The sequence below is a fragment of the Brucella pituitosa genome (assembly GCF_965577835.1).
GTDB classification, from domain to species: Bacteria; Pseudomonadota; Alphaproteobacteria; order Rhizobiales; family Rhizobiaceae; genus Brucella; species Brucella pituitosa.
The window spans coordinates 982844-1037939 of record NZ_OZ264093.1 but is presented as its reverse complement, the minus strand read 5'-3'; the positions used below and the strand labels follow the sequence as shown (position 1 = coordinate 1037939).

Here is a 55096-nt window from a genome sequence, read left to right as displayed (position 1 = left end):
CGTTTACGCTCTTGAGTTTTGCGTCCGTGCTCTCGTGATTTCTCCCGATTGTCCCTATTCCATTTCGTAGCGCGGTTAATAATGGCGGCCCTGTTCAAGTGATAGTAATCACGATCAGCCTCCTTTTTAGTTCTATATGTTTTCTCGGGTTTCGGGACATAGTGCGCTTCATGATATGACTGGTTATATGAGCGAATACGGTCCTTATTTTCCGCCCTCCAATTTGCTGAGGCCGCATTAACGGCTTCCAGGTTTTTTAATCGATAGTCGGCGTTATAAGAGTTGGTGCACCCCTTACATACGCTTCGGACGCCATGCTTACCGGACTTCGATTTGGAGAACTCATGTACGGGCTTCACCTCCATGCACGCTGTGCAGGTTTTCATCTGCACCTCGCATTCGCTCATTGTTTATGCCGCATCTTCTTGCTGCTCCGGTGTATTGTCACTGTCAGGCGCTAAAGCATTGCGCTGGAAGTAATAGTCCAGCGCCTTGAAACCTTCGCCGCGCTTAAAAGGAAGGGTGGGCTTTTCGATGTCATATCTGTTGCCAGAAATGAACCCAGGCCTCTCCTGTACAGCGATTAGCATGTCACCGCCGCCCTCGCCTCGGGTGTTTTTCTTATTAAACCCCACATCTTCCTTACGGATGGAAACGCGCTGATGCAGAAAGCCAATCAGGTCGGCTGCATCCACCACGATGCCGATTGCATCATCCCGTAGATTTGGCATGTATCGCGGATAACTATCAGTAGTTACACCGGGCACGGTCTTTGACTTCACGTGCGCTATGACAACTACATAGAACCCGGCCTCTTTTAGCTGCATCACCTTGGCAATGAATTCGTGCCAGATTCCCGACGCTTGCGTGTATCCCTTGCCGTAAGGAATATCCTCAATGCTGGCTACCTTGTTTTTGGCGCACACTTCGGCAAAGATATGTTGCTCCAGCCCGTCAGCAGAATCCAAGATGAAGGTCTTGCGATCATGTTGCGCGTCCAGCATCCAGTCAGCCTGTTCCATCACGTCGCGATAGGATTCAGACACGCCGAAAGACTTCATTGTTACACCTGCAGGCGCGCGTTCTCCCTTGCCGGTACGGACATAAAGCGGCGCAGGGAACTCGCTCGCCAGCGTCGTCTTTCCTGACTTAGCGCCAGCATAGAAGACGCAAAACGCCGGTTCATTTTCATTGGTATCATCTGGGATACCGTCGTTCCAATTCAGAGCCATAAGTAACTCCTCGTGTGTGGTTAGTGGGTAAGTTGAATTACGATCATCATGGCCAGTAGGATCAGCGAGCCTATCAGCCAGACTGGCGCCGATGTGGCTAGCGTGGGGAGCCGTGGGTAGGTCATTGGCCACCCCACAAATAAAGCAGACCGTAGAAAGGCAGCACTGCGTTCCAGAAAATGAGCCCTGCCACGATCAGCAAGAATCCAAGGGTAAAGCCGGTCAGAGCCAGCGAACGAGCAATCTTGCCGGTGCCATTACCGGCTGGCGTGACCACGTTCACGACAGCACCCATGAGTAAAAGCCAATGGCCAGCGCTAAAGCCGCGACAACTAACAACCCTTGGACGAAGCGATCGCCAAGGCCCAACGTAGTTTCGCTGGACAACTGCTTTTCTGTGAAAATGCGGTCGTCCTCAACGACGTAGTCTTTGAAGGGACTCATAGGCTGGCCTCCATCTCGTCAAGCCGCTTTCGTGCATCAGAAATTGTGAAGCACTTACGGATCATTGAAGCGCGCGTTCCGACCACAATGAAACCTATGATCGCGCCGACCCATTGCAACGCTACGCTCTGCAATAGGATTCCGATGCCGATCAGCGCTAAGAAAAGAGCGAACGTGCTGGCATCACGCAGCCAAGATTTAAGCACGGTTTCATGAATGATGATGACTTGCTGCGGCTTGGCTTTTGCGGGTTCCGGCCCGCCGGCCTCATTATCAGATCTGAGCATAATACCTCCTCATTCCCCGCCGCGATTGCAGCGGGGCTGGCTGGTTTATCGGTGGGATTTGCTGGTTAGGCGGCAGCTTGCACGTCGGTGGCCTTGAGCACGATCGGCACCTTCTTACCTGTATCAACCCAGACGTAATCACCGTGACGAGCGATCTCGAAGCCGTACCCCTGATTTGTTTTCAGGAGGGTAGATTTGATTGCGTTGGTTACGTCAGCGGCATCGAATGAGAGCTTGACCGTTAGTTCTGACGTGTCCTGCTGCGCGGCAACCGGTGCAGCCGCCTTGACAGGCTCGTCGACCCATTCGGCGATGAGGTCAATCGCATCTTCTTCTTCAACAGCAGTCCCATTACCGCGCCAGAGACTTGCTCCGAACACGCCACCTCCTACTACGTCAAACAAATCATCGCGGTGGACATATCGGCGCATCGGACCGACCTTACGGCCGTCACGCGTCCGGTAATATTTGCCTGCTTCGATTTTCAGGGCAGGTTTGCCGGTTGCGCCAGCAACGGGCAGAAGTTCGAGTCGATTCTCATAAAGCCCTTGCTCGGCAACTCCTGCATCCCATTTGATGTAATAGAATGCGGGTGAAAACGTGATATCTATGCCGATAATTTCGCCGGTTTCTCCAATATTTCTGCCGCCTCTGTCGTCAACAACTTGGACCCGGTCACCCACTTTAAATTTACCCATCAAGCTACTCCTCGTGTTTTGGTGTTTTTGGTCAGTTTCACGCCCTTGGTGAAATCGACCGGAATGACATTGGCTTCTTCTGTTCCGATCTCAGAGCCATCACCGCCCTCACCATCTTTGGCCGGTGGTTCGACTTCGAAGCGCGAAACCTCGATCGTCCCAAGGCCAGTACCTGGTATCCAGAACCGCACTGTGAGGAACATGCAGCCGTCTCGATCGCCGATAATGATCCCCTTCCAGCCTGTCAGCTTGTGGGTCACAATTGAGCCGGGCAGATCCCAGCAGTCACCGCATTCGCAAGTCACGCTGCACCCCGCTTCGTTCTGCTGAAGGAAACAGGAGCGTTCGAAACATACCGACCATCTTTAAGGACGGCACTGTCTCGGGCATGCAGCTTCTGCGAGGCGGTTCGATAAGGCTTGCGGTTTGTCGTGTCCCGCTCACCAGTCCGCGTGAATTTGGTTTGGTAAGCCTTGTGGGGCTCACGCAGGTTATGAGATTTCATTGATATTCCTCCTGTCAGGAGGTTGATCTGTGGCCTGCACATGCGGGCCAACGTTGCTCAGGCTGCGATTGCGCCCGGCTGTTCGTAATTGTCGTTCGCGGCTTCCAGCGCACGGATGCGTGGCATTGCGATATAACTGACGCAGTGATTGGCCGTGGACCACCCACCGTTCGAAACGCACCGCACAACAATGCGGTCGGCAGTAGATTTTGGGATCGGTCGGCGGAGAATTGAAGCTACCGTCGATCTGGGCAGGCTAAGCGCATTTCCAATTTCAGTCGGGTTAGCGCCCACCTCGTGCATGCGATGCACTTCTTCTATGGTTTCATAATCTTTCATGCTCTCCTCGTGTGTGGTGTTGGTTGACAAATGGCTTTGGTGAAGCCATCTGTGATCCTGCGCGGGGTGGTACTCGCGAAGGAACCCCCGGTGTAGAAGTGGCGCAAGCCCTCCTCGTGTAAGCCGGGGTATTACGAGGACGGCGGAGCAGCGGGTGGTGCCGGCTCACAACGCCGTCCTATAAATCTCTCGGCATTCAAGAATGCCGAAAGCGCCACTGACCCTATTCAGGTCAGCAGCGTCCCTGTTATCTCTACGGCGGCGCCACAACGAGAGCCGGTTCGCTTCTTTCGGCGGAATTGGTCATTTGCTCTCTCCTCAGTTTCAATTGCGCTTCAGCGCGGCTTCTATCTATTGAGTGCCGATATCCTTGGGAGGATGTTCTCTGGCATCATGAGGTAGGCCCTCCTTCGAACTATCCGACGTCTTATGCGCCGGTTGATGACACCTATATATGACAGATTCGCATCTATGTCAACACTTGGTGACATTTTCGCACGTTACATTTTCACAACAATATGCGAAAAGAGCAACATGGACAAAGAATTCGCGCAGCGCCTTCGTTTGGCGCGTGACCTTAAAGGAATGAGCCAGGCTGACCTCGCCGCCCTTATTGGGCGCGACAAGTCGTCGATCAGCCTTTTAGAAAGCGGGAAACGCGGAGCCAACGTGGACTTTGTTGCCCGCTTGGCTCGTGCGCTTGATCTGAACGAAGATTGGCTTGCCTTTGGCAACGGCGAAATGACCTCGTCATCAGCTAAGCCGATTGCTGATACTTTTACACCTGCACCAATCCCCGGCGATCAGTTGGTCAGCCAAGAACGCGGCCTGCCCGTTTATGCAGCTGCGAAAGGTGGCGATGGTCATGTCATCATCACCTTTGATCCAATCAGCTATATGAAAATGCCAGCCGTACTGCAGGGCGTTAAGGGCGGTTACGGACTTCTACTGTCTGGGGAATCAATGGTTCCGGCCTATCGCCCCGGCGAAACTGCACTCGTAAACCCGAATTTGCCGCCAGTTCGCGATGAAGACGTAATTCTTTATCATACGAGCGCAATGGATGAGAACGAAGCGATCATCAAGCGACTCGTCGGCTTCAATGACCGCGAATGGATGCTGGAACAGTATAACCCGCATAAGGAATTCAAGGAATTTCGCGCGGATTGGCCGGTCTGTCATCGCGTCGTTGGCAAGTACAACACCCGCTGAAATTAGCCATTAGCAACAGCTTCAAGCGCGCTGTCTGGAACACGCCCGATGGCGACGATGATCTGTGTCTCATTATTCCATCTATATAACGCAAGTACGGCTGGCTTTTCGCATGCCAAGCGATGAGCCAGTCTCAGCGCATGATCCTCTGTATCTACCTGGATCGGAGCATCAGGAATCACACCCCATCTGCACGCAGTAAATCCTTGAACAACAAACAGCGGATACATGGCACCTCACACACTTAACTCTTGAATTATGATTCCATCATAAAGAGAACATTTCAAGAACATTCTTCATAATTAGTTAACCCTGTGGATTCTGTATATGTGTATTTGTCATCGATCGTGTTGACATCCGATGACTGATAAGCATATAAGGGTGACAGAACAGCACGAAGACAGCCTCACCAGCTTGATCTGCTGAACCAGCCAAACACGAGGAGACACCTATTATGAACGCTAAGACCCCGAGAAGAAGAAGATCGCCAGCACCTCGAAAGAACGAAGTAATCGGCGGCGGATTCTTTGTATTCCGCCGCGGCAAACTAACCGGCCGCGTCAGCGTAGCCACTACCCTACCGTATGAACACGGCTCGTTTGAGCAAGCACTGGCGGAGGCAACGCGCCTCGCCAAGTTGTGCCCCGGCGAAACTTTTGAAGTTTTCCAGACAAGCGGCGCGATTGCGACCAGTAATGAAGCGCTCGTAGAAGCGCTGCCTGCCAGCGTTGAGCAGGAGGCTGCATAATATGGCCCGCAACCCCGCAAAAGAGCTTGATCAAGCCCAGTTTTCACGCGGACAAAAGAATATCGTTGATGCTTTGGCTGCAATTTACCCGCGCCGTATCTACATCGACGATCTCGTTGACAATGTTTACCAGCTTGATCCGAACGGTGGGCCTGAGAATGCCGCCGACACTGTTCGCACTCAGATCTGCTACATTCGGAAGCGCCTACCTCAGTTTGGATGGGATATCCCGTACAACAGTCGCGGCGCAGGGAATCGAGGATATTACCGCCTCGTCGCTACCGAAGCACCCGAGCTGGCGGAGGCTGCGTGATGAACCGCGCTCTGCTTGAAATGCTCGCCGACATGGAACCAGACCTGCACACCGATGCTGCGCGTGCGGGCAGTGACGAGCCAATGCGCCGTCCGGATTACCGCGCAAAGAAGCACGCTCGCCCAATGCCTTGGATACGATACGCAGCGCGCGAAGCCGTTGAGATGACGGTTGTTGTCGGATTTTGCGTTGTTGTCGGCGTCGGCGCGATGGGGTTTTTGTGATGGATGAGAAGCCACGTTTGATGTCGCTCGGCGAAGTGACGGAAGCCACAACAATGTCGCGTTTTCTAATCTCGGCGCTGGCAAAAGAAGGACACTTTCCGAAGCCAATCCCTCTCACCACGAAGCGAATAGCATTTGTTCGCGCCGAAGTTGAGGCATGGATTGATAGCCGGATAGCTGCCCGAGACAGAAGATAGCGCCTCGTCGGAGGGGTGGCCATTCCTCGTGCGTAAACCACAACTGACACGCCACCCCAACCATTTTGCAGGAAGACCGTAAGAACCACGTAACCCACCGCGTTATCGCCTTCCTGCAAAACACCAATTCGCCTAACGGCGAGGACGGGCCAAGCATAGATCGCAACCCATCATAATTGCGCCCGTCCAACAATCACAGTGGCGCTGAATAGCGACGCAAAACGAATATGCAGGGTGGCCTAATGTCGGATGTAATCCAAAATTCCACCGCCGCCCTGCATACCAAATCCCGCAAGGGAAAGGCTGACCGGCCTGAAGGGTGCCGAAACCCATAACCATCGCGCCGGTCAGCCACATAGTTTCGCCCTTCGGGGCATGAGGACGGGCCACCATAATCGCGAAACCCGGCGGACTGCCGCCCGTCCTCACCACCAATAGGCAAGTACGGCCAATAAAAAGTCGAAACCCACGATTCTCGTGCCGCACTTGCCAACCTAATACCGAACGGCGGCCAGAAAATAGGCGTAACCCAGACAACGCGCGCCACTGTTCGGCACCTTAACCGCAACCACATGAGGAGAATGAGATGAACGTAGCCGCAAGAAGAATTACCGGAGCAAAGCCTGTCGGTCTGCAACAGATTGCACAGGACATGCTAGCAAAGGCTGATGGCGATATGAACCACGCATCTGAAATGCTGGCAAACTATGCGTCCAACATCAACAGTTACCGTGATGAGCTTCTGCGCATCGGAGCGCGCAAGCTTCTGAACGAAGTTCCTCAGACACAGCGCGCGGCCATTTTTCGCGAGCGCGCATCAAGTGTTAGCGAGCCATTTATTAAAGCGCCGCATCGCATGTCTGCCGGTGCGAAAGCAGCGCAAGTCCGCCTCCGTCAAGCGGGGGCGGCAATCAAATCGGTATTGATGGAGCTCCCTTACACAATCGGCGGGCTAACCAAGCCTCTGCGCGATTGGACGGGTACGGAAATCCATAACCACGCCGAAATTGAACTCTCAAAAGGCGCGACTGCTGTTCGCAATGCTCGGTTCTTGCTCGCGGTTGGATCAGCCGCTGGAAGCAAGAAGATTGGTGACGCTGTATCGCCCGCAGATCTTGAGCGCATGAAATCCGACGCTGAATCCAGCGAGGTTTAACAGTTAAAGGGCGGCCGGGCCTTTCTCGTAAACCATAAACAGAACGCCGCCCCCACCCTTTTTCTACTACAGATAGGCCATTAGGAGCGCGTAACCCAACGGCACGGCGCCCATCTGCACCCCTTTCAAACTCCGGGCCTAGACTACGACGTAACCCACCCCAGAAGCGCCCGCACACGAGGAACAACACCATGAACATCCACACAGACCTTAATCCAGCCGCTATTGCGGCAGCATCAATTGGCCACAACTCATTGGCCGAATGGTCGTCAGGACATTTGCCACTCGCGCCTTATGAGCCAACGCACGAAATCGCAGCCACGGTCGCTGAAATCGTCACACTGCACCGCTTGCGTCAGGATATGATCAGAGCGCAAACAAAGCTCTCCTTACAAGGTCAAGCGGCGATCCGCTTTATGTTCCAGTCAGACGATGACTTCACCAACGAAGAGGCGAAGGAAAAGGCACGGAAGCGCACCGAGTCACTTTACAAAACAATCGCCGCCGATCCTGCGCACGAGTTGCACAGCTATGTCGCACCTTACCTCATGGCAGGAAAGCCGCTAGACGAACAGCGTGCAGCTTATGAAAAGAGCCTTGTGAAGGCAGCTAAGCGCCTCCCCATCTACAATTGGGTAAAGAGCGTGAAAGGCTTCGGCGATATTTCCTTCGCCACGATCGTCGGCGAATGCGGAGACATCGGCACATATAAATCGGTGAGCGCTGTTTGGAAGCGTCTCGGCCTTGCCGTGATCGACGGCAACCGTCAGGGCAACCCCGGCAAGAGTGCGACTGCCGACGACTGGATTGCGCACGGCTATAACCGCCAGCGGCGCTCGGTGAGCTGGAATGCACGTCAGCACGTGATCGGCGGCATGGGCAAATGGCGCCCATCCTTTGGCGAAGATGTGCGCTGCAATCGCGAACTGACTTACTACCAGCAAGTTTATGCAGAACGCGCGCGATATGAATCGGAGAAGCTCGGCTTGCCTGTCACTGAATCCGACAAGGGCAAAGAGTCATACAAGATGCATGCGGCCATGCGCGCCCATCGTTACACCGAAAAGCGCCTGATCAAGCATCTGTATCTTGAATGGCGTCGTGCGCCTGCGCTTGCCGCTTAAAGAATTTAGGCGGGCCAGCACCCATCCGTAGCCCATTGTCGGGTCGCCCGTCCTTTCTACCAACCACCACCACACGAGGAGCACTTATTCATGTCGAACAGACAGACGCACATCCTTACCGCCGACGAGTTCATTGCTCAGGGTACGACTGCAGCAGCAATCCTGTCGATCGCCCGTTGGTATCGCGTGAGCGACCCGACAACCGCCGCAACAATCAAAGACATTGCATATGATGTATCACGCAAAACGGGCGAGAAGATCCGTATGCGCCGCATCCGGCCAGCCAACGACAATCGACGTCCTTTTAAGCGGAGGGCGGCGTGATGGAAGTACGCGCCCCAGACATACGCGGCAGCCGTATCGACGCTGCTTACTTAAACGCATTGCGGCTCGGCCCGCAGCGCATAGGCCGGGCCTCTGTTGGAAGCGCTGGGATTCCCCTGCCCGTTGCTCGCCGTCTGGCGGCAACAGGTCGGGCCGTCGTCGTTGGTGATGAGGTGCATTATGCTTGTCAGTGAGCAGGTCGTACAGGCGGCGTTAGAAGTCATTGAAAACGGGCACGAAATAACCGAAGACTACATGCTCTCCGCCCTCACAGCCGCCCTGCCTTTCCTTACGGGGGTGAAGGTGAAGGCGCTGGAGTGGCAGGAAGAGAGCGGTTTAAGCGCGGCTGGCAGCACATTTAAAGCGGCGGCAGGCACTATCGGTTATCGTATTTTCCAGCAGTCTCCTAAACACAAGCTGAGATTTCTTGTCAGAACGTTAGGCGCAACAAGTCACCCAGATAATATTGTGTGCGAAGCTGACACCCTCGTAGCCGCCAAATCCGCAGCACAGGCCGACTATGAGGCTCGCATCCTGTCGGCGCTTGAGCCCTTTGCTAATAGTTATCCACAGGGGGCTGATTTAGCAGCTCAATCGAAGAACGAAGACGGATCGTATAAGGAACCATCCCCGCGTGCTAAGGCGTTGGAGGAAGGCGGACTGTTGAACAGTGCGGCCTTGATAATTGAAGGGCGAAGCACGGCAATCAACAGCGAGTTCATTGAGAGCCTTTCCAACAGAAAAGCTTGGGAAGTAGCAGAGATAATCGCTGATCACGATATCAGGCTTGGCGCCGCCATTCGCGCCCTTTCGTCTCAGCCTGTAGCGGATGGCTGGTTGCCGACACATCGACACAAGAAGCGTGGTTCGACATATCAGGTCATTACTGTAGGCAGACTTCAGGCAAGCGCACCTTTTGATAATGAGCGTATCGTCATCTATCGCGGCGAGGATGGTCAGTATTGGGCTAGACCTACTTACGAATTCTACGATGGTCGCTTTGAAGCCCTCCCAGCCTCACCGGGAGCGCCGGAATGAGTAAGCTACTCACTAAAATCCGTCAGCGGTTTTGTCGCCATGATTGGAAGATGACCCGCTTCCAAGCCCTTGTTCCCGGTAATGGCTATCGCTGCACTAAGTGCGGCAAGCAAGAGCAATTTTATCCCCGCCCGACAGGAGGCAGCGATGCAGACGCATGATCTCAAGATTGACACTATCCCATTTGCTGATCTGCTATCAGGCGCGAAGACTGCCGAAGTCCGAAACGATGACCGGGGCTTTAATGTTGGTGATACCGTTCGCCTGACATGCACTGACGATCAAACGATGGATCGCACAATCAGCCATATTCAGCGCGGCTACGGTCTGCCTGATGGTATCTGTGTTCTGTCGTACACCAGCCCTGCCGCGCCGGTCGAAGGGTTGGAGACAGTGGCTTACCAGTATCAAATACCTCGAAATGGCCATTGGGATAATTTGCCGTCTGATTGGACCGCAGATGAATGCAAAGCATATGACAAGAAAGAAACCCGCGAACTCGTCACCCGCTCGCAGGCCGAGACCATCATTGCGGACCTGCACGCCGCGATTGTCGTAAAAGACCATGGCTTAAAGCTTCTCGAAGCCGACAACGCGGCGCTGACTGCGTGGGTTAAGGAGTTGGAGCACGCCCTGACGGAAAAGCGTCGTGACCGCATAGGAGATAGCGAGAAAGGTGGGGCTTATCTTTGCCGTGCCGAAAACGCCGAAGCGAAAGCCGAAGCCCTCGAAACCCAACTATCGGCGGCTCGGAAGGCGTTGGAGTTTTATGGCGACGTTCACAAGTACCCTGCACCGTTGACTGGCGGCATGGGAGCGTTGTGGTCTGATTGCGGAGCCATTGCCCGCGCCGTGCTGGGAGGGAAGCCGTCATGTTGAGATTGATACTAGGCGCAACCATAACCGCCGTGTTTCTGGGCCTAACAATTATGTTCGCACTGGCCCCGAATGCCGACCTGAAATGGCTCGTCGGCGCTGGATTTCTTCTGCTTTTCGCCCAACGCGAACTTCACAGGGATATGGACAAATGACCGACCTCATTGACAGACTATCCAAGCTGGACGGGCCACGCTGGGGTGTTCGCATCGATCCGGAAAACTGCTTGATAGATATCCCAGATCTAAAGCGCTTCAATATTGGTGATGAAGTCATCAGCGATGCGACGGAGGACTTTGACCGCTTTGAAGGCGTGATTATCGGGATCGAATTGAGACGGGTTTACGGATCAAATCGCCTTGAGCCGTGCATCACCCTTCTGCATGACGGTTACATCACCGACGAATTCAAGCCGAGAGATTTGCGGAAGAAAGATGCCAGCCATGGCGAGTAAAGTAGCGCAAATCCGGTCGGCGGAAGTTTTCGTGATGGTCATGCCGGGCGGATGGCCGATAGCGTCTACTGCGAACGGTCACCGCCGAGAAGTTGTTGCTTGGGCAAACGAAGACACACAAATGGGCGGCTGGCGTGGGTTGCGCAAACGCGGCTACAGCATCGAAAAAATGATGCTTGTCCCACTAGGGGAGCATAGCGAATGATTGAATTTGCAGCAGGAGTTATTTTCGCAGGGATTTTTCGAATTTCATTCGGGCGCATTGTTCTTAGAGAAATGGGGAAGTGGAAATTCGAATTCAGACGATTTGATGAAGAAGATCAACGCACAAGGGACGCATGGGAAAAAGGCTATGAAGCGTATCGCCAAGCCCTGAAAGGCGGTGACGCGTGAGCAAATCAAATAATGAGGGAATCAATATGCAGCATGAAAACGACAACGAAGCTGATTTGCTGATGGGTGCGTTGGCGATCGCAAAATATTTAGGCGTCACCCGGCGACAAGTCTACCACCTCGTTTACAGCCAAACGATTCCCAGTTTCAAACTGGCTGGTACGGTTGCTGCCCGCAAATCAAGCCTCAAAAAATGGATGGAAAATCTGGAATCAAATCAGGCCGCTTAATCCATGTGTCATGTGCCAAACCATGTGTCGTGGACTCCCCGCTACACCTTAAAAACAGTGATAAACAGTGTAGAAAATGGAATCTTACGGCACATGGCTAAAGCTGCCACACCAAAATCAAACAATTGATATCGTTGAAGATTTTTGGTGAGCGCGCAGGGATTCGAACCCTGGACCTACTGATTAAAAGTCAGTTGCTCTACCGGCTGAGCTACGCGCTCCCTAGAGGAACAAATCGTCCCTGGAAGTGCGGCGGAACATAAGGGCGGCTTTCGCATTGGTCAACACCATAAAATCAAGTTTCTCCAACATAAATTCAAAAAATCAGCGCCAATTGATCGAAACTCCGAGCCCACAGGGCTTGTCGATGAAATCGCCACGCTTGAATTCGTCTTTTTGGCAAAGAATTTGATCTGTTGCGTGCCGAAAAGATAGAATCGCGCCGCTCAATAGCCGTTACAAAGAGCCTAAATGATTCCAGAAATCGATTCCGGTTGTCGAAATGATACTGTAGGCTACTCTGCGTAACTCATTCCAACGTTTCGGTTTTTCATGTCATTTGTCGCCAAAGCCGTTTTTCGTTTCAGACATTCCCTTTCCGGCATCGGGCTGGCACTGGGTACTCTGCTTTTCGCAGCAGCTCTGACACCGAGCCTCGTTCCACGAACATATGTGATGCAAGGTATCTTGTGCGGCGTGGCATTTGGTTCTGGATATGGTCTTGGCGTTTTTTGGCGTTGGATCTGGCACTACCTTGAATTGCCTGAACCTCACGACCGTTTACGCAGCCGCGTTAATCTGGTCGTCGGGCTTATTTGTCTGGCCGTTGCGATAGCAGCACTTTACCTGTCCGCTGGCTGGCAGAACTCGGTGCGATCTGTAATGGGCATGGAGCCTGTGCCAAGCGCTTATCCCGCAAGCGTCTGTGGATTGGCTATCGTTACCTTTCTGATCCTGTTGCTGTTGACGCGCGCGCTCATCTGGCTTGGGCACTACATTTCAGCAAAAATATACCGCGTTGTGCCACGAAGAGTGGCCAATGTCGTGGGGATAGCGCTGACCGTCGCCCTGATCTGGACGATTGCGAACGGCCTTCTTATTCAATCAACATTTGAGGTGCTTGATCGCTCGTTCCGTGAGTTTGACGCATTGATTGAGCCAGATCGTCCGCAACCCGTCGCGGCTGATAAAACCGGAAGCGCCGCGTCTCTCCTGAAATGGCAAGAACTGGGACGTGCCGGTCGTGAATTTGTAGCATCAGGGCCAACTGCTGACGAAATCTCGTCATTCACAGGGCGTCAGGCTGTGGACCCTATCCGGGTCTATGCCGGCCTGAATGTGGCCGATCAGCCCAGGCAGCGTGCAGAACGCGCCCTTGAAGAACTTAAGCGCCAAAACGGGTTTGACCGTTCGATCCTTGTCATCATCACGCCGACAGGTACGGGTTGGGTTGATCCGGCGGCAATGGATGGCCTTGAATTTCTTCATGATGGCGATGTTGCCAGCATTGCTATGCAATACTCCTATCTCAACAGCCCGCTTTCGCTGCTTTTCCAGCCCGAATATGGAGCGGAAGCCTCACGTGCACTGTTTACAACGGTTTATAACTACTGGAAAACCCTGCCGAAAGACCAGCGTCCGCGCTTGTATCTCTATGGCCTCAGCCTCGGTGCAATGAACTCCGAAAAATCCATTGCCCTGTTTGAAATGCTGGCAGATCCGATCAACGGAGCATTATGGAGTGGACCACCCTTCCCGAGCCGTGACTGGAAACAGATCACACGGGACCGAAATGCGGGCTCTCCAGAATGGCTGCCTGTTTTCCGGGACGGCTCTTTTGCCCGTTTCATGAACCAAAAAGGAGAAGCTCCTGGCAACGGTAACCGGTGGGGGCCGCTTCGTATCGTCTATTTGCAATATGCGAGCGACGCCGTGGTCTTCTTTGACAGTCACGCATTCTATCGCCAGCCGGAGTGGATGAACGCTCCACGCGGATTCGATGTTTCACCGCAATTGCGGTGGTATCCGGTGGTTACGATGTTACAGCTCGCGTTGGATATGGCTTTCGCGACCACAACACCGTTGGGTTACGGTCATGTTTATGCGCCGGAACACTATGTAGATGCATGGATTGAAGTCGCAGATGTCGATGGCTGGAGCGAAGATCAGATCAGTCGGCTCAAGCAGTATCTGCATCATAAGATGACCGGCGAAGACGTTGAAGGATACGACCAGCGCGGCGGTTAGAGCGCATCCCGAAAAGTGTGAAACGGTTTTCGGACAAAGATGAGCGTTAAAACAAATATTTGGAGCATCTACGAATTACCTCCAAACAAAAAACAGCCGCCCTTTTGAGGCGGCTGTTTTCCGAAAGCTTAATTTATCAACGGTAAGGCGAATAGCACTGCTGACGCGGACCGTTGTAAGGCTGGAACGTATTGTCCGAAGCACGGTAGGACTTGTAGCGGTTATAGCACCACTGAACGTGGTTGTTGCTATAACGATAAACCGGCTGAGGCGCAGGCTGTGCAATCGCACCGCCGATAATTGCACCAGCGCCGAAGGCTGCCAGTGGATACCACCAGCCATCATTGTGACGACGGTAGCCATTGCGATAGTGGTTATAGCCGCGATGACCGTTCCAATAACCTGGGCGCGGGCGATGATTGCCGTTCCAGCCCGGACGACCTGGGCGATGGCCATTCCAACCTGGACGACCCGGACGATGACCATTCCAATTGCCGTGACCACGGCGATCCCAACGGTCATTCCGAACCGGAACGACGTTATCGCTGCCAGCCACCTGAGCAGTGAGCAAGACCGGAGCAGCAGAAACTGGCGCCATCGCACCGATCATAAAAGTTGCGCCGATTAAGCCAACCATCATTTTTTTCAAGGTGTTAATCATCTTGTTCTCCAGTTCAACTGCACACATCATGGTCGATGTTAGATGAACGTGTGCTGAATGACAGCCAAGAATATATAGCACCCTATATATCTGGCAAGTGATGGGCCTGAGCTCAGCGCAAACATAATTAATGCAAAACCAGCCTGGTGCCGATCCGGTGTCATGATAGCGAGTGCATTTTTCGAACCTGACGTATGAAATAGCATTTGCATTGGTCGGGATTCAAACGTCAAACTCTACCCAGCAGGAATAAATGTGATTTTATTCGCAATTGCTGCCATTATCAGCTAACTTTACAACCTTCTAAAATGAGTTGTAACGGCGTGTGTGCGTTGGGGGTGTCGTGTCAACTGAATTAGAATCGGCCAGCAATTTCGCCTCGGACTTGATGTCAAAAGAGGCCAATCCATTTCTGGCTGCGGTGGAACATACGCCGACGCCGATGCTGATCACCGATCCACGCTTGTTGGACAACCCAATCGTCTATGCGAACAAGGCCTTCCTGCAACTGACAGGCTATCTGCCAGATGAAATCATCGGGAAAAATTGCAGGTTTCTGCAAGGCGTGGGAACGTCTCCCGAGCATGTGGCGAAAATCCGAGCCGCTTTGACGGCGGAAACATCCATCGATGTCGACATATTGAACTACAAGAAATCTGGCGAGGCTTTCTGGAACAGACTGCATATTTCACCAGTCAAAGGCCCTGATGGCGCGCTTCAGCATTTTGTCTCAACTCAGCTTGATGTCACGCTTGAGCTCAAACGGCTTGTCGAACTTCAACAAGAGCGAGACTCGTTATCCAACGAAACCAAACGCCGTCAGAACCACCTCGATTACATCGTAGATGTTGCCAATATCGGCTATTGGACCCGTGATATGAAGACCGGCAACGTCACGGGTTCAGCTGAATGCCGTCGCATTTTTGGGTTCGAGGAAAGCGAACATATCCATTTTGACCAGATCATCGACATGGTGGTGCTGGAAGACAGAATGGCAGTGCTGCAGCAAACTGAAGAGGCCTTCGCGACCGGCGAACCCTATTCCATGGAATATCGGATCGTAAACAGAGCCGGCGAAACCATATGGGTGGAAACACGCGCAAAAGCTCTGCTCGGTGAAAACCCGACATTGCTTGGCGTAATGTTGGATGTCACTGAACGCAAGCAAACCGAAGCCGACAAAGCCCTCGTAACCCGCGAGATTTCTCATCGCTTCAAGAATTCGATGGCGATGGTGCAATCCATTGCTAACCAGACATTGCGCAATGCCAGCAATTCTGAGCAGGCAAGTCAGCTCTTCAACGAGCGTCTGCATGCGCTCGCCCAAGCACATGATATGTTGCTTCAGGAAGACTGGGGCGGCGCGACCATCACGCAAATATCCAATATGGCGCTGGCTCCGTTCAACAGAACATTCGGCAACCGCATCCGCATGAGCGGCCCTTCGTTGTTCGTGAGTGACCGCGTGACAGTGTCACTTTCACTGGGGCTATATGAGCTTGCGACCAACGCCGTCAAATATGGCGCTCTATCCAATGAACACGGCAGCATCGATTTCAACTGGGACGTCGTCGATGATCAGGGTCAAAAGAAATTCCAGATGCGCTGGATAGAAACAAACGGACCGTCTGTCACGCGCCCGTCACACCGTGGTTTCGGCCAGCGCTTGTTACGCCTTGTGTTGGCGGAAGAACTGAAAGCACGATGCGATATTGATTTCGCCGCTTCAGGTCTGAAAATCAATGTTCTGGCACCGATCACCTCCGACGTGTTTCCTGGGTTCGACCACAAGATGAAATCAGGTCAATTGATCGCCTGAGTTTGCTCGACGGCAATGCACAGAGGCATTTTGCCATCTGGCAGAGGCGCAGAAAAAGCGCCATATGCTGCTATCATGAACGATAGCTCCTCCCCCCATTTCACCGCCCGCACGGACGAACCATTATCCTCCACGCGCGATACAGCATCCGGTGGAACGCATTTCCTGCCTCTGACTGCGGATGCTCCGGCAGTTGAATGGCTGATTGCTGAGGGATTGACCGATTATGAAGAGGCGCTTGCCTTCATGGAAGCGCGCGTTCAGGCCATTCGCGAAGGTACGGCAAATGAGCTTGTCTGGCTCGTTGAGCACCCTTCGCTTTATACGGCTGGCACGAGTGCCCATGCAGAAGATCTGCTGACACCTGATCGTTTTCCGGTCTTTAACACCGGGCGTGGCGGCGAATACACCTATCATGGTCCCGGCCAGCGCGTGGCTTATATCATGCTCGACCTCAAACGACGCCGTGAAGATGTGCGCGCGTTTGTAACGGCGCTTGAACAATGGATCGTCGAGACGCTTGCGCAATTCAACATCAGGGGTGAACGACGCGCAGATCGCGTTGGCGTATGGGTTGTGCGCCCTGAAAAGCCGCCACTTGCCAATGGCGGCATGTGCGAAGACAAGATCGCGGCTATCGGCATTCGGCTGCGTCGCTGGGTCAGTTTCCACGGCATTGCAATCAATGTCGAGCCGGAACTCGAACATTTCGGCGGCATCGTTCCTTGTGGCATCGCCGAATATGGCGTTACCAGTCTGGTCGATCTGGGGCTTCCAGTGACGATGGGCGACGTGGATGTCGCACTCGGCAAGGCCTTCGAAAGCGTTTTCGGCCCTCGTCAGACAAAGGGAAATTAGAGCATTTCTGATGATTCAACTTAATCCGGAAATGATCTAGACGGACTTCACGCGCCTCTCACGCATGAAGACATAGAAGCCCGATCCGACGATGATAAAGATGCCGAACCATTTCGACGGCGTTGGAAAATCACCGAAGACAATCAGTCCGACCAGCACTGCATTGACGATTTCAAGATACTGGAATGGCGCAAGCATCGATGCGGGCGCAAGCTTGAACGCCTGCACGACCAGCAGATGACTGACGGTGCCAATCGTGCCAAGCAGAAGCAACAACAACCATGGTTGCGGGCTGTGCGGCAGCGCGAAAGTCAGATCCTCGACGCCGATCGCCGTGCCAAGCACCATAGCCAGACCTGCAAGAAAAGCACCGCCGATGCCTGCATAGAGTTGCATGACGACAGGGCTTTCCTTAGCGCCATATTTGCGATTCAGGATCAGATAGATTGCAAAGGTGACAGCGGTCGCCAAGGGCAGCAGTGATACCGCCCCGAAAATCTCAAAGCTCGGCTGGATGACGATCATCGTACCGATCAGCCCGATGCCGACGGCACTAAAACGGCGCCAGCCAACCTTTTCTTTCAGAAACACAGCAGAAAGCAGCGTCAGGATCAGTGGTTCGGCGAAGAACACCGCCATGGCATCGGCCAGGGGCATATATTTGACCGCCGTGAAAAAGCATGTGCCACCAAACCCCATCAGGGCACCGCGAACCAGATTGCCGGTAAGATGCGTCGTGCGCAAAGCTGTGAAGCCGCCCATGATAATCAACACCAGAAACATCAGCACGGACTGGATGAAAAATCGCATAAAGGTGACTGTTGCAGGCGGCATATTATCCATCATGGCAAGCCACTTGCCGATGGCATCCATAAGCGGCAGCAGCAACACCGAGAGCACCATGATTGCCATGCCCTTTACATGCGCTTCTACGCCAACTGTCGCACTGCCCTGCATTTCACCACTCGCAATTTTCTCACCACGCATTGCGCTTACGCGAATGGACTCTTCGTTTCCATCTTAATCAGCCTCAGAAAAGCGTGCGGTTTGACTTTCGCCATGTTTCTGGTGCAAATCCCGTTGCGGACGAATAAAACCCTTTGATAAAGCCCGGCAAAAGCAGAACGTAAGGCGAACTTTAGTCGCCTTTCGTGAATTCCCGTGGCATCATCTATATGATTCGCAGACAGACTATTTTCGGCTTAAGCGTGCATGACGCTGCCCTCGTAGATTCAGACAGAAAGCTTTTCGGACAAAGATGGACGATAACGATCTCTTTTCCAGAGTAGTCAACAATGCCCGCGAACGGGTGCAGGAGCGACAGTCTGAAAAGGCTCCCGCCCCTCGACCTGTTGCGCAGCCGGCAGCGACACCGTTGCCATCTGCCTCAAAACCTGCGCCTGTTGCTACCAAGGCACCACCCGTCTCGTCGGGAAGCGATGATTATAACGCGTCATCCATTCGTGTCCTTGAAGGCTTGGAGCCGGTCCGTTTGCGCCCCGGCATGTATATTGGCGGCACGGACGAAAAGGCTCTGCATCACCTTTTTGCTGAAGTCATCGATAACTCGATGGACGAAGCGGTTGCAGGCCACGCCAACTTCATTGAAGTCAGTCTCGATGCAGAAGGTTTCCTGACTGTTAGCGACAATGGTCGCGGTATTCCGGTGGATGAGCACCCGCAGGTTCCGGGAAAATCCACGCTTGAAGTCATCATGACAAAGCTACATGCGGGCGGCAAGTTTGACGGCAAAGCCTATGAAACCTCCGGCGGTCTGCATGGCGTGGGTGTTTCGGTGGTCAACGCCCTTTCCGATGTTCTGGAAGTCGAAGTCGCACGCAATCGCCGCCTCTATCGCCAGCGTTTTTCGCGTGGCATTCCGCAGGGTGGTCTGGAAGATGCAGGCGAGGTGCATAACCGTCGCGGCACGCGTGTCCGCTTCCATCCAGACCCGGATATTTTTGGCAAAAGCGCCCATTTCGATCCGCACCGGCTTTATCGCATGGCGCGGTCGAAAGCCTATCTGTTTGGCGGCGTGGAAATCCGCTGGAGCTGCGACCCGGCTCTTCTCGACCCGAAAAAAGAAACGCCCGAAAAGGCCGTATTCCATTTCCCAGGTGGCCTGAAAGATTATCTTTCTGCGTCGCTGGGTAAAGAACATCAGGTTACGCGCGAGATTTTTGCAGGCCGCACTGAAAAACAAGGCGGGCATGGTGCAGTTGAATGGGCTGTATCGTGGTATGGCGGCGACGGCTTCGTCAACTCCTACTGTAATACGATCCCGACCGGCGATGGCGGCACGCACGAAGCAGGCTTACGCATTGCTTTGACCCGTGGCCTGAAAGCCTATGCAGAGTTGACCAACAACAAACGCGCTTCAATCATCACCACCGATGACGTGATGATTTCAGCGGCTGCCATGATGTCGGTTTTCATTCGCGAACCTGAATTCGTCGGACAGACCAAAGACAAGCTTGCGACTGTTGAGGCGCAGCGTATCGTGGAAAATGTCATCCGCGATCCGTTTGACCACTGGCTTACAGCTTCGCCACAGGAAGCTTCACGCTTGCTCGACTGGGTTGTCGATCGTGCGGAAGAGCGCCTGCGCCGTCGTCAGGAAAAGGAAACTGTCCGCAAAAGTGCTACGCGCAAGCTGCGCCTTCCCGGCAAGCTTGCCGACTGTACGCAGAACGCGGCGGCTGGTGCCGAACTATTCATCGTCGAGGGTGACTCGGCCGGTGGTTCGGCGAAACAGGCGCGCAATCGCTCCAATCAGGCGATCCTGCCACTGCGCGGCAAAATTCTGAACGTAGCGAGTGCAGGCCGCGAAAAGCTGACCGCAAACCAGCAGATTGCCGATCTCGTGCAGGCACTTGGTAGCGGTACGCGCAAGAATTATCGCGAAGATGACCTTCGCTATGATCGCGTCATCGTCATGACCGATGCTGACGTGGATGGCGCACATATCGCATCGCTTCTGATTACATTCTTCTATCAGGAGATGCCGGACCTCATTCGTAACGGCCATCTCTATCTCGCCGTACCGCCGCTTTATCGTTTGAGCCAAGGCGGTAAAGTCGCTTATGCGCGCGATGATGCGCATAAGGACGAATTGCTTCGCACGCTGTTCACCGGACGCGGCAAGATTGAAATCGGTCGCTTCAAAGGTCTTGGCGAGATGCGCGCTGAGCAGCTCAAAGAAACGACCATGGATCCCAAGAAACGCACGCTTCTGCGGGTACACGTCGATGAAGACTATATTGATGAGACGCGCAACACGGTCGATGATCTGATGGGCACAAAGCCGGAAGCCCGCTTCCGCTTCATTCAGGATCGTGCGGCCTTCGTGGAAGAGCTCGACATCTGATCGGGTTCAATCGGAGCAATACGTGAAAATACAGACGGCAACTCATCAACGATGAGCTGCCGTTTCTCTGTAAAAAGATCAACTTTTCACATCAATCCCAAGCCTGCTCTCAATCTCTTCGGTGGATTCTTTAACAAAAAACGTGAGGTCCGTGCTCAACGTTACGATGCGGGTTCCCATCCCATATGCGTTATAGGAAAGAACGTGGTTGAAATTCACCGCAACCCGTTCGCCACTGACATCCGTAAGCATGATCCACATGTGCCCCTCCTCCTGAAAATAGTTGCTATAGAAGAGGATAGGAGCGCGTCTTGAAATGGCAATGCCCGCTTAGAGCGTGTCGCATTTTATCATATCCATGTGACACGCTTTAAGTCATTGTTTTCAAGCATGTCTTTATCCCAAAACCGGTTCCCACTTTTGGGCGACATGCTTTAGAGCTTTACCTGCATTCTGACTTTATCGACATTGCAGCCAAAGCTCTCGGACCATTCTTCGCTGCGGTGATAGGTCCTGAACCCTGCTTTTTCATAAAGCCCGATTGCTGGAAAATTATCGGCATGAGTGCCGATTTCGGCTTCCGCAAAACCATCGAGAACAATCTGTGCCATCAGCGCGCCAAGCAATGCGCCACCCAATCCCTGGCCATGATGGGCGGGATTAACCCAGAGATCGGAAATATAATTGGAACGCGGGACGCGTGCGCCCCAACCGCAAATCTCACCGTCTAGCGATGCTACCAGAACGCCATCTGCATTCTCGTTCAGATCACGCAGGAATTTCGCTTTAAGCACAGACCGACTTTCATCCGTCAGCTCAATGTCTCGCGCCGCAGTTTGCCATGCACGAACGGCTAGTTCAGCCATAAAAACAAACTCGCCGGACATTTCTGCCCGGCGAATGAGAACTTCAGATTCTACCACCATTTCTTCGGGGTAAAGCGTCCGGCTGCCTGCTCGATCGCACTGGCTGCCTGGAACAAGGTTTCTTCCTCAAACGGACGACCAATCAGCTGCAAGCCAAGCGGCAGGCCCTGATCGTTAAGACCCGCAGGAACAGCAATGCCCGGCAGACCGGCCATGTTGAGCGTAATGGTGAAGATGTCGTTGAGATACATCTTGACCGGATCGTTCGCCAGTTCCTTGTCGCCAATGCTGAACGCAGCAGACGGCGTTACAGGTGTCAGGATTGCATGAACGCCGCTTGCAAAGACATTTTCAAAGTCTTTCTTGATCAGCGTGCGAACCTTCTGCGCGCGCAGATAATAGGCGTCGTAATAGCCAGCCGACAGAACATAGGTTCCGGTCAGGATACGGCGCTTCACTTCCTTGCCAAAGCCTGCGGCGCGGCTCTGTTCGTACATATCGGCAATATCTTTGCCCGGTACGCGCAGACCGTAGCGCACACCGTCATATCGTGCGAGGTTGGACGAAGCTTCTGCAGGCGCAACGATATAATAGGCGGCAAGTGCGTATTTGGTGTGCGGCAGCGAAACATCGACGATTTCTGCACCCGCATCTTTCAGATATTGGACGCCCTTCTGCCAGAGCGCTTCGATTTCCTCCGGCATACCATCCATGCGATATTCGTTCGGAATACCGATCTTGAGACCCTTCAGGGACTTGCCGATAGCTGCTTCGTAATCCGGCACCGGCAGATCAACCGAGGTCGTATCTTTCAGATCAAGCGATGCCATGGACCTGAGCAGGATCGCTGCGTCGCGCACATCGCGCGCAATCGGGCCAGCCTGATCAAGCGACGATGCATAAGCAACTGTGCCCCAGCGCGAAACGCGGCCATAGGTCGGCTTGATGCCGACAGTGCCGGTGAAAGCTGCGGGCTGGCGGATCGAGCCGCCCGTATCGGTTGCCGTAGCGCCTGCGCAAAGATGCGCCGCAACTGCTGCCGACGAACCACCCGAAGAGCCGCCCGGCACCAGATCGACGTCCGAGCCATTCGCACGCCATGGGTTTTTCACAGGACCGTAATAGGAGCTTTCATTGGACGAGCCCATGGCAAATTCGTCCATGTTGAGCTTGCCCAGCATGACAGCGCCGTCTGCCCAGAGATTGGCTGTTACGGTCGATTCATATTCCGGCTTGAAGCCATCAAGAACATGCGAACAAGCCTGCGTGTGAACGCCCTTGGTCGCAAACAGATCTTTCACGCCAAGCGGAATACCTTCGAGCGCACCGGCTTTGCCTTCAGCGATACGCGCATCGGAAGCCTTTGCCATTTCGCGCGCCTTTTCAGGCGTCACAGCGACATAGGCATTGAGCTTGTCATTGGCGGAATCAATAGCCGCAATATAGGCATCTGTGAGTTCAGTCGCGGTAAATGCCTTGGCCTTCAGCTTGTCGCGCGCTTCGGCAATGGTCAGTGCGGTCAGTTCGCTCATCGTCAAATCCTGTAAAGTCACGCCTCAACGAGACGCTTTTCAAAAAAGGCGCTGTATTCGGAGTCCGGATAATCCAGAACCACACCACAGCGCACAAAACCCGAATTCTCATAAAGCCGCCAGGCGCCATCGAAGCCGGGGCCAGTGCCCGTTTCAAGGACCAAACGCGAAATGCCCCTGGCTCTTGCCAGCTCGACAATCGCGTCGACAAGAAGTGAACCGACACGCTTGCCGCGGACTTCCGGGCGAGTGAACATGCGCTTGAGTTCACCCACACCGTTGTCATGCATTTTCAACGCACCACAACCAACAGCCTTGCCGTTCTCATCTCGTGCGACGAAAACCGTAGTATTCGCCTCTGCCATCTGTTCGACAGTCATCTTGAACTGGAACTCGAGAGGCGAAAGCGGCAGCATATGCGCATTCAGCGCTTCAACCAGATCGCGCACATCGTCCTGCAGTGGGGTCTCGACGGAAACCCGAACGACCATCGACTTACTCCACGACCTTTGGCACCACGAAGAAATTGTCTTCGGTTACAGGCGCATTGGCAACAACGGCATTGGCGATATTACCATCCGTCACTGCATCTTCACGCAGGCGCATCTTCATCGGCGTCACCGAAGTCATCGGCTCAACACCTTCAATATCAACTTCGTTCAACTGCTCGACAAAGCCCAGAATTGCATTGAGTTCACCGGTCATGCGTGCAGCTTCATCTTCACTGACAGCGATTCGCGCGAGATGCGCAACGCGCTTGACGGTGGAAATATCGACGGACATCCTGTTCTCCGCAAATGCTTGAGTAGGACAGCATGAGGCTGCCCCGAAAAGGTTCTTTTACCGGCTATAACGGTGCGGGTGGGGAAGCGCAACATTTCTTGCGCTTCCATCCGCAGTTAGAAACTGTGAACAGTGCCGGGTTCAGCCACCAGCACCTTTGTTTCCTTGTGGTCGGCCATTGCCGCAACGAATTTGTCTGCTGTCTTTTCAATGAACGGGAACGAGCCGTAATGGCACGGCAATACGGTCTTGAAGTTGAAATAGCGCTGGCAGGCGAGTGCGGCAACAGCGCCACCCATGGTGAAGCGATCACCAACCGGCACGATGCCGATTTCTGGCTGATGCAGTTCATTGATGAGAGCCATGTCGGAGAAAATATCCGTGTCACCCATATGATATAGTGTCGGCGCATTTTCGAAATGGAACACCAGGCCGTTCGGATTGCCCATTGATTGCGTGATGCCATCTTCAGTCATCAGTGCAGAAGAATGCAACGCGTTAACAAACGTCACGCTGAAGCCGTCGCGAACAATCGTGCCGCCGGTATTGCCCATGCTGAAATTTTCAAGGCCCTGGCGACCGAGCCAGCCAGTTATTTCAGGGTTTGCGATAACCGTTGCACCATGCTCTTTGGCGATTTCGACTGTATCGCCGATATGGTCGCCATGACCATGGGTCAGCGTAATATGCGTGACACCCTGCGTTGCTTCTTTAAAATCGATGCCTTTGGCGCCAGGGTTTCCATTGATGAATGGATCGATCAGAATGACCGCTTTGTCCGTTTCAACACGATAGGCTGCGTGGCCCAACCAGGTGATTTTCATTGCAGTACTCCTTGCGGCTCGATTTTCAGTTTTAAAACAGATATTACGCGAATGAAGTTTCAGGCAATATGACGCCTGATCAAAATGCTATGAGGAACCCAAAGAGGAACAATGGCCGTCGTTGAAATCGAAGACGTTTTGGAAATTCTGCAATCTGGCCAGACCATTGCCGGGCTTGATCTTGGCACCAAAACCATTGGCCTTGCCGTTTCCGATCTTGGCCTGTCCTTTGCCAATCCTCGACCTGTTATCAAACGTGCCAAGTTCACAATCGATGCACAGGTGCTGCTCAAAGCGCTCGAAGCCGACAAAGTTGGCGTCATCATTATCGGCCTGCCGATGAACATGGACGGCACTGCGGGCCCACGCGTTCAGGCAACACGCGCATTTGTACGGACCATGCAACCACTCACCGATCTGCCATTCGTATTCTGGGACGAACGGCTCTCGACAGTTGCTGCCGAACGCGCACTGATTGGCATGGATGTCTCACGCGGCAAGCGGGCCGAACGTATCGATTCAGCCGCTGCATCATTCATTCTGCAAGGCGCACTGGATCGCCTTCACCTGCTTGATCGTCAAAGACACGAGAACAATCCCGAATAGTGGTTCGGATAACCGACAGTCCACAAATTAATGGTCGGCAGAAAAAACTAAAAAATAAATGATTTCACTTGCTCCTCTAGTCACTAGAGGATTTAGACTCGCAAAATAGTTACGTATTTTACGAGATAAATTTATGAGTTTTTTACAAAATTTTATGCGCCGATATGTCGGCACTATGAGCAATGGACATAATGATTATAGAAATGGAACGAACCATGGAAATGGTTATGGGCATGGCAAACGTCACGGCTCCAAACATGGCAGTTATTCTCCATGGGAAAATCAGCAGGCACAACCAACGCCACAACTGAAGGCCTGTCTGGCATGCAATTTCGGCGCTGACGCCTCAGCATCATATTGTTCGAAGTGCGGTTCCGCCTTTGCAAAACCAAACGAGCAGACCTGCTCCAGATGCCAGACTATGTTGTCATCTGATAGCCGGTTCTGTTCTCAGTGCGGGCAACAAACCAATCCGGCGTAGCCTTTCATCAGCTGCTCTCTGGATAGAGCTGATCGAGAATCCGATTGGCATTGTGGCGCGCGTCGAGCATGCCATAAGTCGAGCGCCACTGCCCACCGAGCCGGGTTTCAATGAAAGCATCCGCAATGTCGTCTGCACCAAGATTACGCAATTCGGCGGCAGCAGCAGCGTAGGCGAGTTGTTCCGTTAGCAGACGCGCGACGCCCTGATCGGTTTCAGTCAGCTGCAATGCAGCCTGAAGCACATCGATGGTGCCCTGCCCACGCACACCCAGTTGTTCGCTGATCCAGTCCAGCACTTCATCGAAAAGCGACGGTGCGCGTGACAGCACCCGGGCTACATCGAGCGCCATCACATTGCCCGAGCCTTCCCAGATCGCGTTGACAGGAGCTTCACGATAGGCGCGGGCGAGATTGCCCTCCTCAATGTAACCATTGCCACCAAGGCATTCCATGGCTTCATAAAGCAGTGACGGCGCGATCTTGCAGACCCAATATTTGACAACCGGTGTCATACAGCGGGCAAAAGCGGCTTCCGCCCGGTCACTTGCGGCCATATCGAAAGCACGCGCAAGGCGCATGGAAAGTGCCGTCGCACCTGCAACATCAAGCGCCATATCAGCCAAAACGCGGCTCATGAGCGGCTGTTCGATCAATGGTTTATCGAACACTACCCGATGACGCGCATGATGAACGGCTTCAGCCAGGCCTGAACGCATCAAACCAGCGGAGGCAACCGCACAATCAAGCCGGGTCAACGTTACCATATCCATAATGGTCTTCACGCCCTCGCCGGGATTTCCGACAAGATGGCCGATAGCACCGTCAAATTCGACTTCTGCGGAAGCGTTGGATTTATTGCCCAGTTTGTCTTTCAGGCGCTGGAAGAAGAAGCCATTTCCAGCGGCTTCGTTGGTCAAACGTGGCAACAGGAAGCATGAAAGGCCCTCTTCCGCTTGAGCCAGCACGAGAAATGCATCGGACATTGGAGCCGACATAAACCATTTGTGTCCGCTCAGTGTGTAAGTGCCATCCTCTTTGCGTTCAGCACGGGTCGTATTGGCACGCACATCTGTGCCGCCCTGCTTTTCGGTCATGCCCATGCCGAGCGTGATGCCCTGCTTGTTGAATGCAGGCTTTTGCGAAGAATCATATTTGCGCGACAGAACCTGTGGCGACCATTCCTTGTATAGTTCGGACGACGCCATCACGGCGGCAAGCGATGCATTCGTCATCGTCAGTGGACAAAGATGTCCGGCTTCAAGCTGCGCTGTCAGATAAAAACGCGCGGCACGTGCCTGATGACGGCGACCTGTCTCAAGAGGATTGGCCTCCCAGATCGAGCAATGCAGCCCTTGCGCAATCGAACGGCGCATCAAGGCATGGTAAGCGGGATGATATTCAACAAGATCGACACGTCGTCCCTGCCGGTCATGCGTACGCAGTTTCGGCAATTCGGTATTTGCAAGCCGTGCGAGATCCTGCGCTTCCGCCGACAAGACAAAACGTCCGGTATTCTCCAGATCGGTATGAAGCTCTTTCGGAAAACGCGCTGCGATTTGTATCAGAAGCGGATCGCCCAGATATGCATTGGTGCCCGTCATGGACGGTGTCTGGTTGGTGACTTCGTGAGTTTTCACAGGCTTATCCGTTTGGTTAGAGCATTTGAGCCAAAAGTGCGAAGCGGTTTTGCGTGAGGCAAATGCGTAAGAACAAGTAGTTAGAGCGATTTCAGCGATTCAGTCTTAACTGGAACCACTCTAGAATTAGAGCGGGGACAGAATTCAATTTATGCCCTCATGCATTCCAATTTCCTAACATTTTCCAACGGACGTGCAATTTCCACCCAAAAGAATACAGGTTTTTCTTTGTGAATCGACCAAAGCCATTATAAGGGCGGTTGCGGTCCAGCTTTCGCAGCTCTATACGGGTGACTTGCCATGACAAACCAAACGGTCTCTCCGCTATTCCCTCACCGCCACCTGCTTGGCATCAAGGGGCTATCGCCCCTGGACATTCTTTGCCTTCTTGATCTTGCTGATCAGGAAGTCGCTGTTTCAAGACAGCCAGAAAAGAAAAAGTCCGTGCTGCGCGGTCGCACGCAAATCAACCTCTTCTTTGAAGCATCGACGCGAACGCAATCTTCGTTCGAACTGGCTGGAAAACGGCTGGGCGCTGACGTGATGAATATGTCCGTCGGCAATTCGTCGGTCAAAAAAGGCGAAACGCTGATCGATACGGCCATGACGCTCAACGCCATGCAGCCCGATATTCTGGTCATTCGCCATGCTTCGGCCGGTGCTGCGGCACTGCTTGCGCAAAAAGTCGGCTGTGCAGTCGTCAATGCAGGCGACGGTGCCCATGAGCATCCGACCCAGGCACTGCTTGATGCGCTCACCATCCGTCGCGCCAAGGGCGAAATCGGAAACCTTATCGTTGCGATATGCGGCGATGTACTTCACTCGCGCGTTGCACGCTCCAATATCCTTCTTCTCAATGCACTCGGAGCACGCGTTCGTGTTGTTGCTCCTTCGACGCTGCTGCCCGCTGGCATCGCTGATATGAGTGTCGAAGTTTACAATACCATGGAAGAAGGCTTGAAAGACGCTGATGTCGTCATGATGTTGCGCCTTCAACGCGAGCGTATGGCCGGTTCCTTCGTGCCTTCGGTGCGCGAATATTTCCATTTTTATGGGCTCGACACCGAAAAGCTCAAATATGCAAAGCCTGATGCTCTCGTCATGCATCCCGGCCCGATGAACCGCGGCGTTGAAATCGCCTCCGACATTGCCGATGGTCCACAAAGCATGATCCAGCAGCAGGTTGAAATGGGCGTGGCCGTTCGTATGGCGGTCATGGAAGCGCTGCTTGATCCCCGACGTAGCCAATCGAGCACCGGAGAACGAGCATGAGCGCGGTCCTGTTTGAAAATGCCCGCATCGTTGACCCTTCTCGCGGGCTGGACGAAAACGGCAGCTTGCTCATCCAGGATGGCAAGATTGTCGCAAGTGGTGCCGATGCGCGCAATCAGGGCGCTCCAGAAGGCGCGGAAATCGTTGATCTCAACGGCATGGCAATCCTGCCCGGTCTGGTTGACTCGCGTGTTTTCATCGGTGAACCCGGTGCCGAACATCGCGAAACCATCGCTTCTGCAAGCCGTGCGGCGGCAGCCGGTGGTGTCACCTCCATCATCATGATGCCCGATACAGATCCGGTCATCGATGATGTTGCGCTTGTTGAATTCGTCAAGCGTACGGCGCGCGATACGGCCATCGTCAATGTCCATCCGGCAGCAGCCATTACCAAGGGACTGCATGGCGAAGAAATGACCGAGATCGGTCTGCTTCGCAATGCGGGAGCCGTTGCATTCACCGAAGGCCGTCACACGATTGCCAACACACAGTTGATGCGCCGAGCACTGACCTATGCCCGTGACTTTGACGCGGTCATTGCCTGCGAAACCCGCGATCCCTATCTCGGCGCAAATGGCGTGATGAATGAAGGCTTGTTCGCAAGCTGGCTCGGTCTGTCCGGCAGCCCACGTGAAGCTGAAGTCATCCCGCTCGAACGCGACCTGCGGCTCGCCGCATTGACCAGAAGCAAATATCACGCAGCCCAGATTTCCTGTGCCATGTCTGCCGATGCTTTGCGCCGCTCAAAAGAACTCGGCACGAAAGTCACTGCCGGCGTTTCCATCAACCACCTGTCACTCAACGAAAACGATATTGGCGAGTTCAGGACATTCTTTCGTCTTTCGCCGCCTCTGCGCAGCGAGGAAGATCGTCTGGCGATGGTTGAAGCAGTCAGGAATGGAACAATTGATATTGTCGTTTCTGCCCATGATCCGCAGGATGTCGACACCAAGCGTCTTCCCTTTGCAGATGCAGAAGCCGGTGCCATTGGCCTGGAAACGCTGCTCGCGGCAGCTCTTCGCCTCTACCACAATGACAGCATTCCTTTGCTGCGTCTTACGGAAGTGCTTTCGACTGCACCCGCGCGTATTTTCGGCCTTGATGCCGGAACGCTCAAGCCGGGTGCAAAAGCTGACCTTGCCATCGTTGATCTCGACGAGCCGTGGGTCGTTCGCGAGCAGGATCTGCATTCGCGCTCGAAGAACAGCTGCTTTGAGGGTGCTCGCTTCCAGGGGCGTGTGAACCGCACTATAGTTGGTGGCAAAACCGTTTACACAGCTTAGCAATCGCTTAAATAAGCATCCAGAATAATGCCTTAGGCTTTTCTGGCAGCTCTCACAAATTTTAGAAAAGCCGTCTTGCTTTTAGGCGGCTTTTCTTCTCAATTGATTTAATAAAGAAGATATGGGGAGTTTCATGGCCGAAACAGGCATGGTCAATTTGGTGACGCTCGGCACGCTGATATTCGGCTATATCCTTGGTTCCATTCCCTTCGGGCTTATCCTGACGCGGCTTGCAGGGCTGGGCGATGTGCGTTCAATCGGTTCCGGCAATATTGGCGCAACCAACGTTTTGCGCACAGGCAACAAGAAACTCGCTGCTGCAACGCTTCTTCTCGATGCGTTTAAAGGCACCGTCGCCGTGCTGATTGCCTCGCGCTTTGGTGAATATGCTGCCATCGCAGCCGGGTTTGGTGCCTTTATCGGCCACCTCTTCCCCGTCTGGATCGGCTTCAAAGGTGGCAAGGGTGTCGCGACCTATCTCGGTATCCTGCTTGGGCTTGCCTGGCCCGGTGCGCTGGTGTTCATCGCCGCCTGGATCATCACGGCCTTACTGACCCGCTATTCATCGCTTTCAGCTCTTGTTGCGACCCTCATTGTCCCGATTGCACTTTACGTGCGTGGAGATCTTGCGATTGCAGCATTGTTTGCTGTCATGACGGTGATCATCTTCATCAAACATCATGCCAATATTTCGCGACTTCTGAGCGGCACCGAAAGCAAGATCGGCAAAAAGGGATGAAAGAGGGCGCGAATTCGAAGACTGGAATTCGCCTCTCCGACCGCCAACGGATTAACTGGCTACGTCTTATCCGAACCGAAAACATCGGTCCTGTCGCCTTTCGCGATCTCATTCTCTTTTGCGGCTCTGCAGCCAACGCAATCGAACGCTTGCCCGATCTCAATATTCGTGGCGGCGGCTCGCGGCCAGTGCGCGTTTCGTCATTGGACGATGCCGAGCGCGAGCTTGAAGCCATTGAGCATATGGGAGCTCGCCTTGTCGGCATGGGCGAGCCGGACTATCCGCAGCAACTGAAAAACTGTGAAGCACCACCACCGCTGGTCACCATCAAGGGCGATGCGAATGTGTTTCGCAAACCGCCCGTAGCAATCGTCGGTTCGCGCAATGCCTCAGTCGTTGGTGCACGTTTCACCGAAAAACTTGCGCGCGATCTGGGTGATGCCGGATTCGCCATCGTTTCAGGACTGGCACGCGGCATCGATGCAGCGGCCCATAAGGCCAGCATGGCAAGTGGCACGATTGCAGTTCTGGCTGGCGGTCTCGACCGGCCCTACCCACCTGAAAATCTGCCAATCTATCGCGCAATTCCCGAAAACGGCGGCGCACTGATTACAGAAATGCCGATGGGTGCAGAGCCCCGCGCGCGAGATTTTCCACGACGCAATCGAATTATTGCAGGGCTGTCGTTGGGCCTGATTGTCATTGAAGCGGCTGAACGCTCCGGCTCGCTTATCAGCGCGCGGATGGCTGGCGAAATGGGGCGAACGGTTTTTGCCGTGCCGGGCTCTCCGCTTGATCCGCGCGCTCGCGGTACAAACGCCCTCCTCAAGCAGGGTGCGACACTCGTTACGGGTGCGGACGACGTGATCGAATCTCTGGCACCACTCATGCCGGACGGCAGCACTGTACCCAATCCGATACAGACTGATCTCCTGAACCAGCTTGATGAAGAACCGGCCGTGCTGCAGCCGATCACTACAGACATGGAGCGCGATCTTATGGTCGACGCGCTTGGCCCTGTGCCGATTGATGTGGACGCTTTGGTCAGGCATGTCGGCATCAGTGCTGGTTCAGCACAACTGATTTTGCTGGAACTTGATCTTGCCGGGAGGCTGTTACGCTATCCCGGCAATCAGGTGGCTCTCATGCCGCAAGAGCAACATTTTTAAAGTCAGTCATATATATAGCTATGTTGATTGTCTCGCGCTTCCTGCAGTGCCATATCCATCAGATAGACCAGAAGATGACTATCGGTTGTCCTTGCCATTTTGACGAGTTCTTGCAGCATTTCTTCAATATACGCCAATGTCTCACGGTGAGTTGTCTCCCGTTGAACCATTTATGCCCCCACGACGTTTCCGTTTCCATCACGTGAAAATCACCCTTCTGGTTCAAACCCATCGGATATACCCCAGCCGAATACTACCACTGGCTTCACAATCTACAACAGCAATCTTAGGTTGTATTTGACGAATTTTGCCATCATGCTCTTGACCAAACGCAAACCGCTGTTCATGTGAAAGGCAACAATTTGAACGCGATGAAAGGGCATTTTGCCTTGGAAGGTCGCGAATCTAGGCTGCTTTAATGAACGTTGTCGTTGTCGAATCGCCTGCCAAGGCCAAAACCATCAACAAATATCTCGGCTCGAACTATAAGGTTCTGGCCTCGTTTGGTCACGTGCGAGATCTGCCAGCCAAGGATGGCTCCGTCCGTCCGGACGAAGATTTTGCCATGTCCTGGGAAGTGGACAGTAATTCCGCCAAGCGTCTGGCAGATATTGTCAAAGCGCTGAAGGACAGCGACGGACTGTTTCTGGCAACTGACCCTGATCGCGAAGGGGAAGCCATTTCGTGGCATGTGCTGGAAGTTCTCAACCAGAAAAAGGCTCTCAAGGGCAAAACGGTAAAGCGCGTTGCCTTCAACGCGATCACCAAGAAGGCCGTTCTTGATGCTATCGCCAATCCGCGTGACATCGACGAGCCTCTGGTTGACGCCTATCTGGCTCGCCGTGCTCTCGATTATCTGGTCGGCTTTACCTTGTCGCCGGTTCTGTGGCGCAAGTTGCCGGGTGCCCGTTCTGCTGGACGCGTGCAGTCGGTGGCCCTTCGTCTGGTCTGTGATCGCGAGTCCGAGATCGAGCGCTTCATCCGCGAAGAATACTGGAACATTGCCGCGCTTCTGAAAACGCCACGCAATGACAACTTCACGGCACGCCTCACAGCTGTCGATGGCAAGCGTCTTGGCAAGCTCGACATCAAGAATGAAGAGCAGGCAAGCGCAATCCGAACCATGCTTGAAGGCGCAAGCTTCAAGGCAGTCTCCGTTGAAGCTAAGCCAACCAAGCGCAATCCGGGCCCTCCGTTCACGACCTCGACTTTGCAGCAGGCAGCATCCGGTCAGCTCGGCTTTTCAGCATCCCGCACCATGCAGGTGGCGCAGCGCCTTTATGAAGGCGTGGACATTGGCGGCGAAACCACCGGTCTCATCACCTATATGCGTACCGACGGCGTGCAAATGGCTCCGGAAGCGATTACTGCTGCCCGCGACGCGATTGGCAAAAGCTTTGGCCCGAACTACGTGCCTGAAAAGCCACGTTACTATGCCAGCAAGGCCAAGAACGCGCAGGAAGCGCACGAAGCAATTCGCCCAACCGACTTTATGCGCCACCCGAAAGAAGTGCGCCGTTATCTCGACGAAGATCAGGCACGCCTTTACGAACTGATCTGGAAGCGCGCTATCGCAAGTCAGATGCAGGCAGCCGACATCGAACGCACGACAGCAGACATCGAAGCCTTGAACGGCTCGAAGTCGGCAATGCTGCGTGCCAACGGCTCCGTCACAAAATTCGACGGCTTCCTCGCCGCCTATATGGATCATCGCGAAGAAGAAGATGAGGACGAAGACAGCGCAAAGCTGCCTGAAATCCGCTCCGGCGAAACGATTGCACGTGAAAAGATCGATGCGACGCAGCATTCGACCGAACCACCACCGCGCTATTCTGAAGCTTCTCTCATCAAGAAGATGGAAGAGCTCGGTATTGGTCGTCCTTCGACCTATGCTGCAACGCTCGCAACCCTTCGCGACCGTGAATATATCACCATCGACAAGCGCAAGCTTATGCCGGAACCGAAGGGCCGTCTGGTTATTTCGTTCCTCGAAAGCTTCTTCAAACGCTATGTTGAATATGATTTCACAGCGGACCTCGAAGAAAAGCTCGATCTGATTTCCGATGGCAAGCTGTCATGGAAAGACGTGCTGCGCGACTTCTGGCGTGATTTCTCCGGCTCTGTCGATGACATCAAGGAACTGCGTGTTACCAATGTCCTCGATGCGCTCAACGAAGAACTGGCAACGCTTGCCTTCCCGGATCGCGGTGATGGCAGCGATCCACGCACCTGCCCGACTTGCGGAACCGGTCAGCTTTCGCTGAAGCTCGGCAAGTATGGCGCATTTGTCGGCTGCTCCAATTATCCGGAGTGCAAGTTCACCCGTCAGCTCGGCGGTGAAGGCAATGGCGATGCAGCGGCTTCTGATGAGCCGAAGTCACTCGGCAAAGATCCATTCACCGGCGAAGAGATCACGGCACGCACCGGACGCTTCGGACCTTATATCCAGCGTGGTGAGGGCAAAGAAGCCAAACGTGCCAGCCTGCCGAAAGGCTGGTCGGTCGATACACTTGATCATGAAAAGGCGATGGCCCTTCTGTCATTGCCGCGTGATGTCGGACAACACCCCGAAACAGGCAAAATGATTTCAGCCGGCATTGGGCGCTATGGTCCTTATGTCAGCCATGATGGCACTTTCGCGAACCTTGAAAACGCAGACGAAGTTTTCTCGGTCGGTCTTAACCGTGCGGTTGCCGTACTAGCCGACAAACAGTCCAAGGGTGCGGGTCGTGGACGTTCCACACCTGCAGCGCTTGCCACGCTTGGCGATCATCCTGATGGCGGCTCAATCACCGTCCGTGATGGCCGCTATGGTCCGTATGTCAATTGGGGCAAGGTCAACGCTACACTGCCAAAGGGCAAAGACCCGGCAAGTGTAACACTTGAAGAAGCCTTGGTGCTGATTGCGGCCAAGGCCGGAAGCACCAAAACAAAAAAGGCTCCTGCACGCAAATCTGCCGCTAAGACCGCAGATGGCGAAAAGAAAGCCGCACCGAAAAAAGCTGCCGCCAAGAAGCCGGCTGCTAAGAAAAAAGCCCCTTCCAAAGCAAAGGCGAAGGCGGCAGAGGAGTAAGAATTGGCGCGTCGTTTCCCCAAACCCGATACCGGACGGTCCGCAAGGACCGAGCGGCGTGCTAACAAGGCAAAATCCGAGGCCGCTCAGTCCGGAAACCCAGCCTCCTATTTGCCGACGCGTGAAGAAGTCCTCAAGTTCATTGAGGAAAATCCTGATCGCGCCGGCAAACGTGAGCTGGCCAAGGCATTCAACATCAAGGGCGACGCACGCGTCTATCTGAAAGACCTGTTGCGTGAACTTGCCGATGAAGGGCTCGTTCAAAAGCGCGATCGCAAATTGTCGCGCCCTGGTTCACTGCCACCAATTACCACTTTGAACGTCACGGGACGCGACAATGATGGTGGCCTTGTGGCTCGCCCAACGGACTGGGACGAAGTGGAATACGGTCAGGCACCTGTGGTGCTGATCCGCCGTACGCGTCTCAATAAAGCCTCCGATGGCCCCACTGTGGGTGTCGGCGACCGCGTATTGGCAAAGATTTTCCGCAGCAAGGAAAATGACGGTCCGGAATATTCAGCGCGCGTCATCAAGGTAATCGACCACAGCAGCAATGCAGTGCTCGGCGTGTTGCGCAAGTTGAGCAACGGCGAATGGCGGTTGGAGCCGGTTAACCGTAAGCAGCCGGAAGTGCAGCTGGACCAGCAATCTCTACAGGATGCTAAAAGCGGCGATCTGGTCGAAGTCGAGCTTACATCGTCACGCCGCTACGGCCTGCCAGCAGGCAAGGTGCGTCAGGTGGTCGGTTCCATAGACAGTGAAAAAGCGCTGTCGATGATTGCGATCCATGAACATGAAATCCCGCATATTTTCCCGGATGATGTGATCCGCGAAGCGGAAAGCGCCAAGCCTGCAACGTTGGACGGTAGGGAAGACTGGCGTAAGGTTCCACTCGTCACCATCGATCCGGCAGATGCCAAGGATCATGACGACGCGGTCTATGCAGAGCCCGATACGGACCCGGATAATCCCGGCGGACATATCGTTGTCGTCGCTATTGCCGATGTTGCAGCCTATGTGCGCCCTGATTCCGCACTCGATCGTGAAGCACTGAAACGCGGCAATTCGGTCTACTTCCCCGACCGGGTTGTACCGATGCTGCCAGAACGCATTTCCAACGATCTCTGCTCGCTGCGTGAATTGGAAGATCGCCCGGCACTTGCAGTGCGTATGGTGTTCGATGCCAACGGTCACAAGAAGTCGCACAAGTTCCACCGCATTCTGATGCGTTCGGCTGCAAAACTGGCCTATCCGCAAGCACAGGCAGCGATTGACGGTGCGACCGACGATAAGACCGCACCTATACTCGATACCATTCTCAAGCCGCTGTGGAACGCCTATGCAGCACTGAAGCGTGGTCGCGATGCCCGTGAACCGCTCGAGCTGGACCTTCCAGAAAAGAAAATTCTGCTGGCACCTGACGGCAAGGTCGATAAGGTCATCGTGCCGGAACGGCTTGATGCGCATAAGCTCATCGAAGAGTTCATGATTCAGGCCAATGTGGCCGCGGCTGAAGTGCTTGAAGCACGTCGCCAGCCGCTGATCTTCCGTATTCACGATGCGCCTGCACTCGCAAAGCAGGAAAGCCTGCGTGAGTTTCTCCGCACGCTTGATATGAACCTCGCAAAGGGTGCTGAACTCAGACCGGGCCAGTTCAATCGTATTCTCGAAGCTGTTGAAGGTACTGATCATCAGGAACTGGTCAATCAGGTTGTGCTGCGCACACAAAGTCAGGCGATCTACAGCCCTGACAATATCGGCCATTTTGGTTTGAATTTGCACAAATACGCGCATTTCACATCGCCAATTCGCCGTTATGCCGATCTGATCGTCCATCGCGCCCTGATCAAGGCTCTTGGACTGGGTAACGATGGGCTGACCACAATAGAAGAATCGCAACTCGACGAAACTGCCGCGTTGATTTCTTCAACTGAACGACGCGCGATGCTTGCCGAACGAGAAACGGTTGATCGTCTGATTGCGCACTTCCTCGCCGCCCATCTTGGTGACGATTATGAAGGCCGTGTTACAGGCGTTACCAGAGCCGGTCTTTTCGTGTCTCTTGCGACATATGGCGCAGACGGACTTGTGCCCATTTCAACTTTGGGTGATGAATACTATCTATATGACGAAGCGAACCATGCGATCGCCGGAGAAAGAAGCGGAAAAGGCTTCCGCTTGGGCGATACTGTCACGGTAAGGCTTGTTGAAGCGCTCCCCGTTGCGGGCGCGCTTCGTTTTGAGATGGTTTCAGAACCGCATTCCCTGCCGATGTCGACACGTTCGCATCATAAGGCAAGTAGGGGAATGCGCGGGCGCAAAGGAAAGCCAGCAGGCTTCTCCAGCTCCCCCAAAACAGGGTCGAAGAAAGCAGGCCCTAAGAGAAAAGGTCGCAGATGAGCACGTTAGAGGCCAATTCCACCAATAGTCATGTTCAGGTTTTCGGCGGCGAAAGCCATAAAACCGCACGTCCCAGCCGCCCTCTCGGCCAAGCTCTCTGGCGCGGATTCAAATGCCGCTGCCCGCATTGTGGCGAGGGAAAGCTGTTTCGCGCCTTCGTAAAGCCAGTCGATCATTGCTCTGTCTGTGGTGAAGATTATACGGAGCAGCGCGCTGATGATCTTCCGGCCTATCTGACAATCCTCATCGTCGGCCACATCGTGGTTGGCGCATTCATGGGCGTGGAAGCCACAACCAACCTGTCATTATGGGCTCATATGGCGATATGGGGTCCGATGATTGTGATCATGTCCCTGCTCTTGTTACAGCCTATCAAGGGCGCGACCATCGGCCTGCAATGGGCATTATTCATGCACGGTTTCGGTGGACAGGGTGAAGGCGATTACGGCGACGTCACTTAACAGGCGATTCTGCCGTGACCTCCCCCGTCCGTTCCAATCAGTCATCAACTCAATCGGCGCTGCGTCCACACGATGCAGCGTCGTTGTTGTTGATTGACCGGACAGGCCCCACGCCGCGCATTTTGATGGGCAAACGTCATTCCAGTCTGGTTTTCATGCCGGGAAAATTTGTTTTCCCTGGTGGACGGGCCGACGCAGTGGATGGCGCAATAGCGGCGGCAACAGAACTTAGTTCCAACGACACGCAAAAACTCATGACAGGCATGGGAGCACGTGCTTCACTGCGCCGAGCACGTGCGCTTGGACTATGCGCCATCCGGGAAACTTTCGAGGAAACGGGACTGCGGATTGCGCGCGCGTCCTTTGACAAGCCATCCTTTGATCAACCCTTTTCTGCCAAACGATTGTCATCTAGCAACATAATAATGCCTGATAACAAGGATTGGTGTGCATTCCTTGAACATGGTGCGTTGCCAGCACTTGGTGATCTACGCTATTTCGCTCGGGCGGTGACGCCACCCGGCAATGTCCGTCGGTTTGATGCGCGTTTTTTTATCGTTTTTCGTGACAGCTTGCCGGAACTTGAAACAGCAAAACTTGTTCCAAGTGGGGAACTGGAAGATTTGGATTGGGTGGCTATCGATGAAGTTGATAAACTCGACGTCGCCCGTATTACTCAGGCCATTCTAAAGGAAGCGCGAATGCTGCTCACAGAAACCCGGCTCGACCTGCCTGCCACCTTGCCTGTGGCACAATACAGCAAGCGGCATGGCCGCTTTGTCCGTGAAGTGATCTGAACTTATGAACAAAGAAATCCACCCCGCCGATCTTGCCTCCCGGGAACCGGAAGGCGGGCCGAATGAGGGCCAGATGCATTGGCGTTCGCTTGCTGCAGCAATTGCCACGATCAGCGCCATGGGCGCTGCAATTGGCTTGGGCATACCCCTCCTGAGCGTACTTCTTGAAGCACGCGGTCACTCAGCAAGCCTGATCGGCGCTAATACGGCTGTCGCAGGACTTGCGTCGATTGTCGCCGCACCACTCGCAGCACCTATTGCAGCCAGGTTTGGCGTCGCACGCGCCATTGTGCTGATGCTCATCATCGGTAGCGTCGCCTTCCTCGGCTTTCACTTCCTGCAGCCGCTCTGGGCATGGTTTGCACTGCGAATCGTGCTGCATTTTGCGCTGACTGTACTGTTCGTCCTGTCTGAGTACTGGATCAACGCCTCGGCCCCACCCGAAAAACGCGGGCTTGTACTCGGTATCTATGCGACATCACTTTCGATGGGCTTCGCCCTCGGGCCTTGGCTGTTCTCGAAGATCGGCAGCGCGGGAGGCATGCCCTTCTATGTGGGCTTTGCAATTATACTGGTCGCTATTGTGCCGGTGCTGCTCGCCTGGCGCGACAGCCCGGATTTTGAAGAAGGAGACCATGTTCCCTTCCTGCCGTTCATCTTTGCCGTTCCGACGGCAACCATGGCGGTCTTCGTATTCGGTGCCGTTGAAACAGGCGGTTTCGCGCTCTTCCCGGTTTTTGGCGCACGAGTCGGATATGACGAAGGGGATGCAGCACTGCTGCTGACAATGATCGGTCTTGGCAATGTGCTGATGCAGATCCCGCTCGGCATCATCAGCGACCGTATTTCAGACCGGCGCAAGTTGCTTCTGTTCTGTGCTGTGACAGGCCTCATCGGCATGATCGCCCTGCCGTATCTTATGCAGAGCTGGTACCTGATGGCTGCTGTCCTGTTTTTATGGGGTGGTGTCGTGGCCGGACTTTACACGGTCGGCCTCGCGCATCTTGGTTCAGAGCTGACCGGCCGTGAACTGGCTTCCGCCAATGCCGCCTTTGTTTTCTGCTATGCAATCGGCATGCTCGCCGGACCTCAAGCGGTCGGTGTGGGCATGGATGCGATGGGTCCAAAGGGTTTCCCGCTCACTCTTGGCATCTTTTTTGCAGCTTTTGCACTCTTTGCTGCGATAAGACTTGTTCAAAGGAAGAAGCGGGGTTGACTTTTCGCCCTCAATCCGTAGTGTCGCGCCGAATTTCCGCTTCTAGCCAATTGGCGAGACTCGCAGCGGTTTAATCATGAAAGAGCAGGTATTTCGATATGGCCAAGGCTACGACCATCAAGATCAAGCTTTTGTCGACCGCTGACACCGGCTTCTTCTACGTAACGAAGAAGAACAGCCGCACGATGACGGAAAAGATGACAAAGACAAAGTACGACCCGATTGCGCGCAAGCACGTCGACTTCAAGGAAACGAAGATCAAGTAATTTTCGTTTCCGCCGCCAGACATCACTGGCAGGAATCAAAAAGCCGTCTCTTACGAGACGGCTTTTTTCGTTTGCACACGGGATGCGCTTTAACATTTTTTGACGCGCATCTTGCCCGAAAACCGCTTCGCACTTTTCGGGATGGGTTTTTATCCGTCGCGCATCTTGTCCGAAAACCGCTTCGCACTTTTCGGGATGGGTTTTTATCCGTCGCGCATCTTGTCCGAAAACCGCTTCGCACTTTTCGGGATGCGCTCTAAGCAGCAGACAGAACAATCCTGTTGCGGCCGTTTTTCTTGGCTTCATATAATGCGGCATCAGTCCGTGAGAAAAGCGCCTCGGCAGTGTCACCACCCATAAGGCGCAGCGATGCAATGCCGATACTGATCGTCATATTTATAGTGTGTTTGCCACCGGCCAGCAGGAAAGGCTTCTCCGCAACTGCTTCGCGAATGCGTTCAGCCACTGCGGCGGCCGCCATTATATCGGTATCGGGCAGAACGATCGCGAATTCCTCCCCACCATAGCGGCACAGGACGTCCATGCCACGAATCTTCTTGCGCAGCCGCACTGCGAATTCCCGCAACACATCATCGCCGCCATCATGGCCATATTGGTCGTTCACACGCTTGAAATGGTCAAAGTCGATCATAACGACTGATAAAGGCCGCTCACGCCCCGTAGCGCGCGAAAGCAGCACCGGCATGTGTGTATCAAGGTATCGACGGTTATGCAGCCCTGTGAGGCTGTCTGTCACCGCCATGGTGATTGTGCGGTGCAGGCTTTGACGCAAAAGATCGTTGTAGCACTTTCGCTTGATCTGCGTACGCAGCCGCGCATAAAGCTCAAGCTTCTCCAAAGGTCGCATCACATAGTCATTTACGCCCAGCTCAAGAGCACGGACCACCAGCGAACCTTCATCCTCGTTCACGATCAGGATGATCGGCACAAGCCTTGTACGCTCGATTGTACGCATCTGCGAGCAGAGCCGTAGCGGATCGTAATAGGTAAAATCGGCTGAAATGACGATACTGTCGTAGTCACTCTCAATCGCCTTGATCAGCGCGCCATTGGCATCATGCGCAACATCGACAAAATAATCTTCACCCAAAATCATGCGAAGGCGAGCGGCAGCCAGTTCGTTCTCATCTACAACGAGAATGCGTGCGGCATCCTCGCCGCCCCCAAAACGACCGGAGAGCTTAGTGACAAGCAGCGCTTCCACTTCCGTGTCGGCAACTGTTCCGGTGCGCTGGAACAATTCGTCGGAAACCATCTTGAGCCGGGCAAGGCTCTTGACGCGGGAAAGCAGCTGAAGATCTTTGACTGGCTTCGACATGAAGTCATCTGCGCCTGCTTCAAGTCCCTTGATTTTGTCTTCTGCGCCATCCAGCGCTGTCAGGATCACAACAGGAATATTGGTAGTGCGCGGGTCATCTTTTAAGCGGCGGCAAACTTCAAAGCCATCCATTTCGGGCAGCAAGACATCGAGTATGACCACATCAATCTGACCACCGAGGCAAATTTCGATGGCTTCTGCGCCGTTACTGGCGGTCACAACCTCGTAGTACTCGCGCAAGAGCAGAGCTTCCAGCAGCTTTACGTGTGATTCCGCATCGTCAACGACGAGAATTCTTGCCGTCATGATTGCCTAGCCCCCCAGATCCTCACGCCGTAAACTTCCCCGCCTTGGAAGTGATCAGGCGTCACCCAGATAAGATTTTATGGTCTCGATAAAACGCGGAACCGAAATCGGTTTGGAAATATAGGCCTCACAGCCTCCCTGACGAATACGTTCCTCATCGCCTTTCATGGCAAAGGCCGTCACTGCAATCACCGGTATGTGGCGCAGTTCTTCATCATCCTTGAGCCATTTCGTCACTTCCAGCCCGGAAACTTCAGGAAGCTGAATATCCATCAAGATAAGATCAGGGCGATGCTCGCGGGCAAGATCAAGCGCCTCAAGACCGCTTCGGGTCCTGATGGTTTCATATCCGCTGGCTTCGATAAGATCGCGAAACAACTTCATATTGAGTTCGTTGTCCTCGACGATCATCACACTTTTGGTCATCGAATATTCCCTGGCCTTATTCTTTCCTGTTCAAAGACAGGTTTGTCTGCCCATCACACCGATATCGTTCCTATATAGTCTAAGCGCATTTCATTGACGAATGGCAAATATTCACCAAATCTCACGTTGTCGCGCAGCTATTGTAAGATATATCCCAGAAGAACAGGAATCGGCGTTTCGGGGCCTGAAATGCCAAAACAATGATCGAAAGTGAAGAAGCAGATGAAAAGCCTCATGAGCCAAACGGATGCAGAAAACCTTGCAGTCGAAGCACTTGTATGGCTGGCTCAGGACAAGGATCTGATGCCGCGTTTTCTCGCACTCACCGGCATAGAAGTTTCGTCAATTCGGTCTGCTGCTCAGGAACCGGGTTTTCTGGCGGGCGTTCTGCAGTTTTATCTCGGCCACGAACCGACCCTGCTACGCTTTTGCGAAGAGACTGGGCGCGATCCTGCGACCATTGAAAAGGCAGCCTCACTGTTGCCCGGCGGCTTAAATCATCATCTTTAAAGCGCGTCGCGTTTTATCATGCCCAGACGACGCGCTTTAGAGCGCGTTTCGATCTGATTATTTGTTTTAACGCGCATCTTTGTCCGAAAACCGTTTCACACTTTTCGGGATGCGCTCTAAGTCTTTGTTTTTACGCATATCGTTAACGGAAAACCGGTCCCCACTTTTCCGCGACATGCTTTAGAACGGCACAGCGAATGCTGAACCAGCTCAACAGTTCTCCAATATAAAAAGCGCCCTTACGAGGCGCTTTTTTACGTCACTAAAATTTACTCTGCGCTTGCAGCTTCTGCAGCCGACACGCTCAAAACGCTCAGCTCATGTGCTTTGCCGTCGCGCGCAATCCAAGACATGGACTGACCTGGCGTCAGACCGATAAGTGCCGTGCCGATTGGCGTCAGAATAGAAATCTTGCCCTGAGCAATATCCGCCTCGCCCGGATAAACCAGCGTGACCTTGCGCTCGTGCCCGTCATTGGAGCGAAATTCGACTGTCGAGCCCATATGTACGACATCCACCGGCAGTTTCTTCTGCGGCACCACCTTGGCGCGGTCGAGTTCCTGCAACAATTCCTCGGCCACTTCCTCCAGCTTTTCGGAGACGTTCCCGGCCAGAATTGTCAGGCGTTCGTGGTCGATGTCGCTGACGACGATCTTGGGCTTCTTGCGATTCTTTACGCTCATGACGATAGCTCACTGCTGTCTAATGATAATTGTTCCCCGTAACGATTCCGGTCCGGAGTAACTGATTGAATTTTGGAAGAAAGCGCTTTTAGTAATTCCGCTTGAAGGCAAGCGGCAAACCGTCCCCCGGAATCCTCTGCGCTGAGCAGGACTCGAGGGTTGCTATCCCGTGATCGGTTGAACCCGATGGAGTATGGAAGCAAAACGGTTGTTCATGATGCTAAACTTGGTGATATCCTTGCCAATGTCAAGTGCACTGCTGACAGGACATGAGAGTGGCGGTGGCATTGCCAGGCTTTAGTGCTATAAAACGATGTTCCTTTTATGTTCATGAAATCGCACGCAGCCATGGTCGATCAGTTCGCAGAAAATAGTTCAGAGCAAGGTTTCTGCCGCGATTGCTTGTCGCTGCAAAAGCTCGAGTCTGCGCGACGCTGTCGTGCCTGTGGCAGTCCACGTCTGGTTCGCCATAAAGAACTTTACAAATTGTCGCTCGCCCATGTCGATTGCGATGCTTTTTATGCCTCAGTTGAAAAGCGAGACAATCCAGAGCTTCGCGACAAGCCGCTTATCATTGGCGGCGGCACGCGTGGCGTGGTTTCGACCGCTTGTTATATTGCGCGCATTCATGGTGTGCGGTCTGCCATGCCAATGTTCAAAGCACTGGAGGCCTGTCCCGAAGCGGTTGTGGTTAAACCAAATATGGAGAAATATGTTCGCGTCGGGCGTGAAGTCCGACAGCTGATGCTCGACCTTACCCCACTTGTCGAACCCATTTCCATTGATGAGGCATTTCTCGATCTGGGGGGGACGGAGCGGCTGCATCGTGCACCAGCAGCGATTGTGCTGGCGCGTTTTGCCAAACGTGTCGAAGAAGAAATTGGCATCACCATTTCGGTGGGTCTGTCCTATTGTAAATATCTGGCGAAGGTCGCGTCTGATCTTGAGAAGCCGCGCGGCTTCTCGGTCATCGGCGAAGCCGAAGCGCTCGATTTTCTGCGTAACAAGCCGGTCAGCATGATCTGGGGTGTCGGAAAATCCTTCAACGCCAAGCTTGAAAGCGACGGCATTCGCACAATCGGACAACTACAGACCATGGATGAAGGTTCGCTCATGAAAGCCTATGGCACCATGGGTCAGCGGCTATTCAGGCTTTCCCGCGGACAAGATAGCCGCAAAGTTGAGCCCGAACACGACATGAAAAGTGTTTCGGCCGAAACAACATTCAACAAGGACCTCTCGCAAGCGAGCGATCTGGTGCCGGTGCTGCGCGCCTTGTCTGAGAAGGTTTCGCAGCGTCTGAAGGCTGGCGACATTGCCGGACGGACGGTCGTGCTCAAGCTTAAAACACAAGATTTCAAATTGCGGACGCGCAATCGTCAGCTTGCAGATCCTACTCAGCTTGCAGATCGTATTTTCCGTACGGGCCTTCAGCTTCTGGAAAAAGAACTGGATGGAACCAAGTTCCGGCTGCTTGGCATTGGCGTTGGTGAACTCTCGCCGGACGACCGCGCCGACCCGCCGGATCTCGTTGACACACAGGCTACAAAGCGTGCGGTCGCAGAAGGCGCTATCGATCGCTTGCGCAACAAGTTTGGTCGTAACGCAGTCGAAACCGGCTACACATTCTCAAAAGGCAATCTCGCACGCCCGCAAACGCCCGCCGACCGTGACCCGGACGAATGACACTGCCCTCGACAACCCGCAACAAAGCCTGGGAGAAAAATAAATCAATCACGGCTAACCGCTTGACGAAGCGTGTCTGGATCAATATTGGAACTGCTCAAGAGAGCGCTGACTGATTTGACAGACCTCTTACGGATGGCCTCATGGCGGAGTGGTTACGCAGAGGACTGCAAATCCTTGCACCCCGGTTCGATTCCGGGTGAGGCCTCCAACCTTTTCTCACTTTCATTATAAGCAATTGAAATCACTTTGATATTTTTCAAGGTGTAGCAATCGGTTCTTAAGGTGTTCCACCACACCTAAGTCGGGTGTGGCAAGATGTTCACCTTGCACCCCTCAATGCCTCTGCTTCCATTTTCCCCTATTTCTTATCCTGCGCCAACACAGCAAGAACCTGATCAAGACGTGTGTTTGTTCCGCGTAAAACCTCGCGCGTCTCGCCCCGCAATTCTCTTACACTATCTCGCAATTGCTTTCCTTAATGCATTGGTGTCCAGATTGAACGTATCACGTGGCGATACATTTCTCATTGACTCTTCTATGTATCACGATATGATACAAAAACTAGGAGCAAGCGATGATACGATCTTATAGGGATGCCACTACAGCAACAGTCGCCAGCGGTAAGACATCGAAAGGCTTCCCGGCAGATTTGTTAAAGTCGGCAATTCGCAAGCTCACCATGATAGATAGTGCTGTTAAACTTGATGATCTTCGTTCACCTCCCGGAAATAGGCTGGAAGCCTTAAAAGGAAACCGTGAAGGGCAGCATTCAATTCGTATCAATGACCAATGGCGCATTTGCTTTGTTTGGACGGATGCAGGCGCTGAACAAGTTGAGATTGTTGATTACCATTAATATCAGCCAAGACAATCCAAGGAGGGTGATCATGGCGAATATTCAACTACCCCCGGTCCATCCCGGCGAAATCCTTCGTGAGGAGTACCTTATTCCGCTTGGCATGAGTGCTGGAGCGCTTGCCAAGGAATTAAACGTCCCTCGCACTCGTATTGAGCGCTTAGCTAAAGAACAGACTTCCTTGACACCAGACACTGCTTTGCGCCTTGCCAAGTTCCTCCGTACAACACCAGAGTTCTGGATGAACATGCAGGCAAGCTATGACCTTAAGACGGAAGCCGCAGCCATTAAGGATGAACTTGCAGAAATACATGAGCTTAAAGCTGCTTGACGAAAACCCCGCTTCGGCGGGGTTTTTATTTGCCTCGACACACTCCTCCGACTTACTGCAGAGTAGGATAGGGTATCGTCATCATCGGCCTTGACTCGACATCCCCATATCGGAACATCATTGCCTCTAACGTCTGCGCGGTCGAAAGGCATATCATGCGCATTATTATCATTCTCGGCTGCCTAATCGTTGGAACGGTTCTTGGTATTTATCTGTTTGGAGTTATCTGGCGCGCCAGTTCTCAGGAAGGATCAATGGCGATGATCGTTGGAGGAGGAACACCGGTTGTCCTTGCCGCACTGGCGTTTCTCAATACAAGAGGAGCGGATGGTCAGCTGCCAAGCCTCGGAAACATGCGGACATGGCTCACCCTTTTGGGAATAGCAGCACTTGCAGCGGGGCTCTTCGTGATTTTGATCATCGCTCTGTTCCTGCTGGTTCAGCGCGGCTAGAGACCGAATTTTGCCCCGTGCGGTCAGTGTGTGTCACGTTGACACGAATAGTTTTGGTGCGGCCTTCCAAGAAAACACCCTCTGGCATCTGTTGCGCGGAAGGGCTTTGCACGGTTTCGTTTGCCGATACCGAAATTTGGGTCGTCTGCTGAGATGCGAACCGGATCCAGTGTGTTGCGCTGGCAATCGGTCCTCTCCATACCTACCTTGTCCATATTAGGTTAGTATTCATCACTGGTCTATAAGGGAGGCGTATGAGAAACCTGATATTACTTGGAATTGCTGCACTCGCATTGAATCCGGCCGTCGCGCTTGCTGCCACGGATGCGGAAATAGTGACAGAAATGGCAACCAAGTGCTGGATACTCCCCGAAGGCGTTGATTACCAAAGGGCTTCAGCCACATTCGAAGTCACTTACAACTCAGACGGTGAGTTATCGCGTGTTGTAACAGTCGACTATCAGCCTGTACGCAAGGCCGGTGAAGTATTTGCTATCAGCGCCCAACAGGCATTGATGGAATGTGCAAACAAGACCTCTGTTAAATCGAGAACCATACGCGTTGTCATGAGGTTTACAGCCCCTCAATCAAACGGGCCGTTGATAATGAAAAGGCCTCTTCGTTAAACTTCTCCACTGAAGTCCCAACCTTGATGCTTACAAGCCGTGAGTTGCGCATCAAAGCCAGAAGCCGCCGGTTACGTTTGGTTGTCTCGGTGACCGGGCTTATTTCCCAATTTTATCCCTCTTCCCCAGCAAGTTTCGTAATCTTGCCGGGTGGCGTCAGAGGTTCAGGAACCGGAACGCCGGTGTGCAGCTGTTCAAGGCCAGAATAGAGATCGCCCTGCACCTGAGCTGTCAGTCGTTCAGCATCGCGCATGCGAATATCGCGTAGCGTGTCCTCTGCCAGGCTTTCATCCAAGCCAAGCTCGCAAAGCGCTTCCTTTCCGAAAAGAAGTGCGGATTCAAATGTTTCGCGTAACTCGAAATCCACGCCCGCTTTCAACAACTCAATGGAATGCGTGCGATCAAAGGAGCGCACCATGATCTTGGCTGCCGGAAAATGAGATTTGACCAGATCCACGATCCTGTTGGCCGTCTTCCGGTCATCCACGCATATCATGACGACTTCAGCCTCGTCGGCGCCCGAATGATGCAGAATGTCGAGACGCGATCCATCACCATAAAATATCTTGAATCCGAACCGCCCAGCTTCGCGAATACGGTTGGGATCAGCCTCGATAATCGAAACGTCCGATCTCTGGGCAAGGAGCAATTGCGCCGCGATTTGTCCGAAACGCCCGAAGCCGATCATCAATACCCGGCCTTTGAGATTGTGTGCGGATTCAACGCCTTCGAGAGACGGCGCTTCGTCGCGCAGAAGCCGGGAACCCAGAAGCAGCACAAACGGTGTAACGGCCATCGACAAAATGATGACGGTTGAAAACAACGCGTTGTCGCGTGCTGAAAGCAGCCCGTTACCGAATGCCGACGTGTAGAGCACGAAGGCGAATTCGCCGCCCTGCGCAAAAAGCAGTGTCCGTTCGAGCGCCGAACGATGGCTGGAACCGAAAATTCGGGCGACGGCATAGATGCCGATTGCCTTGGTAATCACATAGGCAATGAGGAAGATGAGGACTGTGGACCAGTCCGAAGCAACCACACCAAGATCGAGCGACATGCCGACAGCCAGAAAGAACAGTCCCATCAGGAGTCCCTTGAATGGCTCAATGTCGCTTTCGATCTGGTGCCTGTAGCTGGAACCGGACAGCATGACCCCGGCCAGGAAAGCGCCCATCGCCATGGAAAGGCCACTTGCTTCCATCAGCAGGGCCGCCCCGAGCACGACAATCAGGGCGCCAGCCGTCAGAACCTCGCGCGCTCTCGCACGCGCCAGCAAGGAGAAGAAGGGATCAAGCAGCCAGCGCCCGACAGCAATCAGCAGCAAAATAGCGCCAATGGCCGTTGCAATGCCCAGGATTCCACCGGATTCATGCTGGGAAGGTGAAAGAAAAGCAACGAGCGCCAGCAGCGGCACGATCATCAGGTCTTCAAGCAGGAGGATGGAGACGGCCTTCTGGCCATCGGGCGTGGCGATTTCCCCTCGCTCCTGCAGTATCGACATGATGACGGCTGTGGACGACAGCACGAAACCGGCCCCCGCGATCAAGGCCGTTATCGGAGATAGGCCCAGAAGAACCCCCGTCCCCGTCAGAAGGACGATACAGCCGAGAACCTGTGCAAGACCGAGACCGAATATCTGCTGCCGCATTGTCCAGAGCTTGCCGGGGCGCATTTCAAGTCCGATAACGAACAGGAACATCACCACGCCAAGCTCGGAAAAATGCAGGATCGTAGCGGGATCTGTGAAGAACCCGAAAACCGAAGGCCCCACCAGAGCACCGGCAGCGAAATATCCCAGCACCGAACCGAGACCCAGTTTCCGAAACAGCGGCACCGCCACAACTCCGGCGGCGAGCAGAACCACTGCGGGCCCAAGTGTCTGTCCAAGTCCTTCAGTCGCCATAGAGTCTCCGTGTCGGGATCGGCTTATTCTGCTTTACTAATATAACAAGTCAATAAAAACTGAATAATTAATCCATTTCCGTCAACCGGTTTTGAACTCCATCCATGCTGTCAAGGCCAAGCTAATTAGCAATTATATTACAAGCAGTTAGACAGAACAGCCTATTGAGGATCGGTAAGTTGCGACTTGGCAACTGTCTTGACCACCCAGTCGGCAAAGACGCGAAGGCGGTTGCTGAGATGCCGGTTGGGTGGATAAACCAGATAAATCGGCATCGGCTCGATCTGCCATTCCTGCAGGACAGGGCGCAACGTGCCGTTTTCGATGTCGTCCCTCACCATGAACAAAGGTGCCTGCACCACGCCCAATCCAGCGCGCGCAGCGGCGAGATAGGTGGTCGATTCGTTCGCTGCCACGACGTAGCGCCCATTGACTTCGATCTCCTCCGTCCCTTTTTTGAAACGGAACGGCATCTGCTGGCCAGTTGTGGGGCGGAAATAGCCGACCACCGTGCAGTTCCTGCTCAGATCGGATGGATGGAGCGGCGTGGAACAACGGTCGAGATATTCGGCGGAAGCACAGGCGATGAAATGCATGTCGCCGATGCGCCGCGCAATCAGCGACTGATCGGCCAGCTCGCCAATGCGGATGGCGCAATCGACGTTCTCCGCCACATAATCGACAGGCCGGTCCGATACGCCGAGATCGATCTGGATATCCGGATAACGCTGGTGAAACTCGATCAGCGCCGGAATGATGATCAGATTGGCGACCGCGCTCGCCATTTCAACGCGCAGACGCCCCTTGGGCAAGGTCTGAGCACTCGACAGGCTGCCGTCAAGTTCCGCGAGATCGGCCAGTAATCGTGCTGCGCGCTCATAGTAAAGTGCGCCGTCCGGTGTTACGAGAACACGGCGGGTCGTACGATTGAGGAGTTTTGTACGAAGATGGGCTTCCAATCCCTGAATGAGATTACTGATCGTGGCTTTAGGCACATTGAGAGACGCGGAGGCGCGCGTAAAATTCCCGGTTTCAACGACCCGGAGAAAAGCGCGCATGGCCGAGAGTTGATCCATTTTCAATAGCCATCATTGTTCGAGATTATGGATAGTGTAACCAATTTAAGGTGACTATTCCAGATAGTAGACAATGATACTATCTCAACATGGCAGTTTGCCGCTAGTGGTTTGATTCCGACATTCGCTCTTAAGTGCTACGCCTGTCGATAAATGTCGGAAATAGACCACTAGTCACGAAAGCAAGAAAGATGTGCGAGAAATTTACGGTTGGAACAATGCAGGCTGGTGATACCGACTGCACGGCGCGCATTTATCGCGGTGCCAAGTTGCTTTCACCGCCGCCAGTGGTTTTACACCTGCATGGGGGAGCGTTCTCGAATAGCTGTCTTGGTGCCTGCGAACGCGTTGCAGAAACACTTGCCGAGGCAGGTGCGGTAGTCGTGTCGCCGGAATATTCATCGGCCTGTCTCAATCCGTTCCCGGCGGCGCTTGAGGTGGCTTATTCAATTATGACTTCGATGCGCGCACGTTGCCCGGAGTTTGCGCACAAGAAGTCGATGCTGTTCGTCGCCGGTGAAGAGGCGGGTGGCAACATTGCTGCCGGTTTGGCGCTCATGGCGCGAGATCAAAATCTGGCAGAACTCAAGGGTCAGATATTGCTTTCGCCTATGCTCGACCCCTGCCTCGCTACAGCGTCTTTCCGCAAATATTGTCCGGAAAGTGCGGTTCAGTCGATGGCGGATGGCTGGCAGAATTATCTTGGAGAGTGTGCAGGGTTTACGCACCCTTATGCTGCTCCCGCGCTTTGTACGCGTCTGGCGGGGCTGGTGCCAACTCTGCTTGTGTCCAGTGCCCAGTGCCCGATGCGCGATGAAACGCAGGCCTATGCCGAGCGCCTCCGTCAGGCGGGCGTGAAGGTACAATCACATGTCCTGCCCGGAAAAGCCGGATGGATAGCCGAAAACAAGGTGGCGGGCACCGACTGGTCGCCACAGGAACATAAACTTATCGACCTGTTTTCCGATTTCTTCCGGCAGGCAGGAGCAAAGCCAATCGCAGCATAACATCAGTTTTAAAGTCCTCCCAAGCTTTGATCTGGTGCTCACATTGAAGCCGGCCCCCACCGGTTAGGAGATACACAATGACATCGATCACAGCCCGCCGGGCCCTATGGGGCGCCGGCCTGAGTATCCTATTGTCTGCAGCTGGCGGCGGCGCCATTCTCTTCGGCGCGCCTCACCTCAAGGCCGATGCTGCAACCGATATTTCCACTCCACCGCCTGCCGTGCCGGTATCGGTCGCCAAGGCAGAATCGCGACGCATCGTGAGCTGGGAAGAATTTTCCGGTCGTCTGGAAGCCATTGACCGGGTGGAAATTCGCCCACGCGTCGGCGGCGCCATCCTGAAAGCCCATTTCCGCGAAGGCGCTCTGGTGAAACAGGGCGATCTGCTCGTCACCATCGATCCCGAGCCCTATGCGGCAGCGGTCGAAAAGGCAAAAGCGCAGGTTTCCGCTGAAGAAGCCCGCGTCGCGCTGGCCAAGACCGAGCTGGAACGCGGGCGGCAGCTCGTGACCACCCGTACGATCGCCCAGAGCGGCCTCGATCAGCGCTCCAGCACCTATGACGAAACGCAAGCAACCTTACGTTCCGCCAAGGCTGCACTGCGTTCAGCCGAGCTTGACCTTCAATATACGGAAGTGCGTGCACCGATTTCCGGTCGCGTCGGGCGGCTGGAAGTCACGGCGGGCAATCTCGTTGCGGCAAGTTCCGCCTCGCCGGTCCTGACCACGCTTGTTTCGGTCGATCCGATCTATGCAAGCTTCAGCGCCAATGAGGAAGTCGTCACCAAGGCGCTTGCCAAGCTTGCAGCCTCGCCGGGCGGAAGCGCCATCGAGCGCATTCCCGTCCAGATCGGCACGGCTTCCGATGAAGGCACCCCGATTTCCGGCCATATCCAGCTCATCAACAATGAAGTCGATGCCACAACCGGCACAATTCGGGTTCGTGCGGCAATCGACAATCCGGACGGAAGGCTCATTCCGGGCCAGTTTGTCCGCATTCGCTTCGGCGAGCCGGAACCGGATGAAAAACTGGTGGTGAGCGACCGGGCGATTTCTTCCGATCAGGACAAGAAGTTCGTCTTTGTAGTCGGCGCGGATAACAAGGTTGAATACCGGCAGGTGGTTCTCGGCCGCAACTATGACGGCTTGCGCATTGTCGAAAGCGGGCTGAAGCCCGGCGAGAATATCGTCGTGAACGGCCTGCAACGCATTCGTCCGGGCGTGGTCGTCGTACCGCAGCCTGTAACCGAAACGCTTGCAAAAAATTGATCGCAGCAGTGCGCGCCTGAAGCGCGCATAAACGCAAATGCTCGGCCTCGTTAACCCGCGGAATCTTCCGATTTCGCGGGCTGGGAGAGTTTTTGCCTTCCCGCTTAAGGGGGATAAACAGATGAACTTTTCACGCTTTTTCGTCGACCGCCCGGTCTTCGCTGGCGTTCTGTCGGTCCTGATCTTCGTTGCCGGTCTGATCGGCATGACAGGTCTGCCGATCTCGGAATATCCAGAAGTCGTGCCGCCACAGATCGTGGTCCGCGCGCAATATCCGGGCGCCAACCCAGCCGTTATTTCCGAAACCGTCGCCACGCCGCTTGAAGAACAGATCAACGGCGTCGAAGGCATGCTTTATATGCAGAGCCAGGCGACCGCCGACGGCGTCATGACGCTGACCGTCACATTTGCGCTCGGCACCGATCCCGATCAGGCCCAGCAGCTGGTGCAGAACCGTATTTCGCAGGCCGAACCGCGCCTGCCGGAAGAAGTGCGCACCCTTGGCGTCACAACCGCCAAAAGCTCGCCCGACCTGACGCTGGTGGTTCACCTCATCTCGCCCGATGGCCGGTATGACGTGAACTATCTGCGCAACTATGCCGTTTTGAACGTCAAGGATCGTATCGCCCGTATTCCGGGCGTCGGTCAGGTGCAGATATTCGGCGGCGGTGATTATTCGATGCGCGTCTGGATTGACCCGCAGAAGGCAGCCGAACGCGGACTTTCTGCAAGCGATATCGCCACTGCCATCCGCCAGCAGAACGTTCAGGCTGCTGCTGGTGTCATCGGCGCATCGCCGTCCGTTTCGGGCCTCGACCTTCAGCTTTCCGTCAATGCGCAAGGCCGTCTCCAGTCACCGGAGGAATTTGCCAACATCGTCGTGAAATCAGGCAGCGAAGGTGAAATCACCCGGCTGGGCGATGTTGCGCGTGTCGAAATGGGCGCCGCTGATTATTCCCTGCGCTCGCTGCTCGACAACAAGTCGGCTGTCGGCATGGGTGTGTTTCAGGCACCCGGCTCCAATGCGCTTGAGATTTCCGAAAACGTCCATGCCGCCATGGCCGACCTGAAGAAAACCATGCCGGAAGGCGTGGATTTCGACATCGTCTATGACACGACGGCGTTTGTGAAAGCCTCTATCGAGTCTGTCATTCACACCCTGCTCGAAGCTATTGTTCTCGTGGTGATCGTCGTCATCATGTTCCTGCAGACATGGCGCGCCTCCATCATTCCACTGGTTGCCGTTCCCGTCTCCATCGTCGGCACGTTCGCGGTCATGTATGTGTTCGGCTTCTCTATCAATGCGCTCAGCCTCTTCGGCCTCGTGCTTGCCATCGGCATCGTGGTCGATGACGCCATCGTGGTGGTGGAAAATGTCGAGCGTAACATCGAACAGGGACTGTCGCCGGTCGAGGCAACCTATCGCGCCATGCAGGAAGTGTCCGGGCCGATCATCGCCATCGCGCTGGTGCTGGTTGCGGTCTTCGTGCCGCTTGCCTTCATCACCGGTCTGACCGGTCAGTTCTACCGCCAGTTCGCTCTCACCATCGCGATCTCGACGGTGATCTCCGCCTTCAACTCGCTGACGCTTTCACCTGCTCTGGCAGCTCTGCTGCTACGCGGTCACGATGCGCCGAAGGATCGGCTGACCCGGATCATGGACAGGCTGTTCGGCTGGTTCTTCCGTGGCTTCAACCGTTTCTTCGGTGCAAGTTCAAACGCCTATGGACGCGGCGTTGGCAGCATTCTCTCGCGCAAGTCGCTGGTGATGGGCCTCTATGTCGTGCTGCTCGGCGTCACCTTCGTGCTGTTCCGCGCAGTGCCCGGCGGCTTCGTTCCGGCGCAGGACAAGCAATATCTGATCGGCTTCGCGCAATTGCCGGATGCGGCAACGCTCGACCGTTCGGAAGATGTGATCCGCCGCATGAGCGACATTGCCCTCAAGCATCCGGGCGTGGCCAATGCCATCGCCTTCCCCGGCCTGTCGATCAATGGTTTCACCAACTCGTCGAACTCCGGCATCGTTTTCGTGACGCTGAAGCCGTTCGAAGAACGTAAAACCCCGGAACTTTCGGCCAATGCAATCACGGGAGAACTGAACCAGCAGTTCGGCGCCATTCAGGATGCTTTCATCGCCATGTTCCCGCCGCCGCCCGTTCAGGGTCTCGGCACAACAGGCGGTTTCAAGCTCCAGCTTGAGGATCGCAACGGGCTTGGCTTCAAGGCGCTGGACGATGCGACCAAGGCGTTTCTCGCCAAGGCCTATCAGACACCCGAGCTGGCCGGTCTCTATTCGAGCTACCAGATCAACGTGCCCCAGCTTTATGCCGATCTCGACCGCACGAAGGCACGGCAGCTGGGCGTGGCGGTGACTGACGTGTTCGAAACCCTGCAGATTTATCTGGGTTCGCTCTATGTCAACGACTTCAATGCCTTTGGACGCACCTACAGCGTGCGCATTCAGGCCGATGCGA

At 54.1% G+C, this 55096-nt stretch carries 64 protein-coding genes and 2 tRNA genes (2 of these 66 cut by a window edge); 42 read left to right on the top strand and 24 right to left on the bottom strand.

All coding sequences use genetic code 11. From position 1 onward, the window contains the following. From ACSME1_RS16070 to ACSME1_RS16035, 8 genes are all read right to left on the bottom strand, one after another. On the bottom strand, nucleotides 1-407 hold the 5' portion of the coding sequence (locus ACSME1_RS16070; RefSeq protein ID WP_435654995.1) for a hypothetical protein. Its footprint begins 394 nt before the window's first position; only the first 407 of its 801 coding nucleotides appear in the window; the start codon lies at nucleotides 405-407; its stop codon lies beyond the left edge, outside the window. A 3-nt stretch (nucleotides 408-410) separates the two neighbouring features. Next, nucleotides 411-1232 carry an ATP-binding protein gene (locus tag ACSME1_RS16065; RefSeq protein ID WP_435654994.1) on the bottom strand — a complete coding sequence of 274 codons (822 nt, stop codon included), beginning with the start codon at nucleotides 1230-1232 and terminating at the stop codon, nucleotides 411-413. A 121-nt stretch (nucleotides 1233-1353) separates the two neighbouring features. After that, nucleotides 1354-1527, bottom strand: a complete 174-nt coding sequence (locus ACSME1_RS16060) for a hypothetical protein (RefSeq protein ID WP_435654993.1) — start codon at nucleotides 1525-1527, stop codon at nucleotides 1354-1356. Beyond that, complete coding sequence (locus ACSME1_RS16055) at nucleotides 1512-1676, bottom strand: hypothetical protein (protein WP_435654992.1); 165 nt, start codon at nucleotides 1674-1676, stop codon at nucleotides 1512-1514. Before ACSME1_RS16055 ends, ACSME1_RS16060 begins: the two co-directional genes overlap by 16 nt. Continuing rightward, nucleotides 1673-1963, bottom strand: a complete 291-nt coding sequence (locus tag ACSME1_RS16050) for a hypothetical protein (RefSeq protein WP_396996233.1) — start codon at nucleotides 1961-1963, stop codon at nucleotides 1673-1675. The genes ACSME1_RS16055 and ACSME1_RS16050 overlap by 4 nt, the downstream gene beginning before the upstream one ends. Nucleotides 1964-2028: 65 nt before the next feature. Next, the gene (locus ACSME1_RS16045; protein ID WP_435654991.1) at nucleotides 2029-2661 is read right to left on the bottom strand and encodes a hypothetical protein; all 633 of its coding nucleotides are present in this window, start codon (nucleotides 2659-2661) and stop codon (nucleotides 2029-2031) included. Next, a complete protein-coding gene (locus tag ACSME1_RS16040) occupies nucleotides 2661-2966 on the bottom strand; it encodes a hypothetical protein (RefSeq protein ID WP_435654990.1) in 306 nt (101 codons plus the stop codon). Before ACSME1_RS16040 ends, ACSME1_RS16045 begins: the two co-directional genes overlap by 1 nt. 257 nt (nucleotides 2967-3223) lie before the next feature. Then, nucleotides 3224-3505 carry a hypothetical protein gene (locus ACSME1_RS16035; RefSeq protein ID WP_094544775.1) on the bottom strand — a complete coding sequence of 94 codons (282 nt, stop codon included), beginning with the start codon at nucleotides 3503-3505 and terminating at the stop codon, nucleotides 3224-3226. Nucleotides 3506-4039: 534 nt separating this feature from the next. Here ACSME1_RS16035 and ACSME1_RS16030 point away from each other — a divergent pair. Next, nucleotides 4040-4717, top strand: a complete 678-nt coding sequence (locus ACSME1_RS16030) for an XRE family transcriptional regulator (RefSeq protein WP_435654989.1) — start codon at nucleotides 4040-4042, stop codon at nucleotides 4715-4717. A gap of 2 nt (nucleotides 4718-4719) precedes the next feature. Here the strand turns inward: ACSME1_RS16030 and ACSME1_RS16025 are convergent, their stop codons facing one another. Further along, a complete protein-coding gene (locus ACSME1_RS16025) occupies nucleotides 4720-4947 on the bottom strand; it encodes a hypothetical protein (RefSeq protein WP_435654988.1) in 228 nt (75 codons plus the stop codon). A 224-nt stretch (nucleotides 4948-5171) separates the two neighbouring features. On the opposite strand from ACSME1_RS16025, the gene ACSME1_RS16020 reads away from it, so the two are divergent. From ACSME1_RS16020 to ACSME1_RS15950, 15 genes are all read left to right on the top strand, one after another. Then, nucleotides 5172-5465: a hypothetical protein gene (locus ACSME1_RS16020; protein WP_435654987.1), complete on the top strand. Its 294-nt coding sequence runs from the start codon at nucleotides 5172-5174 to the stop codon at nucleotides 5463-5465. Nucleotide 5466: 1 nt separating this feature from the next. Further along, the gene (locus ACSME1_RS16015; RefSeq protein ID WP_435654986.1) at nucleotides 5467-5778 is read left to right on the top strand and encodes a hypothetical protein; all 312 of its coding nucleotides are present in this window, start codon (nucleotides 5467-5469) and stop codon (nucleotides 5776-5778) included. After that, a complete protein-coding gene (locus ACSME1_RS16010) occupies nucleotides 5778-6002 on the top strand; it encodes a hypothetical protein (RefSeq protein ID WP_435654985.1) in 225 nt (74 codons plus the stop codon). The genes ACSME1_RS16015 and ACSME1_RS16010 overlap by 1 nt, the downstream gene beginning before the upstream one ends. Next, nucleotides 6002-6199: a helix-turn-helix transcriptional regulator gene (locus tag ACSME1_RS16005; RefSeq protein WP_435654984.1), complete on the top strand. Its 198-nt coding sequence runs from the start codon at nucleotides 6002-6004 to the stop codon at nucleotides 6197-6199. Before ACSME1_RS16010 ends, ACSME1_RS16005 begins: the two co-directional genes overlap by 1 nt. A gap of 586 nt (nucleotides 6200-6785) precedes the next feature. Beyond that, on the top strand, nucleotides 6786-7355 hold the full coding sequence (locus tag ACSME1_RS16000; protein WP_435654983.1) for a hypothetical protein: 570 nt from the start codon (nucleotides 6786-6788) through the stop codon (nucleotides 7353-7355). A gap of 191 nt (nucleotides 7356-7546) precedes the next feature. Beyond that, the gene (locus ACSME1_RS15995) at nucleotides 7547-8479 is read left to right on the top strand and encodes a hypothetical protein (protein ID WP_435654982.1); all 933 of its coding nucleotides are present in this window, start codon (nucleotides 7547-7549) and stop codon (nucleotides 8477-8479) included. A 90-nt stretch (nucleotides 8480-8569) separates the two neighbouring features. Continuing rightward, nucleotides 8570-8803, top strand: coding sequence for a hypothetical protein (locus ACSME1_RS15990; protein ID WP_435654981.1), 234 nt, complete (start codon nucleotides 8570-8572; stop codon nucleotides 8801-8803). Beyond that, nucleotides 8803-8997 carry a hypothetical protein gene (locus ACSME1_RS15985; protein ID WP_435654980.1) on the top strand — a complete coding sequence of 65 codons (195 nt, stop codon included), beginning with the start codon at nucleotides 8803-8805 and terminating at the stop codon, nucleotides 8995-8997. Before ACSME1_RS15990 ends, ACSME1_RS15985 begins: the two co-directional genes overlap by 1 nt. After that, the gene (locus tag ACSME1_RS15980; RefSeq protein ID WP_435654979.1) at nucleotides 8984-9841 is read left to right on the top strand and encodes a hypothetical protein; all 858 of its coding nucleotides are present in this window, start codon (nucleotides 8984-8986) and stop codon (nucleotides 9839-9841) included. Before ACSME1_RS15985 ends, ACSME1_RS15980 begins: the two co-directional genes overlap by 14 nt. A 147-nt stretch (nucleotides 9842-9988) precedes the next feature. Beyond that, a complete protein-coding gene (locus ACSME1_RS15975) occupies nucleotides 9989-10720 on the top strand; it encodes a DUF3850 domain-containing protein (RefSeq protein WP_435654978.1) in 732 nt (243 codons plus the stop codon). After that, complete coding sequence (locus ACSME1_RS15970; RefSeq protein WP_435654977.1) at nucleotides 10714-10872, top strand: hypothetical protein; 159 nt, start codon at nucleotides 10714-10716, stop codon at nucleotides 10870-10872. The genes ACSME1_RS15975 and ACSME1_RS15970 overlap by 7 nt, the downstream gene beginning before the upstream one ends. Then, complete coding sequence (locus ACSME1_RS15965; RefSeq protein WP_435654976.1) at nucleotides 10869-11171, top strand: hypothetical protein; 303 nt, start codon at nucleotides 10869-10871, stop codon at nucleotides 11169-11171. The genes ACSME1_RS15970 and ACSME1_RS15965 overlap by 4 nt, the downstream gene beginning before the upstream one ends. Next, complete coding sequence (locus ACSME1_RS15960) at nucleotides 11161-11376, top strand: hypothetical protein (RefSeq protein WP_435654975.1); 216 nt, start codon at nucleotides 11161-11163, stop codon at nucleotides 11374-11376. The genes ACSME1_RS15965 and ACSME1_RS15960 overlap by 11 nt, the downstream gene beginning before the upstream one ends. Further along, nucleotides 11373-11564 carry a hypothetical protein gene (locus tag ACSME1_RS15955; protein ID WP_435654974.1) on the top strand — a complete coding sequence of 64 codons (192 nt, stop codon included), beginning with the start codon at nucleotides 11373-11375 and terminating at the stop codon, nucleotides 11562-11564. Before ACSME1_RS15960 ends, ACSME1_RS15955 begins: the two co-directional genes overlap by 4 nt. After that, entirely contained in the window at nucleotides 11561-11794 is a 234-nt protein-coding gene (locus tag ACSME1_RS15950; RefSeq protein WP_435654973.1) for a helix-turn-helix domain-containing protein, read from the top strand. The genes ACSME1_RS15955 and ACSME1_RS15950 overlap by 4 nt, the downstream gene beginning before the upstream one ends. 145 nt (nucleotides 11795-11939) lie before the next feature. On the opposite strand, the gene ACSME1_RS15945 is transcribed toward ACSME1_RS15950, so the two are convergent. Beyond that, nucleotides 11940-12015: transfer RNA gene (locus ACSME1_RS15945), tRNA-Lys, on the bottom strand. 331 nt (nucleotides 12016-12346) lie between these two features. On the opposite strand from ACSME1_RS15945, the gene ACSME1_RS15940 reads away from it, so the two are divergent. Next, nucleotides 12347-14041 (top strand): alpha/beta hydrolase, encoded by a 1695-nt coding sequence (locus tag ACSME1_RS15940; RefSeq protein WP_024900248.1) that lies wholly within the window; start codon nucleotides 12347-12349, stop codon nucleotides 14039-14041. A gap of 136 nt (nucleotides 14042-14177) precedes the next feature. On the opposite strand, the gene ACSME1_RS15935 is transcribed toward ACSME1_RS15940, so the two are convergent. Beyond that, nucleotides 14178-14702 carry a BA14K family protein gene (locus tag ACSME1_RS15935; RefSeq protein ID WP_100557211.1) on the bottom strand — a complete coding sequence of 175 codons (525 nt, stop codon included), beginning with the start codon at nucleotides 14700-14702 and terminating at the stop codon, nucleotides 14178-14180. 388 nt (nucleotides 14703-15090) lie between these two features. Here ACSME1_RS15935 and ACSME1_RS15930 point away from each other — a divergent pair, with 388 nt between their 5' ends. Further along, nucleotides 15091-16521: an HWE histidine kinase domain-containing protein gene (locus tag ACSME1_RS15930; RefSeq protein WP_105534716.1), complete on the top strand. Its 1431-nt coding sequence runs from the start codon at nucleotides 15091-15093 to the stop codon at nucleotides 16519-16521. 30 nt (nucleotides 16522-16551) lie between these two features. After that, on the top strand, nucleotides 16552-17379 hold the full coding sequence (lipB, locus tag ACSME1_RS15925; protein WP_105707616.1) for a lipoyl(octanoyl) transferase LipB: 828 nt from the start codon (nucleotides 16552-16554) through the stop codon (nucleotides 17377-17379). Nucleotides 17380-17415: 36 nt separating this feature from the next. Here the strand turns inward: lipB and ACSME1_RS15920 are convergent, their stop codons facing one another. Next, on the bottom strand, nucleotides 17416-18336 hold the full coding sequence (locus ACSME1_RS15920; RefSeq protein WP_024900244.1) for a DMT family transporter: 921 nt from the start codon (nucleotides 18334-18336) through the stop codon (nucleotides 17416-17418). 301 nt (nucleotides 18337-18637) lie between these two features. Between ACSME1_RS15920 and parE the strand changes: the two genes are divergently transcribed. After that, nucleotides 18638-20746, top strand: a complete 2109-nt coding sequence (parE, locus tag ACSME1_RS15915; protein ID WP_105707595.1) for a DNA topoisomerase IV subunit B — start codon at nucleotides 18638-18640, stop codon at nucleotides 20744-20746. A 78-nt stretch (nucleotides 20747-20824) separates the two neighbouring features. Here parE and ACSME1_RS15910 read toward each other — a convergent pair whose 3' ends face one another. From ACSME1_RS15910 to ACSME1_RS15885, 6 genes are all read right to left on the bottom strand, one after another. Continuing rightward, nucleotides 20825-21007, bottom strand: coding sequence for a hypothetical protein (locus ACSME1_RS15910; RefSeq protein WP_100557214.1), 183 nt, complete (start codon nucleotides 21005-21007; stop codon nucleotides 20825-20827). A 173-nt stretch (nucleotides 21008-21180) separates the two neighbouring features. Next, nucleotides 21181-21672: a GNAT family N-acetyltransferase gene (locus ACSME1_RS15905; protein ID WP_105707593.1), complete on the bottom strand. Its 492-nt coding sequence runs from the start codon at nucleotides 21670-21672 to the stop codon at nucleotides 21181-21183. After that, complete coding sequence (gene gatA, locus ACSME1_RS15900) at nucleotides 21663-23144, bottom strand: Asp-tRNA(Asn)/Glu-tRNA(Gln) amidotransferase subunit GatA (RefSeq protein ID WP_100557216.1); 1482 nt, start codon at nucleotides 23142-23144, stop codon at nucleotides 21663-21665. Before gatA ends, ACSME1_RS15905 begins: the two co-directional genes overlap by 10 nt. A gap of 17 nt (nucleotides 23145-23161) precedes the next feature. Next, complete coding sequence (locus ACSME1_RS15895; RefSeq protein ID WP_105534717.1) at nucleotides 23162-23635, bottom strand: GNAT family N-acetyltransferase; 474 nt, start codon at nucleotides 23633-23635, stop codon at nucleotides 23162-23164. A gap of 4 nt (nucleotides 23636-23639) precedes the next feature. Next, the gene (gene gatC, locus ACSME1_RS15890; protein ID WP_024900239.1) at nucleotides 23640-23927 is read right to left on the bottom strand and encodes an Asp-tRNA(Asn)/Glu-tRNA(Gln) amidotransferase subunit GatC; all 288 of its coding nucleotides are present in this window, start codon (nucleotides 23925-23927) and stop codon (nucleotides 23640-23642) included. Between the two features lie 116 nt (nucleotides 23928-24043). After that, a complete protein-coding gene (locus ACSME1_RS15885) occupies nucleotides 24044-24751 on the bottom strand; it encodes a metal-dependent hydrolase (RefSeq protein ID WP_024900238.1) in 708 nt (235 codons plus the stop codon). A gap of 111 nt (nucleotides 24752-24862) precedes the next feature. On the opposite strand from ACSME1_RS15885, the gene ruvX reads away from it, so the two are divergent. Continuing rightward, entirely contained in the window at nucleotides 24863-25357 is a 495-nt protein-coding gene (gene ruvX, locus ACSME1_RS15880) for a Holliday junction resolvase RuvX (RefSeq protein WP_100557219.1), read from the top strand. Between the two features lie 133 nt (nucleotides 25358-25490). After that, a complete protein-coding gene (locus ACSME1_RS15875) occupies nucleotides 25491-25838 on the top strand; it encodes a zinc ribbon domain-containing protein (protein WP_105707589.1) in 348 nt (115 codons plus the stop codon). Nucleotides 25839-25845: 7 nt separating this feature from the next. On the opposite strand, the gene ACSME1_RS15870 is transcribed toward ACSME1_RS15875, so the two are convergent. Continuing rightward, nucleotides 25846-27477 (bottom strand): acyl-CoA dehydrogenase family protein, encoded by a 1632-nt coding sequence (locus ACSME1_RS15870; protein WP_105707587.1) that lies wholly within the window; start codon nucleotides 27475-27477, stop codon nucleotides 25846-25848. Between the two features lie 300 nt (nucleotides 27478-27777). Between ACSME1_RS15870 and ACSME1_RS15865 the strand changes: the two genes are divergently transcribed. The 10 genes from ACSME1_RS15865 (at nucleotide 27778) to rpmG (ending at nucleotide 40153) form a co-directional block, all read left to right on the top strand. After that, on the top strand, nucleotides 27778-28749 hold the full coding sequence (locus tag ACSME1_RS15865) for an aspartate carbamoyltransferase catalytic subunit (RefSeq protein ID WP_024900235.1): 972 nt from the start codon (nucleotides 27778-27780) through the stop codon (nucleotides 28747-28749). Then, nucleotides 28746-30032 (top strand): dihydroorotase, encoded by a 1287-nt coding sequence (locus tag ACSME1_RS15860; RefSeq protein ID WP_024900234.1) that lies wholly within the window; start codon nucleotides 28746-28748, stop codon nucleotides 30030-30032. The genes ACSME1_RS15865 and ACSME1_RS15860 overlap by 4 nt, the downstream gene beginning before the upstream one ends. 133 nt (nucleotides 30033-30165) lie before the next feature. Further along, entirely contained in the window at nucleotides 30166-30771 is a 606-nt protein-coding gene (gene plsY, locus ACSME1_RS15855) for a glycerol-3-phosphate 1-O-acyltransferase PlsY (protein ID WP_100557222.1), read from the top strand. Then, nucleotides 30768-31940: a DNA-processing protein DprA gene (dprA, locus tag ACSME1_RS15850; protein ID WP_105707585.1), complete on the top strand. Its 1173-nt coding sequence runs from the start codon at nucleotides 30768-30770 to the stop codon at nucleotides 31938-31940. Before plsY ends, dprA begins: the two co-directional genes overlap by 4 nt. 418 nt (nucleotides 31941-32358) lie before the next feature. Then, on the top strand, nucleotides 32359-35013 hold the full coding sequence (gene topA / locus ACSME1_RS15845) for a type I DNA topoisomerase (RefSeq protein ID WP_024900231.1): 2655 nt from the start codon (nucleotides 32359-32361) through the stop codon (nucleotides 35011-35013). Nucleotides 35014-35016: 3 nt separating this feature from the next. Continuing rightward, nucleotides 35017-37413, top strand: coding sequence for a ribonuclease R (gene rnr / locus ACSME1_RS15840; RefSeq protein ID WP_024900230.1), 2397 nt, complete (start codon nucleotides 35017-35019; stop codon nucleotides 37411-37413). Beyond that, entirely contained in the window at nucleotides 37410-37874 is a 465-nt protein-coding gene (locus ACSME1_RS15835; protein ID WP_024900229.1) for a DUF983 domain-containing protein, read from the top strand. Before rnr ends, ACSME1_RS15835 begins: the two co-directional genes overlap by 4 nt. Before the next feature lie 155 nt (nucleotides 37875-38029). After that, nucleotides 38030-38671 (top strand): NUDIX hydrolase, encoded by a 642-nt coding sequence (locus tag ACSME1_RS15830; protein ID WP_432206031.1) that lies wholly within the window; start codon nucleotides 38030-38032, stop codon nucleotides 38669-38671. 73 nt (nucleotides 38672-38744) lie between these two features. Then, nucleotides 38745-39887 carry an MFS transporter gene (locus ACSME1_RS15825; RefSeq protein ID WP_105707614.1) on the top strand — a complete coding sequence of 381 codons (1143 nt, stop codon included), beginning with the start codon at nucleotides 38745-38747 and terminating at the stop codon, nucleotides 39885-39887. A gap of 98 nt (nucleotides 39888-39985) precedes the next feature. Further along, nucleotides 39986-40153: a 50S ribosomal protein L33 gene (gene rpmG, locus ACSME1_RS15820; RefSeq protein ID WP_007878621.1), complete on the top strand. Its 168-nt coding sequence runs from the start codon at nucleotides 39986-39988 to the stop codon at nucleotides 40151-40153. A 256-nt stretch (nucleotides 40154-40409) separates the two neighbouring features. Here the strand turns inward: rpmG and ACSME1_RS15815 are convergent, their stop codons facing one another. After that, on the bottom strand, nucleotides 40410-41798 hold the full coding sequence (locus ACSME1_RS15815) for a PleD family two-component system response regulator (protein ID WP_105707583.1): 1389 nt from the start codon (nucleotides 41796-41798) through the stop codon (nucleotides 40410-40412). A 54-nt stretch (nucleotides 41799-41852) separates the two neighbouring features. After that, nucleotides 41853-42224, bottom strand: a complete 372-nt coding sequence (locus tag ACSME1_RS15810; protein WP_024900225.1) for a response regulator — start codon at nucleotides 42222-42224, stop codon at nucleotides 41853-41855. A gap of 222 nt (nucleotides 42225-42446) precedes the next feature. On the opposite strand from ACSME1_RS15810, the gene ACSME1_RS15805 reads away from it, so the two are divergent. Further along, entirely contained in the window at nucleotides 42447-42734 is a 288-nt protein-coding gene (locus ACSME1_RS15805; RefSeq protein WP_024900224.1) for a DUF3572 domain-containing protein, read from the top strand. Between the two features lie 269 nt (nucleotides 42735-43003). Here ACSME1_RS15805 and rnk read toward each other — a convergent pair whose 3' ends face one another. Continuing rightward, nucleotides 43004-43417, bottom strand: a complete 414-nt coding sequence (rnk, locus tag ACSME1_RS15800) for a nucleoside diphosphate kinase regulator (protein ID WP_036568655.1) — start codon at nucleotides 43415-43417, stop codon at nucleotides 43004-43006. 348 nt (nucleotides 43418-43765) lie between these two features. Between rnk and ACSME1_RS15795 the strand changes: the two genes are divergently transcribed. The 6 genes from ACSME1_RS15795 (at nucleotide 43766) to ACSME1_RS15770 (ending at nucleotide 47371) form a co-directional block, all read left to right on the top strand. Further along, the gene (locus ACSME1_RS15795) at nucleotides 43766-45103 is read left to right on the top strand and encodes a DNA polymerase IV (protein ID WP_100557227.1); all 1338 of its coding nucleotides are present in this window, start codon (nucleotides 43766-43768) and stop codon (nucleotides 45101-45103) included. A gap of 137 nt (nucleotides 45104-45240) precedes the next feature. Continuing rightward, a tRNA-Cys gene (locus ACSME1_RS15790) sits at nucleotides 45241-45314 on the top strand. Nucleotides 45315-45680: 366 nt separating this feature from the next. After that, a complete protein-coding gene (locus tag ACSME1_RS15785; RefSeq protein ID WP_084486982.1) occupies nucleotides 45681-45962 on the top strand; it encodes a type II toxin-antitoxin system RelE/ParE family toxin in 282 nt (93 codons plus the stop codon). Between the two features lie 31 nt (nucleotides 45963-45993). Further along, nucleotides 45994-46293 (top strand): HigA family addiction module antitoxin, encoded by a 300-nt coding sequence (locus ACSME1_RS15780; RefSeq protein ID WP_024900221.1) that lies wholly within the window; start codon nucleotides 45994-45996, stop codon nucleotides 46291-46293. 155 nt (nucleotides 46294-46448) lie between these two features. After that, nucleotides 46449-46745 carry a hypothetical protein gene (locus tag ACSME1_RS15775; protein WP_024900220.1) on the top strand — a complete coding sequence of 99 codons (297 nt, stop codon included), beginning with the start codon at nucleotides 46449-46451 and terminating at the stop codon, nucleotides 46743-46745. Between the two features lie 254 nt (nucleotides 46746-46999). Then, on the top strand, nucleotides 47000-47371 hold the full coding sequence (locus ACSME1_RS15770; protein ID WP_024900219.1) for a hypothetical protein: 372 nt from the start codon (nucleotides 47000-47002) through the stop codon (nucleotides 47369-47371). Between the two features lie 112 nt (nucleotides 47372-47483). Here the strand turns inward: ACSME1_RS15770 and ACSME1_RS15765 are convergent, their stop codons facing one another. Together ACSME1_RS15765 and ACSME1_RS15760 are read right to left on the bottom strand one after the other, a co-directional pair. Then, nucleotides 47484-49271 (bottom strand): monovalent cation:proton antiporter-2 (CPA2) family protein, encoded by a 1788-nt coding sequence (locus ACSME1_RS15765; protein WP_105707582.1) that lies wholly within the window; start codon nucleotides 49269-49271, stop codon nucleotides 47484-47486. Between the two features lie 161 nt (nucleotides 49272-49432). Next, the gene (locus ACSME1_RS15760) at nucleotides 49433-50347 is read right to left on the bottom strand and encodes a LysR family transcriptional regulator (protein ID WP_024900217.1); all 915 of its coding nucleotides are present in this window, start codon (nucleotides 50345-50347) and stop codon (nucleotides 49433-49435) included. 191 nt (nucleotides 50348-50538) lie between these two features. Between ACSME1_RS15760 and ACSME1_RS15755 the strand changes: the two genes are divergently transcribed. The 3 genes from ACSME1_RS15755 to ACSME1_RS15745 form a co-directional block, all read left to right on the top strand. After that, nucleotides 50539-51354, top strand: coding sequence for an alpha/beta hydrolase (locus ACSME1_RS15755; protein ID WP_024900216.1), 816 nt, complete (start codon nucleotides 50539-50541; stop codon nucleotides 51352-51354). Between the two features lie 77 nt (nucleotides 51355-51431). Continuing rightward, the gene (locus ACSME1_RS15750) at nucleotides 51432-52622 is read left to right on the top strand and encodes an efflux RND transporter periplasmic adaptor subunit (RefSeq protein WP_024900215.1); all 1191 of its coding nucleotides are present in this window, start codon (nucleotides 51432-51434) and stop codon (nucleotides 52620-52622) included. A gap of 121 nt (nucleotides 52623-52743) precedes the next feature. Next, on the top strand, nucleotides 52744-55096 hold the 5' portion of the coding sequence (locus ACSME1_RS15745; protein ID WP_024900214.1) for an efflux RND transporter permease subunit. It continues 833 nt past the right edge of the window; 2353 of the gene's 3186 nt are visible here — the first part of the coding sequence; its start codon is at nucleotides 52744-52746; the stop codon falls past the right edge of the window.

Coding starts and splice junctions, on each gene's coding strand:
- ACSME1_RS16065 (WP_435654994.1), bottom strand. CDS start 1,232: ATGGCTCTGAATTGGAACGACGGTATCCCAGATGATACCAATGAAAAT.
- ACSME1_RS16060 (WP_435654993.1), bottom strand. CDS start 1,527: ATGGGTGCTGTCGTGAACGTGGTCACGCCAGCCGGTAATGGCACCGGC.
- ACSME1_RS16055 (WP_435654992.1), bottom strand. CDS start 1,676: ATGAGTCCCTTCAAAGACTACGTCGTTGAGGACGACCGCATTTTCACA.
- ACSME1_RS16050 (WP_396996233.1), bottom strand. CDS start 1,963: ATGCTCAGATCTGATAATGAGGCCGGCGGGCCGGAACCCGCAAAAGCC.
- ACSME1_RS16045 (WP_435654991.1), bottom strand. CDS start 2,661: ATGGGTAAATTTAAAGTGGGTGACCGGGTCCAAGTTGTTGACGACAGA.
- ACSME1_RS16035 (WP_094544775.1), bottom strand. CDS start 3,505: ATGAAAGATTATGAAACCATAGAAGAAGTGCATCGCATGCACGAGGTG.
- ACSME1_RS16030 (WP_435654989.1), top strand. CDS start 4,040: ATGGACAAAGAATTCGCGCAGCGCCTTCGTTTGGCGCGTGACCTTAAA.
- ACSME1_RS16025 (WP_435654988.1), bottom strand. CDS start 4,947: ATGTATCCGCTGTTTGTTGTTCAAGGATTTACTGCGTGCAGATGGGGT.
- ACSME1_RS16020 (WP_435654987.1), top strand. CDS start 5,172: ATGAACGCTAAGACCCCGAGAAGAAGAAGATCGCCAGCACCTCGAAAG.
- ACSME1_RS16015 (WP_435654986.1), top strand. CDS start 5,467: ATGGCCCGCAACCCCGCAAAAGAGCTTGATCAAGCCCAGTTTTCACGC.
- ACSME1_RS16010 (WP_435654985.1), top strand. CDS start 5,778: ATGAACCGCGCTCTGCTTGAAATGCTCGCCGACATGGAACCAGACCTG.
- ACSME1_RS16005 (WP_435654984.1), top strand. CDS start 6,002: ATGGATGAGAAGCCACGTTTGATGTCGCTCGGCGAAGTGACGGAAGCC.
- ACSME1_RS16000 (WP_435654983.1), top strand. CDS start 6,786: ATGAACGTAGCCGCAAGAAGAATTACCGGAGCAAAGCCTGTCGGTCTG.
- ACSME1_RS15995 (WP_435654982.1), top strand. CDS start 7,547: ATGAACATCCACACAGACCTTAATCCAGCCGCTATTGCGGCAGCATCA.
- ACSME1_RS15990 (WP_435654981.1), top strand. CDS start 8,570: ATGTCGAACAGACAGACGCACATCCTTACCGCCGACGAGTTCATTGCT.
- ACSME1_RS15985 (WP_435654980.1), top strand. CDS start 8,803: ATGGAAGTACGCGCCCCAGACATACGCGGCAGCCGTATCGACGCTGCT.
- ACSME1_RS15980 (WP_435654979.1), top strand. CDS start 8,984: ATGCTTGTCAGTGAGCAGGTCGTACAGGCGGCGTTAGAAGTCATTGAA.
- ACSME1_RS15975 (WP_435654978.1), top strand. CDS start 9,989: ATGCAGACGCATGATCTCAAGATTGACACTATCCCATTTGCTGATCTG.
- ACSME1_RS15970 (WP_435654977.1), top strand. CDS start 10,714: ATGTTGAGATTGATACTAGGCGCAACCATAACCGCCGTGTTTCTGGGC.
- ACSME1_RS15965 (WP_435654976.1), top strand. CDS start 10,869: ATGACCGACCTCATTGACAGACTATCCAAGCTGGACGGGCCACGCTGG.
- ACSME1_RS15960 (WP_435654975.1), top strand. CDS start 11,161: ATGGCGAGTAAAGTAGCGCAAATCCGGTCGGCGGAAGTTTTCGTGATG.
- ACSME1_RS15955 (WP_435654974.1), top strand. CDS start 11,373: ATGATTGAATTTGCAGCAGGAGTTATTTTCGCAGGGATTTTTCGAATT.
- ACSME1_RS15940 (WP_024900248.1), top strand. CDS start 12,347: ATGTCATTTGTCGCCAAAGCCGTTTTTCGTTTCAGACATTCCCTTTCC.
- ACSME1_RS15935 (WP_100557211.1), bottom strand. CDS start 14,702: ATGATTAACACCTTGAAAAAAATGATGGTTGGCTTAATCGGCGCAACT.
- ACSME1_RS15930 (WP_105534716.1), top strand. CDS start 15,091: ATGTCAAAAGAGGCCAATCCATTTCTGGCTGCGGTGGAACATACGCCG.
- ACSME1_RS15920 (WP_024900244.1), bottom strand. CDS start 18,336: ATGCAGGGCAGTGCGACAGTTGGCGTAGAAGCGCATGTAAAGGGCATG.
- parE (WP_105707595.1), top strand. CDS start 18,638: ATGGACGATAACGATCTCTTTTCCAGAGTAGTCAACAATGCCCGCGAA.
- ACSME1_RS15910 (WP_100557214.1), bottom strand. CDS start 21,007: ATGTGGATCATGCTTACGGATGTCAGTGGCGAACGGGTTGCGGTGAAT.
- ACSME1_RS15905 (WP_105707593.1), bottom strand. CDS start 21,672: ATGGTGGTAGAATCTGAAGTTCTCATTCGCCGGGCAGAAATGTCCGGC.
- gatA (WP_100557216.1), bottom strand. CDS start 23,144: ATGAGCGAACTGACCGCACTGACCATTGCCGAAGCGCGCGACAAGCTG.
- ACSME1_RS15895 (WP_105534717.1), bottom strand. CDS start 23,635: ATGGTCGTTCGGGTTTCCGTCGAGACCCCACTGCAGGACGATGTGCGC.
- gatC (WP_024900239.1), bottom strand. CDS start 23,927: ATGTCCGTCGATATTTCCACCGTCAAGCGCGTTGCGCATCTCGCGCGA.
- ACSME1_RS15885 (WP_024900238.1), bottom strand. CDS start 24,751: ATGAAAATCACCTGGTTGGGCCACGCAGCCTATCGTGTTGAAACGGAC.
- ruvX (WP_100557219.1), top strand. CDS start 24,863: ATGGCCGTCGTTGAAATCGAAGACGTTTTGGAAATTCTGCAATCTGGC.
- ACSME1_RS15875 (WP_105707589.1), top strand. CDS start 25,491: ATGAGTTTTTTACAAAATTTTATGCGCCGATATGTCGGCACTATGAGC.
- ACSME1_RS15865 (WP_024900235.1), top strand. CDS start 27,778: ATGACAAACCAAACGGTCTCTCCGCTATTCCCTCACCGCCACCTGCTT.
- ACSME1_RS15860 (WP_024900234.1), top strand. CDS start 28,746: ATGAGCGCGGTCCTGTTTGAAAATGCCCGCATCGTTGACCCTTCTCGC.
- plsY (WP_100557222.1), top strand. CDS start 30,166: ATGGCCGAAACAGGCATGGTCAATTTGGTGACGCTCGGCACGCTGATA.
- dprA (WP_105707585.1), top strand. CDS start 30,768: ATGAAAGAGGGCGCGAATTCGAAGACTGGAATTCGCCTCTCCGACCGC.
- topA (WP_024900231.1), top strand. CDS start 32,359: ATGAACGTTGTCGTTGTCGAATCGCCTGCCAAGGCCAAAACCATCAAC.
- ACSME1_RS15835 (WP_024900229.1), top strand. CDS start 37,410: ATGAGCACGTTAGAGGCCAATTCCACCAATAGTCATGTTCAGGTTTTC.
- ACSME1_RS15830 (WP_432206031.1), top strand. CDS start 38,030: ATGCCGGGAAAATTTGTTTTCCCTGGTGGACGGGCCGACGCAGTGGAT.
- ACSME1_RS15825 (WP_105707614.1), top strand. CDS start 38,745: ATGCATTGGCGTTCGCTTGCTGCAGCAATTGCCACGATCAGCGCCATG.
- rpmG (WP_007878621.1), top strand. CDS start 39,986: ATGGCCAAGGCTACGACCATCAAGATCAAGCTTTTGTCGACCGCTGAC.
- ACSME1_RS15815 (WP_105707583.1), bottom strand. CDS start 41,798: ATGACGGCAAGAATTCTCGTCGTTGACGATGCGGAATCACACGTAAAG.
- ACSME1_RS15810 (WP_024900225.1), bottom strand. CDS start 42,224: ATGACCAAAAGTGTGATGATCGTCGAGGACAACGAACTCAATATGAAG.
- ACSME1_RS15805 (WP_024900224.1), top strand. CDS start 42,447: ATGAAAAGCCTCATGAGCCAAACGGATGCAGAAAACCTTGCAGTCGAA.
- rnk (WP_036568655.1), bottom strand. CDS start 43,417: ATGAGCGTAAAGAATCGCAAGAAGCCCAAGATCGTCGTCAGCGACATC.
- ACSME1_RS15795 (WP_100557227.1), top strand. CDS start 43,766: ATGGTCGATCAGTTCGCAGAAAATAGTTCAGAGCAAGGTTTCTGCCGC.
- ACSME1_RS15785 (WP_084486982.1), top strand. CDS start 45,681: ATGATACGATCTTATAGGGATGCCACTACAGCAACAGTCGCCAGCGGT.
- ACSME1_RS15780 (WP_024900221.1), top strand. CDS start 45,994: ATGGCGAATATTCAACTACCCCCGGTCCATCCCGGCGAAATCCTTCGT.
- ACSME1_RS15775 (WP_024900220.1), top strand. CDS start 46,449: ATGCGCATTATTATCATTCTCGGCTGCCTAATCGTTGGAACGGTTCTT.
- ACSME1_RS15770 (WP_024900219.1), top strand. CDS start 47,000: ATGAGAAACCTGATATTACTTGGAATTGCTGCACTCGCATTGAATCCG.
- ACSME1_RS15765 (WP_105707582.1), bottom strand. CDS start 49,271: ATGGCGACTGAAGGACTTGGACAGACACTTGGGCCCGCAGTGGTTCTG.
- ACSME1_RS15760 (WP_024900217.1), bottom strand. CDS start 50,347: ATGGATCAACTCTCGGCCATGCGCGCTTTTCTCCGGGTCGTTGAAACC.
- ACSME1_RS15755 (WP_024900216.1), top strand. CDS start 50,539: ATGTGCGAGAAATTTACGGTTGGAACAATGCAGGCTGGTGATACCGAC.
- ACSME1_RS15750 (WP_024900215.1), top strand. CDS start 51,432: ATGACATCGATCACAGCCCGCCGGGCCCTATGGGGCGCCGGCCTGAGT.